This is a genomic window from Dorea sp., assembly GCF_977044405.1.
On sequence record NZ_CDRRQK010000004.1, the window covers coordinates 57,672 to 115,342 of the forward strand.

Consider the following 57,671-nt stretch of genomic DNA (forward strand, 5'->3'; position numbering starts at 1 on the left):
GGGTCTCCATAAAACTTAGAAACTCACTCCCGGTTCTTATTATAAATAAACATCCAAAGCGCCATCGCACATATAATTACATAACCAAGCACACTATACCGATCCGGCACCTGCCCGAACAGGAAGAATCCAAGGATCGTAGAGAAGATAATCTGCGAATAATCGTAGATGGAGATTTCTTTCGCAGGTGCATGATAATAAGCCGCCGTGATTCCGAACTGACCGCCCGCAGCCGCAAGTCCCGCACCAAGAAGCGTCAGAATCTGTAATCCACTCATCGGATGAAAATCCAAGATCAGATATGGCAGCGTAACCACACAGGAAAATCCCGAAAAGAAGATAACGACCGAAGAACCTTTCTGTCCTCTCTGTCCCAGAATACGCACCATCGCATAAGCAATACCCGCACAGATCCCGCCGCACAGACCGATCAGTGAAGGGACCAGTGCCATGTTCGTAAATGTGGGTTTGATCACGAACAAGCTTCCGATAAATGCCCCGGCAACTGCCAATGCCTGCGCCGGTGTCATCTTTTCTTTTAACAGTAAAAATGAAAAGATGATAACAAAGAACGGGGACATCTTATTCAGCATCGACGCATCTGACAATACCAGATGATCCACCGCATAGAAGTTACACAGGATACCTACCGTACCAAATGTTGCACGCAGGATCATATACTTCAGATTACCCTTTTCAATCTTAAACCCATCTTTACTTCTTAGAATCATTATCAACGCAATAAAAAAAGCGACCAGATTTCTGAAAAAACTCTTCTGTACCGAAGGCAGATCACCGGAAAGTCTTACGAATGCATTCATAAATGCAAATGATAATGCTGATAATGTAATAAAAAATATTCCTTTGTACCTGGAATTCATACTATACACTTCCTCACAATTTTTTCGTTTTTACATTCTATGTCATGCCATTTATCTTACCACGAAAAATTTTATGTGTGAATATATCCAACTCTTGATCTTAATTTTGTACATACACTGTCTCTGGCGCATTTTTCAATGCATGCTCTAAATCTGCTCGTACTACAATTTCTTTATATTGTTGTATTTCACTCCAGATCAGCGTAATTCCGCTCTTAACTGATAGAAATCTAACAATATATATGGTAAAATATTCCTTGATTATGAAAGGAGAAATGCAAGTTGAAGCACCTCGAAACAATTATCGAAGAACGCAAAGAACGTTTTGTCAGAAACAGTCTGATGTCCGATGAGTTTCTCGATTTTATTAATAAAAACAAAAAGCCGATTGACAAACTGATGTCTTATTATCAGTGTGCCATTATGGAAGTAGAGACCAAATTTAAAGTATTAAACGAGCAGTATTCCCTGGAATATGACCGTAATCCGATCGAAGATATCAAATCCCGTGTCAAATCCATGGACAGCTTAATTAAAAAGATCCGCAGAAAGGATATTCCAATCACGATTCCCTCTATTGAGGAAAATATCCACGATATCGCAGGTGTCCGGATCATCTGTTCTTTCCCTGATGATATCTATATGCTGGCTGATTGTTTTCTTTCACAGGATGATATCACACTTCTCGAAAAAAAGGATTATATCAAGAATCCTAAACCAGGTGGATACAGAAGTCTTCATCTGATTATCAGTGTTCCAATTTTCCTGCAGGAAGGGAAACGAAACGTAACCGTAGAAGTACAGTTGCGTACGATTGCCATGGATTTCTGGGCAAGCCTGGAGCACAAACTGCGTTATAAGAAAAATATCCCGGCAGATAAAGCAAAATACCTGGAAGACGAAATGCTGGCTTGTGCCAAGATCAGTGCCGATCTGGATATGCGTATGCAGCATGTCCGTAATGTGATTGCAGAAAATGCAACAAAAAAGCACTGTGAAATTTGGTAATATTTCACAGTGCTTTACCACTACGATATTCTAAAGTGACCAACAATATCCTTTCTGCTTTGCAGGATATCCTCTTCGTAATTTTTCTGATACGGATCATTGTGATGTATCACATACGGTACTCCTTCTGCATTCCGCCTGTCAGAAATCACCCCTATATGATTCTTAAACACTACAATATCCCCACCCTGCCATTGTTCAATATCATTCACGTCCGTGGTCAGGCTGATTGCTGTATGTTCAAAATATATTTTCAGATTCTTCACTCTTCGGAAATCAATATTCTTATCCGGCTTATCTACATCATAATCCTCCGGATTCTTTCTGATATCTTCATCTACCAGCTCTCGTAGATCATAGCCGCTTTTCCTAAGTGCATAACCAACAACATCTGTACAGACTCCATACCTGTCATCCGGGTAACCCGTCTCATAATATTTACTCTTATAAACCGGCCTGGTCTGCACATAGGCCAGTGCATTATTCAAAATATCCATCTGATCATCTGTACCATCGTTATCTTTATCAACGCTGCTATGATACTGTACAATCTCCGTAGCATTATATTCATTCTTTGGACGATCTGCCTTCGTCAGTCCTACTACATCACGCCCCGCCAGGAATCCCCCAAGAGTCAGCCATATAAGAATCGCAATCGGAATCAAAATCCTGAATTTCATCTTTCTCGTCTTATGATGAAATACGATCATACCAGTAAATGCGCCAAATGCGCCGCCAGCAAATGCAGCACCAAGCAATGTTGCCTCGGGAATCCTCCACTGATGCTTTACCGCCTTTGCTTTATCCAGTCCATATAGAATAAATGCAACAACATTTATCACAACGAGATAATAGGATATTGGTGTTGCTGCCATAAGTAATTTTGCCATCTCCTGTTCCCCTCCTCCATATATACCTTCATTGTATCTTACCCCGTTCTAGCTTTCAATCAGAAAACGGATATAATTATAAACTTCTGAAAAATCAATTTTACACTGTCCTCCCCATATATATACCGGAACTTTGGAATCGAATCCATAAATTGCCGGATAATTTTCTTCATCAAAAATATAGACAAATACACGTCTTCCTTCTATATCTACCATCCAGTATTCTTTTACCCCTGCATTCGCATATTTCTGGAGTTTTGTAACCATGTCGCGTCGTCTGGTAGACTTCGATAACACTTCCAATATGAAATCCGGCGCACCATATATCCTGTTTTTATATAGCTTCTCCCGGTCACACACAATCATTACATCCGGCTCCACGATTGTCTTATCATCACAGTCAAGCTGTACATCTAACGGTGCGATCAATGGTATACATTTTCCCTGATTCTTCGCAACGAATTCCAGGAATCTTGCATAAATATATCCTCCCACCATCTGATGCAGCGTTCCCGGTGATGCCATATCATAAAGCACACCATCAATCAGTTCTGCTCTATGCTCATCCGGAAGGGCATAATAGTCTTCCAGCGTATACTCTCCCTGACGCTTTACTGTATAGGCGGTACTTCCGTCTTTCAAAACCGATGTGTAATGATTTTCCCGTTTTTCCGGCAAAAATATCTTTTCCAATGCATTCAATGTATCATAGCGCGGTGAGGTTGTTGCCCCTCCAAAAATCTTCTGCACCGTTCCGAGTGGTACTCCTGAAAGTTCAGCAATCTGTTCATTGGTGTATCCCATTTCTTTTTTCTTTTCTTTCATCTCTTGAATGTTCATGACCACACCTCTTTGCATCATACTTGATTTTATATAAACAACACTTATTTGTTAATATATTATATCATATCTATCATTTATATTCAACCATTTTCAAACCATTTAAAAGCCATATTCAAACCATTTGCAATCCACTCCGTTATTTGATTGAATTAAGCTGTAACATCCACATCTAATATTCGGAAATGATTTCTCTTCACTTCAATCAGTCCGTCTTTCTGCATTTTTCCAAGCTCATTTGACATCGCAGACCTATCTACCCCGAGATAATCCGCAAGCTGCTGTCTGTTATATGGAATGTCGAACTCATTTTTCCCACATTCCATCGCCTGATAAGACAGATACGATAACAATCGTCCTCTTATCGTCTTTGATGACGTATGAAAGATACGTCTGGAAAGATTCAGGTTCTTCTGTGCGGATATCGCAAGAAGGTTCTGCACCAGGTTTTGATGGAATTCACATGCATTCGGGCAGACCTTTAATATCTTTCGCACATCCAGGAACAGCACTTCACAGTCCGACATGGCGATTACATTTACCATCAGTTTTTCATCCAGCGCACAGGCATATGTCTCTGCAAAGATCTGCCCTTCTTTTACATAATCCAGGACGCTTCTGTTCCCCCAGACATCATCGTTTTCAATTAATGCACTTCCCGTTAACATGACTCCGATTGAAGCCACCGTATCTCCCGCGTGAAAAATAATCTCGTCTTTCTGGTATTTTCTTTTTTTGGCACTTAAGCAGTTTAACATCGATGCAACTTCTTCTTCACTTGCGCCTGCGAATATCTCCGTCTTTGTTAATGCTTTTAAGTTGACTCCTTCCATCTTCTTTTCCTCTCTACTTTTCTTACATCACGGTCTGATACAATAATACCATAAGCGGCATTGTTATAATCGACAGCAGGGTTGTCATAACATTGATCGCACTGGCATATTTGGAATCATTGCCATATACCTGACACATCTGTGTTACCGTCGATGCCGATGGTGTGATCACCGCCAGAAATACAATCAATAACAACTTCTTTCCATCCGGATGCCCGCTGACCAATCCACTTATTTTAAGCAGGATCAGTGAAATAACCGGCACAACAATTAACCGGAGGAACGAAATGAAATACACTCTTCCATTCGTAAATATCTTTTTCAGACTCATCTCCGCGATCAGCATTCCCGTTACGATCATACTCGCAGGGCCTATCATACTTCCGACAGAACTTAATGTCTGGTTCAATATCTCGGGAAGGCGGATCTTTGTAAAGAACAACACAACTCCTGCAAATACCGAAATCATATTTACATTCAATACGATCTTTCTCCAGTCCATCTTCCCTTCACGGCTTAAGATATTTTTTCCATGTGTCCAGATAAATACCAGCTGCACGCTCATGAATACGCATCCATATAGTACCCATTCTTTTCCAAGAATAAATGTTACGATCGGTACGATCAGATTTCCCGAATTGGAATAATAGATCGATGCTGTCTCTACTTCATTCAGATGCAGGATCTTTCCCACAGCCCATACCGCTGCCAGAAGAACTACCTGTAATAATACCGACGCTGCAAATACCAGCAATAGTTCTTTTACCTTTTCACTTGTGTAATCTACCTGAAATGCATTGATGATGACACATGGAATGATCAAATATAATACGATCTTGGAGATAACCTTACTGTCATCTCCTTTTAATAATCCCGCCTTCACTACAATGTACCCCATCAGGATCATCAGGAATAATTCTGCAATCTGTTTCATTAAAAGTATACTGATTTCCATAATAATCTCTCTTTTCTTTTTGTCCTGCTGAATTTGGCAGAATTTACTTTTGATACTCACATCATCATATACATGTTCCAAAATAATGTCAATCTTCCTTATTGCTTCCTAACTTCTGCAAGTCTATAATAAAGCTTATAACACCCATATGAGCTGCCTTGGATGATTATCGTCTGATATTGGCAGTTTTTCGAATAACGGGATATTTACAATTTGATTTTGGGAGGATGGACTATGAAGTACAAGAATATTATATTTGATTTTGGAAATGTGATTGGCAAATTTAAAGGAGATTATATTCTGGGGCAATTTACTTCCACACCGGAAGATTATGATATTCTTGCAGCTGCCATCTTCAAAAACTGGGTAGCATTAGATGCCGGAACGATTGATTATGACCAGAATGCCAAAGATACGATTGCCGGACTTCCGGACCGTCTGAAAGACACCGCCCGCGATTTCTTCGATAACTGGTTCCAGTATGTAGATCCGCTTCCTGAGACATGGGAATTCATCAAAGAATTGAAAGAACGGGGCGTTCCAATCTATCTGCTTTCAAATGCTTCTACCCGTTTTGCAGAACGTGCACTTGACGATCATCCGATTCTAAAAGAATTCGACGGTATCGTATTCTCCGCACCTCTCAAGATGGCGAAACCAGGACACGATATTTATTATCATCTTTTTAATGAATTTGACCTTCTTCCAAGAGAGTGCTTCTTTATCGATGATACGATTGAAAATGTAATTGCAAGTAAAGAGCTTGGTATGGAAAGTATCTTATTTACGGGCGATATTGATGCGGTTAAAAGGGCGATTGAGTTTTAATCAACCGCCCTGTCTCTGATAAATTCTTCTCATGCTTTGACACTGTTGTCACACACCCGGACTCTATTTCGTATCAAATCTGGTCACAATCATATGAATGATATAAGGAATCAGGATTACCGGAATCGCCAGATATGCCAGTGCACTGTAAGCCTTCTGGATCAATGTCAGAAGTCCGAACTGTGCAATTCCAAAATCAACCAGACAGCAGATCAATGCAGCAATTACAGTTCTTACAACTGGCTTTCCTTCCGCTGCCTGCTGGTTCTTTTCTTCCTTTTTATCTTTGTTCTCAATCTTCTCAATGCCATTACAGATACGCTTTACCATAGCCGCAACCATATTTACCGCAGTTGATACCGCACCAAGAATAATAAGAACAGAGATCAGCGGTGTCATGAATCCGCTTCCGACACCGAATACCATATCTGCTTCCTGATATACCGGAAGTGCCCGCTTGCCTCCAATCACCAGAACCGTCTTTCCGTACGATTCACACACCGGTCCGATCTTGTCATATATCTTATCGCCAATTGAATAGCTTGGCAGATGTACTTCATAATTTTCAAGTTTCATAATATAGGCCTCCTTTTTTCTCTCTATTGTAACAAGTTCATTCCGATTACACCAGTAGGAATTTTAACAAATTATCACTTTACCTTATTAAAAACTACAATTCACATGTCAAGAAAACAGTAACGTCCTCTTTCCAATACCTTGTATTCCAACCAGAAAAAGGACGCCTGATTTTCATCAGACGTCCCTGTCATAGTCATAATTCTATCTATTTTATTTACTGCTCTGTGCACTCATTTCCAGCTTCATTCTTTCTGAAAACCTGTCCCACTACATATAAGACAGCCGCAACTGCCATACCATTGATAGAGGCGATACCCCATGATACCACATTGGCAACCACTGCACCTGCGATCACTCCGATTACTGCAAACCAGTTTACCACTTCCAGATTCTCGTCTGGCTTTTCATAGTCCTTCTTATTCATGAAATAAGAAATGACCAGGATAATTCCTACCGGTGGAAGTGTACAGTTTAGTACATTCAGCCAGTTACAGAAGTTGTAATAAAGCCATACAGATAACAGTGTTCCGACAATTCCGGCAATCAGTACCATCGGCTTTTTCTTCTGATTGAAGATGTTAGCAAGTCCAAGACCGGATGAATATAATGCATTATCATTCGTTGTCCAGATGTTAAGTCCCAATACCAGGATTGCAAGATAGAACAGATTCAGGCGGATCATAACTTCAAAGATATCATTACCACCAACGAAAATGTAAGCAATTGCACCAAAGAAGAACATCAGCGAGTTTCCGATAAAGAATGCAACCACCGTCGCAATCGTTCCAGACTTTGCATCTTTTGCAAATCTCGAAAAGTTCGGAGTCGCCGTTCCACCGGATACGAAAGATCCGACAACCATTCCGGCTCCCCCGATAACGCTGATCGTTCCACTGGATTTTGCGAACTGGTCGATGATTGTTCCGTCACCTCTTTGTACCGCAAGTATCATAGCCACTGTTCCAAGGATTGCTACCAGCGGAACTGCAATATAACTGATCACTGTCAGTGAATCAATTCCAAAATATGCGGAAGCAGTCATACATCCACCTGCTACAATAACCAGTGCCCACATCGCGATCTTGCTACCGCCAAGCAGTTCACCGGATACCGGAATTGCGAACATTGCAACTCCTACACCGAACCATCCGATCTGTGTAAAACTGATCATTGCCGAAGAAAGGTAAGATCCCTTCTCTCCGAATGCACGCTTTGCCAGAAGGTCCATGCTAAGTCCGGTCTTCGCACCTACATATCCCAGAAGTCCTGTATAGACTCCAAGGATGATACCACCTAAGATCAATGACTTAATAAATCCATAAAAATCAAGTCCTTCCGCAAGCTGCTGTCCTACCCACATGCTGGCCGAGAAAAATGTGAATCCAAGCATGATCATGAACATGGTCAAGAATCCTTTTCTTCCCTCTTTGGGTACAGCGCATTCTGCGTAGTCGATGTCTGTTGCTTTTTCTGTCGTTATTTCTTTTTTCATTCTTATCTCCCGATTCATTTCCACTAACTAATCTTTTTTTACAACTCTCTGGAGTGTGCCTTAAAAATATTTTCTATAAAATTCACCACACAGCGGGCATGTAAATTACAGGAATAATTTTTCATACACACTCTGACATTATAAAATATACTTTTTAAGAGCGTCTGTAAACTCTCCGATTCTCTGATCGGCCAGTTCTTTGAGAGTAATATTCTTCATGCTCTCTACGTATCCCTGCTCCTGACGATACAGCCATTTTGTATCTGCAGGACGGATTTTTTCATAATGGTTATAATGAATCCAGTCTTCGTAGCTTACCGGAAGCGGATATCCGATCTTTTCTTCCAGAAGTTCTGTAAAATCAATCTGGTCTGCGCGCTCTCTGATGCCTTCCCAGAACTCCAGAACTTCTTCCACATGCTCATGAATCTCGTAACGTCTTGCTCCACCATCATAGATGATACATTTTTCAAACAGCGGACTGCACATAGACAGTGTCTCTCTTCTAAATTCTGGTGCAATGATTCCACCTTTCCAGTAAAAGTCTACATCAGGAAGATTGATTCCAGACACGCCCTTATCCTGATAAGTGCTGAAAATTCCTTCATAATATACCGTAATAAATCCTTCAAACTCCGGCCAGAACTCACGGATCTCTTTTGTAAGATTCTCAAGAATGTCGATTCCCTTTGTTCCACCAATCGTAAAGATGATGATATTACGAAGCTTTGCTCCATGCTCTCTGTAAAAATCTGTCACATAACGCAGCAGTGGATCAATGTCTCCCCGCTTGCAATAATATCTCCGATCATCAGCGTACTGTCAGGAACCATCGTCAGTTTGCTGTACTTGATTTCAAGCCCTTCGATCTCCTCATCTGCAAATACACGCTCGCTTGATAAGAAGCTGATATCATGTACACGGATGTGCTCTCTATAGCAGCTTTCTTCCAGTGGATAATTAAGCGCACCTCTTAATATAGAAAGAATATTGGCTGTTGTAACCTTCTTCTGTTCTTTAAAATAATACAGCATCTGGGAAGTTGATGGAATCAGGCAGTCATATACCTCATATCCTACAATCTCCGGCGTATTCAGAAGTTTTCTCGTCTCTGCTTCTGATACAATATAATACTCATTCAGATAATCGCCCCCGTCCAGGCGGTAACAGGCAACACCCTGCTCGTTAAATTCTGGTACTAATACTACTTCATTCCAATCCTTCATATGTTCCTTCCTTTTTCCGACTATTTTGCATTCTTTTTATATTCCAAACTACCGGCATTTTACTGCCGGTAAAATACTCCTCAAACATCTTACCTGTAATGCTAATTATAGTCAAGAAAAAACAGGTGTAATTGTTACTGTATCATACGGAATTTTCAGTTCAGAAAATTCCGTATGATACAGTAACATTCCCCCCCCACTACATGTTTTTGAAAAAAAACTTGATTTTTTCATCTATGCTGTGTATAATCCATTACTGGACAAAAAAATAAGATGATTTTGGTTTAATTGGAAACGACACAAGTGGATGCTTGATTAACGAACAACACAAGTGTCTTTTTTGTACCCATTTTTTAATATTTTCAAAAAAGGAGAACAAAAATTATGCCAAAAACTTTATTTCAAAATGTTATTTTTACACTTATGATGTCCTTTCTGATGGTTTACGTCATGATCTGCTATAATATCTGCCTTAATGTAGGTGGGATGAGCAATGAAGTATTCCTGATGGCTTTCGGTGAGCTTAAAATTATGTGGCCGGTTGCTTTCGTTCTGGAATTTGCATTTGTTGACAAACTTGCCCATATGCTCGCTTTCCGTATCGTAACACCTCAGGACAGACCAATCTTCATTACTCTTGCAATCTCATCCATGATCGTATGCATTATGTGTCCTTGCATGAGTCTTGTTGCTACAATTCTGTTCAAAGATGCTGGAAGCAATATTGTTGCTACATGGTGTCAGACTACATTCATGAATTTCCCAGTAGCATTCTTCTGGCAGATTTTCTACTGCGGACCATTCATTCGCTTTATTTTTAGAAAGATGTTTCCTGATAAGGAAAATGTTAAGAGTACCGTAGCAGCGGCTGAATAAACCGTTGGATATTTAATATATTTTTTACTGAGCAGGAATGTTTTTCCTGCTCTTTTTATGCTCAAATAAGAAAAAGAAATTGCCGGTAGCAAATTCTCTGTATAAAACACAGCTTCTTAGCTATCATTTTTCATCCCTTCAAAGTATTTATTACATCAATCCACCTAATTGTTACATATTTAACATTTTTAATTTGTAAAGTGGTATGATATTGGCATTCAGTAAAAGAAACCAAATCATTCTACATAAGGAGGGCCTTTTCGATGCAAAATAAAAAAAATGGCTTAATATTATCTGGTATTATATTCTTTGCCTATACTATTGTATATAATCTATTAGCACTAACAATTATTTCCGGCTCAGACAAAATAAAATTCTTAGTTCATTCTATACATAGACTAAAAATTACCAATATTCACTTTTTTCTAAGTCTTATTATATTTATCACGAGCACTCTTGTTATAATTATAAGCTATTTTATATATAAAGTATTTTTAAACATAAGCCACATTAAAAACATAGATTCAATAAAACTCTTAACTGCATTATTATTAAGCATGTTACCTGGAAGCGCACTCGCATACATATTACTTACATTTCATATTCTGGCAACAGACAGTATCTTAATTAAAATATTAAGCATGATATGCAGTTGCATTACCTTATGCTTACTAATTTCCGAAGATGCCAAAAAGAAAGAGATAATAAAATTCAGTGTTTTATCATCTTGCTACTGTATAGTTAACATTGTAATAAGTGTTATCTTTGTTTAGATTATTTTATGGTTTTATAAATGAGTTAACTTTTTATACACAAAATGAATTAAATATACGTACTGTATCAATGAAGGTAATATGGATTTTTCTACCTCTACATGTTATCAGTGACATGCTCCCACCACTTAAATCATAGATTTTGAAGTGGGGGCTTCTTGCTCAATGGCTCTTTTGAGCCAAGTATCTACAAGCTATCCTCGCGTGTCCCGCGATTCTTTTGCCCAGTTATGGGCTTCTTTTTTGTCCGGATACGGACATTTATTTCTATGCTGTCAGCATTCTTCTTGCTTCTTCACAGATGTTGATGGCTGCATTCCGATCCCGGTCTATCTCATTTCCACATTCGCAACGATAGATCCTTTCGGATAATTTCAGTTCTTTCTTTACTTTTCCACACTTACAACATTTCTTACTGGATGGAAAAAAACGGTCTACTTTCACCAGTTCTTTTCCTTGCCATCCTAACTTATATTCCAGCATTTCCCTGAATTTTCCATATCCATTATCTGATACGCTCTTTCCAAAATTCAGACACTGACTCATTGCTTTCATATCAATATCTTCGACTGCTACCACATCGTATTGATCAGCTATCCTTCTGCTCAGTTTATGCTGAAAATCTTTTCTTTGATTCCGTATCTTTTCATGACATATCGCAACTTTCCTTTTTTGCTGCTGATAATTATGACTCCCTTTCACACATCGCGACAGCTTTCTTTGCTCTCTAGCAAGTCTCTGTTCACTTCTTCTAAAATATCCAATATTTTGCTCCACTATATCATCTGAAAATACGGCCATTCCTTTCATTGCATAATCGATTCCTAAGATCTTTGCAATTCTGTAATCCTTCTCTGTTGTTTGGTTTTCACTGACAGATCGTTCATACAAAAGACTTGCAAAATATTTCCCGGACGGTTCCATACTGACAGTTACCGACTTTAAACGATATTCACACGGAATCTCTCTATGCTTTTTTATATGGAGCCATTCTAATTTTGGAAGTCTGATTCGACACTCTTCCAACCGGATATTACCATTTACCACATTCGTCGTATAACTCTTTCTGGTCCGATGTTTGGACTTGAATTTTGGAAATCCAATCTTTGGATCTCTGAAAAAGTTCTGATATGCTTTTTCCAAATGCAGTTGCACATTTGATAACGCAAGGGAATCCACTTCTTTCAAGAATGGATATTCTTTCTTATACATTGCCGGTGTATCCTTAAGCATCTTTTTTGTCTTCTCATATTCCTGTATTTTATCATTCAGCATCTGATTATACAGGAAACGGCAACATCCAAATGTCTTTGCCAGCAGAATTTTCTGTTTTTCTGTTGGATAAATCCGAAAGCGATATGCTATATTCAATACTTTTTCTCCCCTTGCATCTCGATATATTGACGGATTACTTCTACCGATGCGCCGCCTGCTGTCAGTAGACAAAAGCTCTGACTCCAGAATGCACCTTTCCAAAGTTTCTCCCGAATCTCTGGATATTCTTTTTTCAGAAGCCTGCTGCTTGCACTTTTATAAGCGTTGATAAATTTACTTAGTTCGGATTTTGGCTGTGCCCGAAACATTACATGGACATGATCAATATCATGATTCCATTCTTCCAATGTAATTCCATACGATGGAGCAATATGTTCCCAGATTTCCTTTGCTCTTTCCGAGATAGAATCATTGATTACTTTTCTTCGATATTTCACTACCATGATCAAATGGTAATACATCAAATATACTGAATGTGCATTATGATCCATATTTTCCATATAATCAATCCCTTCTATGTTTTCGACTGATTATATTATATCATATTTTTGTATATCGAACAAGTGTTCTTAGCGTTTTTCTGCAATTCATCTCCCACCTGTAGAGGAAGGAGAATTCTTGCTATATTTTGTTAAAATAACTCTGACGAATAATAAGGTAGTTTTACGAGGTACAATATATGGAATTATGTAAATGATTTTCTCACGGGACGAATTAACAGAAAACAATTTTGGGCATTAGCAGAATTCAAACACCCGACTCATCAGATAAGTTTTCATACATTATCTGCATTGGATTGCCTGAAGTATGTAAAAAGCGAGGTTGTTTATGACAACCAAGGAAAGAAATGATTATTTTTATGTATGTGCTTTAATAGAGTATATCGCAAGAGAGACAAAAAATCATCGCAAAAATATTGTTGAGAAAATTGGTGAAAAAGGCATCAGAAAACTTTTGTATGATGCGGAAGTAAATCATTGTCTCAGCTTTGAACAAGTGAGTGATGAAATCTCGGATTTTCGTACAGATGTGTATTATCAGAATCCGGATTATCTTGAGTGGTCTTACCGGGAGGGAAAATTGTTAGATTGATAATGATACAATAATACAGTTCCATAGAGTACAAAACCTGGGTCTGCTTTACGCAGTACCCAGGTTTTTTAATGCATTTTCTATACCATTCATTGCATTCTTAAGTTCTTCCATGGAAGCCGAATATGTAAATCTCAGATGTCCCAGCGCTAAGAATGCACTTCCAGGAACAACCGCAACGTGCGCTTCCTCGGAGTGCTACAATTCCCGCTTTCTGCGACAGCGAATGAACGTATGAAACCATCTGGCTCTGCATTACATTTACTGCTTTTACAATATCTCTTGCCGCTGCGATGTAACCAAGTCTCCATCCGGTCATCGCTGATATGCTCCGGTGTTGCAAAATCCGGCTCCCCTATATTCAGCCCTATAATATGCTGTCCTTCTTCTCTTAATCTGACTATCTTTGTTGTCAGTTCGACTATCTTTGATGGTTCGATGTGATTCAGCCTTTCTGACATATAATTCTTCATGTTCCCCATTATTCCTTTCCGTTCGATGCATCTATTATACTATCGCCCGGACACTTTAGCAGCATAAAGTTTTATTGTAATAAAGTTCTTTGTCTTATATGAACACATTACAGCTCTCCCACATCTACTTCATCTTTTTGCCTGATTTCGTCCAGTACCCATCTTCCTTCTTCCCTGATAAATGTCCAGTATTCATAGAATGCTTCCGGAAATTTGTCTCCACGGACGACTTCTCCCGTGTCGATATTGATATAATATCCAACCATCTTTCCATGAATCAAATAGATTACCCGGTCATACTCCTCACCTTCATTATCGAAAGCAGATACCGGTACAGCACTTAGAAGGCTTACATGTTCCTGTACAGGTTTTTCATGATTCACTTCCATCCAGCCAAGTTTCATATTCCAATTCTCTATAAGATTCTTACTTAAGTATTGTTCCGCATAAGATGTATCCTGACGATTCCAGCACTCCTGTATGACAAAATACGCATCTTTCACGTATTTTGTCATTTTCTTCGGGTCCCATTCTTCTCCCGGTTTTTCAAATGATTTCATAGCGCGAAGACTGTTTCTCTTTGCCTTTTGAACTTCATAATAGAATACAATCGTTCCACCCCCCGCCACACACACAAACAGCACAAACCAGATAACCGCATTAATCGGATTATTACTTTCTCCGTTACTTCCATGATAATGACTTCCGGAACTGCTTCCCGAACTTCCACCAGAACCACCTCCTGATCCTCCGCCGGAACCACCGCCTCCGGCTCTTGCATAGCCTGTAACAGTGAAGCTTATACAGCATATAACTATTAGTATTATTTTGAATATTCCTTTATGTCTTTTCACATTCCTGCCTCCGCTGGTACTTTCTTTTTTACCAATATATCAGTATTGGTTATGTGAATCAAGCCAGAAAAAATACACATGTTTCTACTGTCTTCCTTGAATATTCAGGCTTCAATTTTTTTCAGATTCTTTTTCCCATATAAAAATAGCAATATATTATAAATCAAACTTATCACAACATAAATACCCGTACACACCAACAGGTTACTGATATCTTCCATATTCTTACACTTCATAGCCGTCTGCTTATAAAATTCAGGTATGACATATCTGATGACAGGAAAATCATAAATAAATATGCAAACATAGTAGAAAACCATGGTTACCGAAATTGTAGAAAGTGATTTTAATTTTGTCCCCAGAAAATTAACCAGACTTATATAGAATAATAATTCTGCCAAATTCATGATCCACATACAGCCCCAATATATGAAAGATCCGTCAGACATTATCCTAATTGCCATATCAGGACGAACATTGCACATAATTACATGTCCTAACGGATTTAATAGCAATGTATAAATCAAATACCACACAATCACAAAAAGCGTCAAAACCCAATATTTACCTATGTATATCTTCTCTCTTTCTTTTACTCTTGGAAAATACAAATAAAAGTAATGATTTTCTATTTCCCTACTCGTCAAAGTCGCAGAAAGCATAGAAAAAAGTAAAACAAATATACCAAGCGTTCCCCAAAATGCATATCCCAATACCATATATGCTGAACAAGATAATCGGCCGTCTCCAAATGAATAGTCAAGGGAATAAGACGACGGGGAAAACATAAATCCAATAGGCAGACCAAACGCCAGAATCATTAAGAACAGGATAATATTCGTTTCGCGACAGTGAAACATTTTAAATATCTCATTTTTACAAATCTGTTTCATCGTTTTCCTCCCCTACGAACATATTTTTTAACATATTGCTTGTCGATTCAATTTTCAAAATTTTAGTTTCCTGTAATACTGTTCTTAATATATCACTGATTTGAGGATAATCTGCATTATCAACAAAAGAAAACCCATCTTCCCATATCTTAAACTGTGCTAATTTTTTCTCAAGTCTTTTAAAAGTCTCTACATTAAAGCCTTCTTCCAAATATATTCGATATTCAAGTTCTGATTTAATAACATCATTATATACACATTTACCTTTATCAATCATAACGATTCTGTCACATATTTCTGCTACATCTTCTAAGTCATGGCTCGAAAACAAAATCCCATAATTTTCCTCTTTAGCCTTTTTCACAATTGCCTTTTTCACAATATCTTTTCCGATTGGATCTAGTCCTATAAATGGTTCATCTAACATGATAAATGATTGTGCATTGATAATTGCCTGCGCTAACCCCAGCCTTTGTTTCATCCCAAAAGAATAAGTTTTCACTCTTTTATGCTTTACATGATCTAATCCAACCAATTCAAAAACTTCATCAATAACATTAACAACATCTTGTGTCGTATGTCTGGAATCCAGTCGATAAAGTAATTTCAAGTTATCATATGCACTCACATAATCCAAAAATCCACAATCGATCAATATACCAAAATCTTGGATCACGGAAAGATCTTGCTTACAATTGATACCGTTATATAATATTTCACCTTCATTATATTGAAGTAATCCTGCAATTGATTTCAATATCGTTGACTTTCCAGCACCATTTTTTCCAATCAATCCTACAATTTCTCCCTTGTTTACGGAAAAAGAAATCTCTTTAATTACTTGTTTTTCATTGTATCTTTTCGATAAGTTAATAATTTCAAGCACTTATTTCACTCCCTATTCTACTCCATAGTAAAAAAGATTAAGAACAATATCACTCATCCTAATGAAGCATATAAAAAAACATTTTCCCTACACCATATGCAATTTGGTATACTGCAAAAAATCCTAAATAAAACTGGTCCTATATAATTTATTACTTTTTTCATTAGTATTACACTCCTTTACTTCACCTTCTTTTTCAAACCACTATACCTGCCTTCCGCTCCTTATTCAAGCAAGCTTTGCTTGCCTTTGCATCTAAGCGCGCAAGTATTTATTGCCCCCTGTATAATCTTGCTACTGAAAGCTTATTTCCGATGCCAGATAACAAAAAGAGTACACAATTCTGTTTTTTTCAAAATCATGTACTCTTTCTTAACCCTTATATATGCAGAGAAAGCCCTTCCTCCCGAAACTTTTCCATATCCCTAATTCCACACCAACAACGCCACATTCAATCCTGTAACCACCACCGCAATCCCAAGCAACAGTGCATTCAGCTTCCGGCTGTTCGCATATTTTCCCATTACTTTCTTAGACGAGGTCAGATATATCTGCGTGAATATTGTAATCGGAAGCTGCACTGCCAGCAGCATCTGGGAATATACCAGTCCTTCAAATGGTGCCTTTATAAATAAGATTACGATTGCCGCCGGTATCATCGTCAGCAGGACGCCGCCTTTCGTTTCTTTCGTCTTGATATCATACGGCTGGTTAAAAATCCCTGAAAATATCGTTCCGCCTGCCATCCCTGCCGTAATACTCGATGAGATTCCAGCCAGAAGAAGTGCCAGTGCGAAGATTATTGTCGCTGCATTGCCCAGCAACGGTGCCAGCATCTTCCCTGCAACGGCAAGGTCATCCACCTGTCTTCCCGGCTGATATAATGTTGCCGCTGCCATCAGTATCATTGCACTGTTGATCGCCCAACCGATGATCATGGAGAATAATGTATCCTTGAATTCATACTTCAGCTGCTCCTGGATCACCGCATCATCTTCCAGATTCCATTGTCGGCTCTGAATGATCTCCGAATGCAGGAACAGATTATGCGGCATAACCACCGCACCAAGCACGCTTAATATAACCGGCATACTGTGCGCCGGAAATGACGGCTTCACCCATCCGACCACCGCAGCTCCCCAGTCAATCTTCGCAATCCCGACTTCAAATAAAAAGGAAAATCCAATCAATGACACGAATAAAATAATCAGCTTCTCAATTCTTTTATAAGCATTGGTAAATGCACAGCAAAGCACCAATATAAGTATGATCAGGCTTCCTATTTTAATTGGAATATGAAATAACATTTCCAATGCGATCGCCCCACCTAAGATCTCCGCCATCGCTGTTGCGATTGCCGCAATCATGGCTGTTAAAAGGATGATCGTCTTCAGAACTTTCGGTACATATCTGCTGGTTGCCTCCGACAGGCAAAGTCCCGTCGCAATCCCCAGATGCGCCGCATTATGCTGTAAAACGATCAGCATGAACGTCGATAGCGTAACCATCCACAACAACTCATATCCGAATCCGGATCCCGCCGCAATATTCGATGCCCAGTTTCCCGGATCGATAAAGCCTACCGTTACGAGAAGCCCCGGCCCCATGTACCGCAGGAAATTCAGTGGATTGTTTTTCTGTTGCTTCGTTACATGTTGTTTTGATTCTTTCCTGAACTGTCTATTCATCTATGAACTGACTCCTGTTTCTAAAATAGTAGTTAGTTGTAACTAACCACTATTTTACTAACAACTTTTTACTTTGTCAATTCATTATACGGACATCATTTCTCAATTATGCATATACTACTCCCGAAGCCCCGTATCCGACATTCTTTCATCAACCCGCAGCTCGATCAGCACTTTAATCCCCACAGACAGGATCAGGAACATATGAAGATTCATACACAATGAAAATCCCCGCATCATTATCTTCCATGCTCCGGACGACAGCCCTTTCATATCTTTTCCACACATCAGGTCCCGGAAAACTCTTTTTGCCAGCGGATCGTGTCCGTATTTTCTCAGTGTACGCCAGATGCTTCTCAAAGACCTTCCATGCTCTGTATGCTCCATCTTCGCATCGAAAAATGCCGCAAAGAATATCGTATAACGGACAATTCCCTCATACTCCGTCTTTTTCGTCCTTCTTAACACTTTCTCCATCTCATGCGCAATTCCAAGCCAGCATTCCCTGGATTTTGGATTATAATGGTGTGAAATGGACGACGTATTCTTCCTGTATACATATCCCCGGTCTTTTATAAATGCATAGCGGATCCCATGTGCATAACACTCCGTATTGAACATCTTATCTTCCGCATAGGCAAATTCTTTGAAGATAATCTGATTCTCTTTTAGAAAATCTGCACGGTATAACCGCCCCCATACATAAGAGAGGTTTCCTGGAGAAAAGAACCCCTCGAAGCGGAAGCTTTCCGACTCCCTGTCTTTATACGAATAGCTTTCATGACTGGCGGCCGCAAGAAGTCTTCCATTCCAGAGTCTCTCATAATTGCAGATCACAACATCTGCATCCGTCTGCTCTATCTTATGCACCATCTTTTCGATAATTGCCGGGCTTGAAAGGTAGTCATCCGAATCCAGAAACATCAGATATTCTCCCTTTGCTTCCTGCATTCCTCTGTTTCTGGCATGCGAAAGACTTGCCGTTTTTTCCTGATATACGGATATGTCCGGATATTTTTCTGCATAGGAAAGGCAGACCTCATAACTTCTGTCACGAGATCTGTTTTCCACCAGTATTAATTCCCAGTCTGTATACGTCTGTTTTATCACACTCTCCAACGCTTCTGGTAAATATTTTTCCACATTATGAACCGGTACAATAATTGATACTTTCATATCTATTATCCTTTTATCTTCCCTCTCACTTTTATCACAATCTTTTTCATCAGTTCAAATAACCGCTTCCACTCTTCTGACCGTCTGTATGCAAGCCACAAAAGCACATTTGGTACAACTACACAGACACACATACGGAAGATCAGATTCACAAATGCACCACCCCGAAAAATCATACAGCAATAGTTCGTACATAACCATACAAGGCCCATCACAACCAGATTCTTCCCATATGTCAGGAAGAACTCTGCCGGTGAACGTTCAAAGCTGTGCTTATATATAACATACGGTTCGATCCATACCGATGTTAATAACATACTGAAAATTGTTCCGAGAAATACACCCGTCACGCCAAGCCGTACCACCAAAGCAACTGATATTCCTAAGTTCAGCACTGCTTCCACAATCGCTTTATACCTGTCATTCCAGAAAAGTCCCATAGATTCCTTGAATATGGTCACCGACTTTTTCGCTCCGTTAATTGCAAAATTCACACACAACACCAGTACAACTTCCACCGGAAAAAGGTATTTCTTCCCAAATGCCAGCTCTACAAATGGATTCAGCATCTCAAACAGGCAGATTCCCGCCACACCATACATCCATTGCCCGATGAAGAATAACTGTAAAAATACCTGGTGCACTTTCTCTTTTTCTTCAGTGATCCCAAGATTTCCTACACTTGCCGCAACTCCCTGGAACGCCTGATCCAGCACCTGTCTCACTGATCCAATGATCAGGTAATAGTTCGAATAGATTCCTGCCGTGATCACACCTACAAATCCAGAGATCAGAAGGTTATCCGTATTATTTACAACAATGTTGCCAAGCTTATGCATCAACATTGCCATTACATTTTTAATAATATCCTGACGTTCTTCTTTTGGCAGCTTCTCCTTACATGATTCCCTCAGATATGGGAATAATTGATCTGCCTTCCGGGACATCGTCACATTTGCCGCAAATGTACAAAGCACTGCCATAATCAGAAACAGTATAAAATTCTTCGTCACCAGAAGGACAATCATCTGTAAAATGTCCTGCAAGATAAGAAATCCATTCTGATTCAACACCGTCAGGTAATTCATCTGGTGTGCATCCACCAGCGTCTTCTTATATATAAGAAGATACGATATCACTGAATTCATCAGATACAGCATATAGATCAGAATCAGATGATCCACATCCGGACGGTCCTTCATCAGTACATCCAGAAATGGAATCAGAGCCAGCCCCGTAACCAGCACGATTACAGCCGTCACCCGGTAAAATGACCGGAACATCCGCATCAGTATCTGCTGCCTCTTAATGTCCTTTCTCGCAATTGGTCCGTATAATGCATACGTGATCGCCGTTCCGACCCCCAGCTCCGACAATGACAGAATGTTCAGAATATCCGTAAACAGACCATTGATCCCGACATATCCTTCACTTAAAACTCTGGTAAATACAACCCTGGTAAGAAATCCCATCAGTATCGCCGACATACGCGCCACGATCGCTACCGATGTATTCATTACCGAATATTCTGTTCTGGTCTTTTGTTCCAACTTTCTCATTCCTTCCGTTCACTTTCATTCTATAAGTGTATACGACATAGATTTGGAAAGCAATACAGAATACCTGGAACTTGCGTTGGCAGTTTTATTACATATTTTACCACCTGCCAAACCTGATTCCAGAACATGTCTGAACACACAATCTTTTATATCTACGCTGTACATATATAAGACTCATCCCATACATCCACCTGTAACATATGAAACAGCAATGCAAATACTGACTGATACACGGTATGCGCTTTCAGATCCGTCTGCTTCATATACCCAAGATGCATCTTCACCGCTACCGACACCGTACTGTCAATAATATTTGACACCAGTACTTCCGGATCTGTCAGCTCTTTGATTCCGTAATCCTGTCCCATCTTCTCCATATATGTAACAAACTGGCTAAGCACACCTCTTCTGATCTCCAGAAATTCCTTCGTATACCGTGCGGACTGATAATATCTCCAGTAAAAAACTGTCTTCTCCGGGTCCTTCATAAGGAACTTCCAATATGCATTCCACATTATCCAGCAGCACTCTTCTGGATTACTCTCCATCTTTTTACGGAATTCACCATCTCCAAGAAGTTCTTCCACCAACTGCGCAACTTCTCTATCGATTTCAAGAAATGCATCTGCCATCAGGTCTCCCAGATTCTTATAACACTGATAAATATACGGATCCGAAAGATCACTTGTCTTTGATATCTTTCTGACCGTTACGCCTTCGATTCCTTCGTTCATAACAACCGTATACAACGCCCGGTGCAGCTTATTCTTTAATTCTTCTTTACTGTACTTTCTTACCATGTCTTTCTCCTTTCCGGCATGCGCCATCATTCCTCCCAGATTCTTTTTTTGCGAAAAAAAGCAAGAAGGAAAGATTTTACTCTTTTCATCTTGCAACTGGCTGACCCTGTACTGGCCCCTATAGCTTTGCGTCGCTATGTTTCCATAGCTTTGCCCCGATATGTTTTAGTATTTGCTAAATATCCATATATTATAAAACGCATAGAATTTTTATTCTATACGTTATAATCCGATTTTTCTTTGCATCTTATCATCAAAAATGCATTTTTTGAATCACTTTCATGTTACTCCTCTTTGTTATCACTTGCAAGCGTTTTTATCATTTTCTAAAAATAATTTTTGTAAAATTTAGCATTTGCTAAAGATTTTTCTTAAAATATTTACCGCAAAATCGACGATATCTCTTTATTTTTCGGGATTTTATGATAGAATAGGAACTGAAAAAAAGGAGGTAATATATATGGCGAAAATTTATGAAAAACCAGTTATTTCTATAGATACAGGACTTAGTGAAGGAGTTTATGCAGCCAGCGGGGCTACAGGAGGTTCATTAAACGTTACTTATATAGGTATTTGGGATCGCTGGAGCAGTGGCGGTGGAAAAGGTCTTGCCCAGCTTGACTGGAGTAATTTAAACGGAACTGTCACTGTTACTGTTACATTTAACGATACTGTTGATCAGGTTGAATATGCAACAACAGTTGATGGGGCAACTTGCTCAACAAGCGGTTCTAATGCGATTCTTACATTTAATACATCCAATGCACCTAGCTCTATCATGTTTGGTGTTCACATTGATCATGGTACAAGTATTGATAATCTGGATATCACTGGATTCACATATTCTGTACAATAGATTACACTGGAGGCTCGATTATATATGAAACAGTATTCAAAACCGATGATTTCAATTGATGCAGGAATGGCTGAAGGTGTGTATGCAGCCAGCGGTGCTGGTTCCAATGCAATAACAATTTCTGTTCCTACTGTTATTGCAGACTGGGGCGGTTCAGGACAGGCGACACTTACTCTGGATCTGAGTAATATGAACCCTTCTCAGTTAACTGTCATACTTACTTTTAATATGGATATTACCAGTGGATGGGGCGGTGGCGCCAGTGCTTCTGCTTCTGGCCATAATGTAACATTAAGCTGGTATAGTGCACCAGAAACTGCTGAAATTACGGTTCAGGCAAATGGTGATATTAACCAATTAAAATGCACTGGTTATTCTTACACAAATGCAAATTAATTAATATTTTTATTTAATTCAAGGGGGTAATTATTATGAGCAATTATTCAAAACCAATGATTTCAATTGATAATGGAATGGCAGAAGGTGTGTATGCAGCCAGTGGTGATGCTAGTAAAGGCTGTTATACAGCTAATGCCCATATTCACCAGACACCACAAAACGGTCGTGGCGATTACCGTATTCAGGTAAACGGAGTCCACAGTGCTGACCACTCAAACGAGGCGCAGATTTTAACTATCTCATTTAATCAAAATGTAACTTACCAATCATCGCAAGGAACTTTGCTTTCCGGCAACGGTACAAATACACTCAAAATCAGCTATAACTATCACCAGAATCCAAATGATGATATAGGATTGGGTGATCTCGTTGTTACTGCTGATACCGGACTTGCTATCACAGGCGTATCTATTACAGATTAATTGCCATTTGCAAATTCTTTTTAAGCCACAAAAAATACCAAGAAGCTGTCGCTAGCAAGTTCTATTGCATACTTTGACATGCATAGAACTTGCCAGCGACAGCTTCTATTATATATTTAAACATTTAAGACACACTCTAAAGCAATGGGGTCATATACAACGGAAGAAATACAATTCCATCTTCCTCCTTCAAGTCATTTTTATGAAGAACATACATCGTATTCAACTGCTCTGCATATTTATCCCTGCATTTTTTTAACGATGTCAATGTGTACTTTCCGCCGGATTTCACTTCAATTGGAGAGATGTTATGTCTGCTTGTGATTTTACTTTTCGCAATCAGGAAATCAATTTCCATTCTTAAGCTTGCATCGTCACGTGATGGATTGTAATAGAAATAAAGTTTATGTCCACTTGCAACAAGCATTTGCGCAACAATATTTTCTACAATCATTCCTTTATTTACTTCCAGCTTATCAAACAATAGTTTTCTGTAAATTTCTTCGCTCACGATTCCATTTTCATCAAAAGCATGGCTGATAAGCAGTCCTGTATCCGCCATATAACATTTCATCGTTACCCGGTCCATGTTTAACTTCAGTCCGATATTCGGTGCTGCCGAATTATAGCAGACATTCACGATCATCGCATCACTTAACCAGAAAATAGCATCCTCATATTCCCGGAATCTCGCTTCCTTTTTCAATGATGAAAGTTTAAACTTTTTATCATGCTTCTGAAGCTGTGACGGAATATTCTCAAAAATCTGTTCTACTTTCATCTCGTATCCCTGCGCATGTTTTACAATATCCGCCCGGTATAATTCCAGAATGTCTCTCTTCACACGGTCAACACGTTCAAAATCTCTGGTCTGTACATACATTTCAACTGCCTGCGGCATACCACCAACAATCATATATTGTCTGAAATAGTCCATTGCCTTTCTGTGAAGTGCTGCTCCCAGTGGTTTTCTCTTCTTTCCATTTCAGTAACTCTTTATATATTTTCCTTTTCAAAATATCCAGCCCCTTTTTCATAAATAGCTCTGACTTATTATTCTCAAATTCACTGTATTTTATTCCATTTACACGTTTTCAAGGTTTTTGTTATTATATATTTTACACATTTTCAAGGTTTCTATAAGTATCTATTTTACACATTTTCAAGGTTTTACTATGTTTTTATTATACTTATCACTTTTTCATTATCAAAATCGATACAAAAAAAGGAAGCAATGTACATCTTCCATACACTGCTTCTTCTCGGAGTTGATTTACGATTAGTTTTTTGCCAGTTCAATAATTTTTTTAAAAGTCCCGCACCATCTTATCTATCTCTTCCTGATCAAGCACCTTGCATCTCTTTTCCCGTATCGCATACACCCTGCTGCAGATATTAAGTACCGTAGGTCTGTGTGTCGTTACAATACAGGTTCGTGGATAAGTATCCATCATGATGTTCTTAAGTACCTTTCTCTCCGTAGCCACATCCAATGCAGATGTCGCTTCATCCAGAAGCAGAATCGGCGACTTTCTAAGCAATGCTCTTGCAATTGACAGACGTTGTGCCTGTCCTTCGGAGAATCCGCCTCCGCGTTCTTTTACAATACTGTTGATTCCATCCGGCAGTTTCTCTATGAATTCCCATGCACATGCAAGTTTTAATGCTTCGATAATTTCTTCATCTGTGGCTTCCGGCTTTACATTTCGTAAGTTCTCTGCAATCGTGCCAGAGAACATCGTATTTCCCTGCGGTACATATGAGAACAGTCTTCTGGTTGATGGCGACATTTCAACTGTGTTATTATGGTCTTCCCCTGCACAGATCCATGCCCTTCCATCCTGCGGTCTAAGCAGTGATAAGATCAGCCGCAGCATCGTTGTCTTTCCCTCTCCGGACGGACCTACTAATGCCACGATCTCATGTGGGTAAGCTTCTACCGTTGCATGCTCGAATACATTTGTTCCGTTATGATAGGTATACTCCAGATTCTCCATCTTAAGTCCCATACCTTCTACACGATGTTCTTTTTCAAATGCTCTTACTTCCTTATCTCCACTGTAATCTTCCTGTGGCATCTCTACAATATCCATAAGCCTCCCTGCCGATATGGTAAGTGAAATTGCCGTCGGAATCAGCCCTGTCAGAGAGTTTACGGACGCTGTAAGTGTTCCGGATAATGACAGGAACATCGTCATCGTTCCGTAACTGATCATTCCACTCCATACACGGTAGATTCCCCATCCATAACAACTGTAAGATACGATAAAGCTTACAATCGACATCAGGATTGAGGTCAGCATCGACATTTTCTGAAAATCCAGCCGCATATTAATATAATCGGTCTGCAGGTTCTTCAGCCTGTCAATATAGAACCGTATCATGTCAAATGCCTTGATCGTCTGTATATTCGAAAACGCCTCCTGGTTGAAGCCATAAAGCTTCGCATTCATAGCTGCACTCCGCTCATTGTTATTACGCATCCTCCGAAGTAACGGTCGTGACATAAGCGCACTGAACGGAATCCCCAGTAATGCAAATATCGCAAATGTCGGATCATAATAAACCACAACCCACAGCGCACTGATGAATTTTGCCGTATAGATGATCAGGTTCGGGATCCAGTTCAGGATACCATTCGATATATTCGATGCGTCCGAACTCCATCTGGTAACCAGATCCCCTGTATGATAAGCCGTCAGTGATTCCCAGTCCGTGACCAGCATCTTGGCAAATATGTCATTTTTAATCTCCGCATCTACCTTCAGATTAATAAATGTAGACGCATACCCGGACGCCTGACCAACCAGGATATTCGCTATCGAAAATCCAATCATCGCCGCAAACGTCCCTAGCAGCTTTCCTGTCTGATGACCTGTAATGATATCGATCAGATCTTTTGAGATCATACTGGAAATCAGTGATACTCCCGTTCCGGCAAGGCCGAGTACTGTATATAAGACCATAGCTTTCCAGTATCTTCTGGCATACTGGTAGATCCATTTAGTCTGTATCCACATCTTTTGAAGCGTGCCTTCTTTTAGATGCTTTTTGATAAGTTGTATTTTACTATTCATCTTTTTCTTGTCTGCTTCTTTCCCTTGTAATACTTTCTAAAACTCTCTAAGATTATCTTTTAATTATTCCATAAATTACTTTTATCCGCGTGTGATCTATTTCTATTCTTTTATCTCACACAGTCTGTCTATCTCTTTCTTTACTGTCTCTACCGCAGTCGGTTCCTTTGTACAGAGCAAATGTAACACTGGCACACTCTTTGCAATCTCCTCTGCCAGTTCAAGATTCTTATCCAGCAATTCTTCTTTCCATACCGGTGAGATCATCCTTTGCATGACTTTTATCGTCTTTTCGTATGTGGAAAGTGGTTCTACATGATCGTTACTGTCTCTTCCAAGTAATACGATGCCGCCCAGCTCATAATCTTCTGTAGTATAGATCTGCGAGGTTCCACACCACGGGATTCCTCTTACTACTAATTTTCTTCCATGGCATTCTTCATTTGCACTACGAGTCGTATTGCTTCCGTTTTCATGTTCCCCGGATTCCTTTTCTATTCCTATCAGATTCAGATCGCCGTTCAGATACGGTGTCTTGATAATCTCATGCCACATCGCCGTATGCGTGGATTTTCCCATGCCTGAGTGTCCGGAGAACAGCCATGCCTTTCCCTTATAAAGAATCGATGCCGAGTGTAACGCACAGTATCCCTTTTTCTGTGCCAGATAGAGGAAGAACAGGCGGATTGCATGGAACAGATTTTCCTTTTCTGATTCTTTAAAAGGTTGTCTGCAATATATCCTTACATAGCTGCCATCTTCCGTCATATAAGCTTCGTATACATTATCCAGCGTAGGAAATTCTATGATGTAGCCTTCCTCCCATTCGCTAACGATCAGTTCCTTATTGCGAAGCAGCACCTGGCCATTTTGTCTGCTTTCCGGAAGATATTCAATAAATTCGATCTCCTGATCCCAATTTATCGTCTCTTGTCTTTTCTCTTTCAAGCCGTTCTTTTTACCTTTTGTCTCTTCCTGCACCTTTTCTTCTGTTTCTTTTTTATCCGTCAAGCTTTCCTGCCATTCAGCTTTCTCACGAAGCATAAATGCTTTGAAGCCCTCTGGGATTAGCTCTTTATTTCCAAAGAAACCTATGCGCATTTCCGCAATTTTCATTCCTCCACAGCAGTTCTGATTCTGTCTTTTTATCTCTGTTCTGAGAATTCCAAGCGCCTGCATCTGATTGATAAATCCATGAATATCTGACTGCATCTGCTCTTTTTCTTCTGCGTCCGTAATCTCATAATACTCTGCTGCCAGTTCTGTCAGTTCTGCTTCTTCTTTCGGCTCCTCCAGTGCATTCCACAAGAAGACTCCTGTATCATTCATGGTAATCCCTTTTCGCTGGTCTGCGACTTTCTGACCATATGGGAGCAGGTTATATATTCCTTCTATCTTTCTTAATATATATCCTTCTTGTCTTTTTATCATATCATTTTCCCTCGTATTTCTATATTTTCAATGTTATGATGTTGGGGGCAAAAGGCATTTTGACCCCTATGATACACGGATTGCTTCGCATTTCATGCTCACGCAATCCTAAAACACCTCAAATCCGTTCATTTTTCTACGAAAAAATGGCTACTTTTCGGTGTTTTTCGGGTCAATAAGTTATGCTTTTTCATACAAACATGAAACGCATGACCTTTTGACTCTTGTATCATGTTATAATTGATTTATAAATTATAGATTGGATATTACAAATATGAAACATTCAAATTCACAACTTTCACACACAACTTCCGGGACTCCTTATCCCATGGACATCGAAAAGCTCTTACGCGACGGTCATCCGGTCCGCCTGAAGCCTCAGGGATTCAGTATGTATCCGCTCTTCATCTCCGGGCGGGATGAAGCTGTGATTGCACCTTGTGATCCAGCTTCCTTACACCGTGGTGATGTCGCATTATATCGAAGAGACAACAGCATCCTGGTTCTTCATCGTATCTGGAAAGTCCGGGATGACGGCTTCTATATGGTCGGTGACAACCAGACAGAGATTGAAGGTCCGCTTCGTCCCGATCAGATCCACGGTAAACTGATTGCATGCAACCGCAATGGTCTGGAATTCAGTACTAGCAATATGCTGTACAGACTGCTGTCCGGCATCTGGTTATTCTGCCGACCGCTTCGTCCACTTGCACACAAGATTGCGGATCTTCTACGCAGATTCAGGAGGAAAAGATGATGAAAACCAATTCCACCAACTCAAAACCATCCAGACATCACAAACGCCTGATCCGTATCCTCAGTCTGATATTGCTGATTCTGTGTATCATCCTTATCGTACTTTGCATGAAAAAGATCCGGTTTTTAGATTATACACCGAATAACAGCAGCGAATCAACGAAGACACTTTCCAATCCATATGCCGGATTTTACACGATGACCGGAATCACTCTTTCCGACACGGATACTCCTTCTATCCCAGCTGCTCTAAGTTCCACCGATTTTTCCACGGAACTTGTTATGCTGGAGATTAATCTTTTGCAGTACCGTAATCGTGATATCAGTGATGCCGCCCTTTCGCACCTGGATACTTATTTTTCATCCTGGAAGGAAACAGGGCATCAGTTGATCGTACGATTCCTATATGACTGGGACGGTAATAACCTGAACAGCGAACCAGATACCATCGACCAGGTCATCACACACATGAAGCAGGTAGCACCTTACGTCAACAAATACGATGACATCATCTATCTGATGCAGGGCATCTTTGTCGGAAACTGCGGTGAGATGAACCAAAGCCATTATCTGGATACCGAAAGTATGACGGCACTTATGAATACGCTGGATAGCAATATCTCGTCTTCAATCTTCCTGTCCGTCCGCACACCACTTCAGCGCCGCATGATCCTGAATTCCGCACAGACACCAGGAAAAGAGGACGCTTTCGACGGCTCCCTGTCATCCAGACTTGGGCTTTTTAATGATGGTATGCTTGGTTCTGCAAACGATACAGGAACCTACGGGGATGGTTCTCACAGTACCTCAGAAATCCTTGCCGCATGGTCCAGAAGCGATGAACTGGATTATCAGAACAAGCTCTGCAGATATGTTCCGAATGGCGGAGAAGTCATTACAGATAATCCATTTAACGATCTTGAAAAGGCAATCTCTGATCTTAAGGCCATGCATGTATCTTATCTGAATAAAGATTATGATCCTGCCGTCCTTAATAAGTGGAAACAGACACTTTATACCGCTATCAGCTCTTCCAATAATGCAGATACTATTACAACAAAAGAAGTTTTCAATAGCGGACCTTCTAAAAATACAACCTCTGCAAAAGACACTTCTTCTGAATACACAAATTGGAAAGATATCTCCGGCTATGATTACATTGCATCCCATCTGGGCTACCGCTATATATTAGAGTCCGCTCATTGTACACAGATATCACCACTCGATGAGAATGCCGAACTGACTTTCACCGTTAAGAATACAGGATTTTCCAATGCTTACCAGGCATTCAATGTAACCTTATCCGTCGTAAATCCAGAAGGCGAACTGATCGATAGCATCCCGGTCCCTACAGATACCAGATTCTGGAATGCCGGAGAAGCAACTAACGAAACGGTCTCATTACCGGTTCGTAATTACCAGCCTGGAAGCTATCAGCTGTATATAAACATTTCCGATCCATCATTAAATCGGAATATCTATCTCGCAAACGATACTTCCTATACACAATATGGTTATCTTATGGGACATATTTCCGTATCGAACTTACCGAAAAATTCCAAGTAATACACCATTATCTGCATCTGCGTTGGCAAACCGGATATTCATTCCATCCCGTTTGCGACGCAGCTGCAGATATATTTTTATGCCATTCTGTATATCTTGCTCCGGTTCTGTATATGGTTCCAATATATCTGCCGGAATCTTTATCTTACTTGCCGTGCCGCTTTTCCAGGTTCTCGCATCACATTCCGGACATATAATTTGTATCATACTTCCGTCCTCTGTTTTGGAACATATTTTTGAAAGTCTGTCTGATGTTTTCACATATTTTCCCGTTGCTTTTTCTGACTCATCTGCAAAATCTTCTGATTTTTCTTTCACGGGCTTTTCCAATACTTTTTTCTCTATCAGAATAACACATTCCGCTTCTTCATACAGGTTTGCAAATCCAGAGTTTTCCACAGTCACTTCCAGAAATTTTTCTTTTTTCCCCATAAAATGTTTACGTAATCTACCACCGGGAACAGTTTTTTCCGCAGCTGTCCATGATGCGTCCCGTACTATAAAACGGTATCCCAGATGAAGTCCGATATAATCATAGACACTGATCATACTACCATTCCACTTCATGGTCTGCGCCTTCCACTGGTCTAAAAGTTTCTGGTCATGCATACTGTTCAAATATGTCACATGCATCTTGCGGAGATCATCCATAACTGAATTCCTAACCGACTGCTTCACTGGTTCTGCGGACTCTGTAAAAGATATATTTCCAGTATTCGTCATCGTATCTAAGGCAGTATTCTGCCCCGGAGATATTCCTGAGATTCTTACATCCGCAACTGCTTCACCGCCAACCGGCCCATAGCCAAGTGAATCGTATTGCCATTTTAGATCCAGTTTCCTCTTATCCCTGCTTTCATAGGTCCCAAGATCTGTCTCCGATCCAAAGATACCATCGTTAAAAAGCACCAGACAATTCCGCATATGTGTATCCATTGATTCTGCAGCTGTTCTCCACTGTCTTGGTGTCCTTACGGCAAGGTAACAGCTTTGATTCATTGCTGTTATATACTCTTTTGTAAGTTCTTTCATATGCTTGTCCGACAGAAATTTTGATCCGTGCATCTCTCCCCAGTCTCCGACCAGGATTCCCTGTACTACCAGGATATTTTCTGCATACTGTTCTATTACTTTTCCCAGTTGCTGCATATGTTCTTTCACAAGATGCAGTGTCCCGGGCTCTCTTTCCATTCCATGACCGGTCGTATCATAGACCGGACGTAGAATGACTTTTTTCTCATTCTTCTCAAAAAATCCCAGAATTTTTTCAAGATACACAAGTGCACTTTCCGGTATGCGCTCATTTTTGAATGCCCCGATATCAATCAATAATAAGGCAAGCGTCTCTTCCTCACAGGCAATATATAGTTCCGGCAGTTCCTGTGCCAGATCATAAGTATAGATCCGGTACCATCCTCTTCCCGGATTCTTGATCTGTTCCAGACTCTCATGAAGCCTGTTTTTTTGAAATTTTCTTTTCCTGTTCTTCCTTAATATCACCCTTAAGCCCCGCTCCTTCATCAATTTTCAGCACCTTGCACCGGAAGATCACTGCCAGGACGCTGAAGAACATCCGGAACATATACCATACCGGTTTCAATCCGGAATGCATGCTCTCACCAGTTTCTCTTGTATGCATTACAGCCGGGATCTCCACTACTTTAAATTTTAAAAGTAACATCTGGATGATCATATTCGCATCCGGATATTTATCATCAAAATGATTATACTTTGAATAATAAAGTACCGCCTTCCGGCTTAATCCCTGAAGTCCCGTCGTCGGATCTGCAAGCACTCTTCCGGTAGAAGCCTTCATCATGAACCGGAACAGATGGAATGCGACTTTTTTCGCCCATGACACATGAAACGGGCTGCTGCCATCTAAGAATCTGGAGCCCAGGACAATATCCGGATATCTTCCATCGGTATCTCTTTCTTTTAGCTTCTTATAAATCACAGGAATATTGCATACATCATGCTGTCCGTCCGCATCCATCTGGATCACATACTGATAGCCCTTACGGATGGCATACTTATATCCCAACTGTAATCCGCTTCCATAACCAAGATTGAACACATGCGAAACCAGTGCATGCCCTCTTGCTTTTACAATCCAGTTCGTCGCATCAGAAGATGCATCATTCATAACCAGTACATCTGCAATCTCTGCGATCTCCGGCTTCTCTAACTGATCCAGAACCTTCATGATCGTATCTTGTTCGTTGTACGCTGGAATGATCACCAGCACTTCTTTTTTCTTCATTTGTCCCACTCACCTCGTCTACTGCATAAGTTCAAGCAAAAGCTTTATCTCTCCTTTATGTACGATATCTTTCTTTCTCGCTGCTTCGGAAATTTTTCTTCGTTTTTCTTTATCGTCGATCAGACTTATGATACTGTCTGCAATACTCTTTGGATCAAGCTTACACAAGAGTCCATCTTCACCGTGTATGATCTGTTCTCTATTGCCATTGCAATCCGATGCCACGATTGCACATCCAAGCGTCTGCGCCTCCTGAATGGCGATACTCTTTCCTTCGAATCTGGTCGCATGCACATAGATATCTGCCTGCTTATAATATGGAAATGGATTGGATACCGCACCAGGCATCAGGAACTCCTTTTCCAGTCCAAGCTCTTTTACTTTCTTTTCAAGCATATTTCTCTCACTGCCTTCACCTAAGATATACCATCTTGCTTTATATCCGGCATCCTTGATCCTCTTCATGGCATCGATAGCAATATCATATGCCTTCTGATAATTCAATCTTCCGACCGTCAGAAGACGGATTCCGTCAAATGTGTCTGTAAATCCCGGTCCCTCTTCTGCCTTTTCTATAATCGCTTCCTGGTTGATGATATTATGGAATACCATAACCTTATCCTGATACTTTGGATAAAAGTTAAGAAAATGCTTTTTCACCTCATCTGATACGGTAAAAATCCGGTCAATCTTATCGTAACAATTACGGTCCATTGCCTTCGTATATCCTGAACTTTCATAATCAATGTGTACAAATGCCGCTTTCTTTTTTGCTTTTACATGTTCAGCTACATAGTAAGTCGATCCACCTTCCAGATAAGCTACCGCAAGATCATAAGTTTCCTGAAGTCTCGGACTTCCATCTGATACCACTCTCCACAGAATCTTATCCGGCTGGATCTTTCCTTTCTTCTGCATAGCAGAATACGTTCTTACCATGTATGCAAATTTAGAAAGTTCTTTTCCATTTTTCCAGAAGGATTTCCACACGGTCTTTATCATTGCCTGTTTGCCCTGTTTTGATAAGACGGAATCTCTGCAGTAATGATCATTTAATACCTTTACATTTTCCGGAATCTTATCGATCATCTCTCCCTGTCCCATCAGGACGTATAAGGATATCTCATATGCATCCTTATCCATCGTCCGAAGCAGTTCGATCAAAGCAGTCTCCGCTCCGGCACATCCCAGTGTATTGATTACGAACAGTACCTTTTTCATACTATCATCTCCCACCCATATATCTCTATATTGCTTTCTTCTGTTATCATAGTCTGATATTTCTTTTCATGACAACTCATAAGTACTATAAATTATCTATCGTTCTCTCTATCCTCTTTCAGCTTCTCAATTTCTTTCAGCATCAGCTCATTTTCCTGATTAAGAAGTGATACCTGCATTGCAAGCTCCTGATTCTTCATGCTCAGATTTGAGATCAGGATACATAATATATAACTGCCCCACAGCGCAAGTGCACCGACGACAAACATTGCAATTACAGTTCCTCTTGCCAGCAGATGACACCAGCTTGAGAATACCGGAACCGCCCCGATCAGAATCAGTGCAAATCCCAGGAACTCCCACACGACTGCCAGATTCACTGTAAGTTTCCTCTTCGCATGGAATACAAACGACATGATCATGATCATAACTCCGACAATGATCAGTCCGGTTTTCATTATAACTGCTGTACTTAACATCTTGATTCCTCCTTTCGTTCATTCCATAGCTTATTCTGCTTTTCCCGATTCTACATCCGCCACTTTTTTCTTATACACAAGTCCCGATGGCTTCGGTCCTCTTCCATTCGGGATCAATGTTCCTCTGCAGAAGATATGTGCATCCATATTCTTCTCTACCCACCGGATTCTTGCATATGCAATTGTCCATCCGGTAAGTGCCCCGGCAAATAATCCGGCACCGTACCAGATTATGGACTGATGCGAAGCGATGATGCTTCCGATCCAGGTCACCAGGCAAAAACCAACCGCCGTATACACCGATCCCATCAGATCATTAAAATAATATAAGAAAATGATTGCCGAATACATAATAAACAATACAAAATATCCCGCTGCCAGCATCGGATAGATCTTCATCGTCATCCCGCCAAATCCAATCTGCGGAAGGAAGATAATACAAAGCAGATAGATTACCACCGAGATGATAAACTGGATTCTCACAAGTGTCATAAGCTCACTTGCCAGCTGTCTGAACATCCGCTGTTTTGTTGTCTTAATATCAGATCCTCTTCCACCGATAACTGCTTCTGAATAGAATTTATACTTTTCATGAAAATGCATTTCCACACGGGATATAAATATTACAGTTGCTGAGATATTGGTAAACATCGCAAGACAGCTTGCCATATCATATGGCTGATTGCATACAAAACTTTTGGCAACTATCATTCTCGCATCTGTAGTCCAGAATACAAAGTTGTGAATGTAAAGTCCTAATATATACAGAAAATTCGTCACAACCAGCTGCCAGTAGATTTTAAAATACTGGATCACCGGTTTATACCGGTTGCTGTTCTCCTGAAAATAACGCTTGATCAATGCATTTTCCAGAACCGCCGTCAGGAAAAATCCCATTGTCAGTGCAAGCAGCATGCTTTGGCATACACCCCAGTGAAAGATATATTTCAGAATTACAGCTACAATAAATGCCAGCACCATTCCCGCAAAAAAGTAAGCAGATATTCTCTGATAGTCCTTACAGATAGACAGATAGATCATTGAGTAAAATACCAGCACCAGACTGATATATCCACAAAAACCTACAAACACATAAGCCACAGAGACTCCTCCAACAAAATGCTCCCAGATACAGAACGGAATCCCCACCAGACAGCTAAGTCCAATGTTCAATACCATTCCAAGGTAGTAACACGGCAGAATATCCTGATAACGTTCTTCATAGATAATATCTGACATATACCTTGATAACACACCATTGAACGGCGCTGCTGTCAAAAGTGAGAATATAAACGTATACAGAATCGTGCACGAGAATAACTCCCTCTGCGCATATCCCACCTTTGAAAATCCCAGCACATGTTCCATCAGCATCAGATTCAGAATGATTACCATCATCGGTGCGATCGTTGCAACTGCACTGTATACAAAGCCGACCATATTCGTCGTTAACGTATTTTTTTCAAATATTCTGTTAAGCTTTACACCTATTCCTGCCATATATGATGATCCTTTCTTGATTTACCTTATCGTTCTGTCTATGATTCCATCGGCTTCTATACGGTATTTCTATCTATTCGTTCAAATTCTATATCTATTTTCCCGGATTCTCTTCTATCTTAACCGGCTCTTCTTCCCATGGAAGCTCCAGGCTGTCCGCAAAATCTTTATAAATATTCCAGTATGTATCCTGCATGTATTCTATTCTATATTTTGCCATCACGCGCTTATAACCGTTCTCTCCCATCTGCTCCCGCAATTCCTTCTTTCGCGCCAGAAGAACCATAGCCTCCGTAATCTCTTCTACGTTCATAATATGCGTTACAATTCCCGCATCGCCATAGTCATCGCTCTCTCCATAAATCAGCCCGCTACAGTTACCTACATCGGTTGCAATTGCCGGTTTTTTGGCTGCAAATCCTTCCAATATCGTAAGTGGCTGTCCTTCGCTGATACTTGTAAGAATCGTCATATCCATACGTCCCAGATACTCTCTTACATTGATCCTTCCGGTAAATACAACATCTCCGACTCCCATATTTTCTACCAGATCAAAGCACTCCTGTGCATATTCCGGATCTTCCTCACACGGTCCCATGATCCATAACTTAAGACTTGGCTCTCTTTTTTTGGCAAATCCAAATGCCTGTATCATTGTCTTAACATCCTTGATCGGTGTTACACGAAGCACCGCCCCGATATTAATAAATCCCGTATCTTCTTCTGCCTTTCCCTGAATGTCCTGAAAATTTTCAACCCGGATGCCATTTGGAGTTACCATTGTCTTTTCTTCCGGGCAATCTAACTCAATCTGTAACTTTCTCGCATGTTCGAACAGACTGGTGATCAGTTCTCCCTCCTGGTAAGCAAGCTTAGACATCTTACGGAACTGTTCAATCCAGATATTCTTATAGACACCCTGTACCCATTTTGCCTTGATCAGTTCTTCTTCACGCTCTCTGGTGTAGATTCCGTGTTCGGAGATCAGAAGCCGGCTTCCATATACATGTTTCGCCATAGCACCAAGCACACCGGCATAACCGGTCGCTACACAATGATACAGATCCGCCTTCGGAAGCTCCATCTGAAGCGTGAAGAACAACGGAAGATAAATGGAACGCATCGTCCATAAAAAATCCGAAAAGACAATCTGGCTGTATTTTAACCGGTAGCATTCTTTTACTGCATTTAAGAAATCTTCTCCCATCAGAATATCATTAACAGATACATGTTCATTCTGAAACATATCAAATAAAACATTCCATTCTACATTCTGGTTCAACACAAGACTTCTAAGTGCTGTATACTGCTCTTTTGTCATCTTTTTTCTGCGCCCGTGCTTCGTATTCCAGTCTACATCATCTAAGTATAGCTCATGTACTTCGGATACATTCTCTGGCATTTCATATACAAATTTACCTCTTAGAGAACGGTTGGCTACTATAGCAAGAATCACAAATTCAGTTTTCGGAAATAATTTGATCAGGCTGTGTATCCAGCTTGACACACCACCTACCACATAAGGATAGCATCCTTCTGCTACAATACATACACGCATCTTATTCTCCTTCTGTTTAATGATAATACAGATTTTCTTCCGCTTTTAACTTAATCGTTACATGACTTTTATCGGCCTGTATCAGCCATGCATCATCTTCTATCTTCTTATAACTTCCACCGGTTACCTTCTCAATCTTTCTGTCGTGGGTTCTTAATATGAACCAGGAAGTCGTATCCCCTACATTGCTTACCTCCAGTGTAATCGTATCATCCTTCTTCTCATGTGTATAATCCAATGCAAGGAATTTACGGATTCTAAGATCACTTTCCGCTGTCGTTGTCTTATCAAAATCATCAAATGCTTTCCAGTAAGAAGATGTATAAGAAGCAAATTTTTCACCTAATTTTTCCCACCCGTCATTTTTGCTCTCTGGATAGGCCACTCTTGACATATCCGCAAGTACATTCGTATAACCAAGTGCTGATTCTACACTCTTCATACGGAAATCATCACGGTAAGTATGTTTGAATCCGCTGATAACAGACTTCTGTTTTGTCACGTATCTGCTCTGATATCCAATTACATCACTGTCTTTTTCACTGTCTTCTACTACCGTTCTTACACTGCTAAGCATTGATTCATCCAGTGCTTCTGCAAGCTCTTTCTCGCTCAGATTTCCCTGATAGAACGATGCAAACTGATATCCCGGAACCTGTGTCTGAATGTACTGGTTATCTGCTTTAAGCTTTTCTTTAACAGACGTATCTGACACCTGATATCCGGACAAACCAGCTTCTCCTTTTTCCTCATTGATAAGTCTGAGATAATATTCCAGATCTTTTTTGTTTGGTTCGTTTTTATCCTCATAATCAAACTGCGGTGCCAGCATACAGGTCAGTCCCAGATGATTCTTCTCATATACCGATACTACAGACGGCCATACAATATCTCTGAAGACGCCTCTCATGGACTGGCTGTAAACTTCCTGCATCTTTTTATTATTCTCTTCTGCCATACCCGGATAATTGGCAAGTACCATATTCTGTGCATTCACCACCGGATAAATCGTATATTCATTCGTCTCACACAGAATACCTGTTAAGATTCCAAGACCAGTGGAATCCTCCAGAAAGTCTCCATTGATCACAAATACATTGGCCTTTGCATAGCTTTTGCTCCAGATTACCGGAGGATAATTCTCACTTTTTACTTTTGGATTCTTAGGAATACCACGCATATAAGATTTCGTCCCTGTCTCAAGCTTATACCATGGAAATTCCAGATCAAAGTCCTGGTTCTTCTTTTCTTCTTTTGTTGTAGCTTCGTAGAATGTATTGCCTCCAAGTAAAAGCCCCTCGTACAGCTGGATTCCTTTTACCTTTGTCCGATCTTTTTCTACCGAATAAATTCCAAGAAGACTGCGGATTGCTTCATTTTCTTTTATCAGTTTCAAATCCGGCATCTGACTAAATACAAGATTAATTCCTGCATTTACATACTTCTGCATCTTCTGTAATTCATTTTTATCTTTCCAATTGATATCAGATGATTCAATCAGCATAAGCTTTGGCTGCTTAATCTTTTTTGCCGCAATTGCCTGATCATATCTTGTAAAGGACGTGTAAGTGGTAATCCCTTTTTTCATATAATCAGCCCAGTTAGCAGCTACTTCTGCGCAGGCATTGCAGGAATTTCTTCCTACATACACAATCGTCTCCGATGCTTCGGTATTCTGTCTTGCCTGATATGCTGTCCTGCTGGTCTGAAGGTCTTCTTTTTTTGTCACATAAGAGTTTTCCTCATAATGGTTCCATCTTTCTTTCGCAATGTTTGAAAATTGAAATAAGAAAAAGATAATCCCCATCACAATCGTAATTGCGAAAAAATTTCTACGTGATACCATACTTTACACTCCTTTTACTTTTGTTCCGATTTTGTGTCTGCTTTCTGCACTGGATCATTATAGCCATAATCAATGGCAAAGTTATAAAGGTTATAGCCATTCTGACTCACTCTGTAACATACAAACTGATCCGTTTCATAGTATACATCCATTGCATTTGGATATAATTTCATAAACTCCTGTGCCCAGTAATACATATGCGACATCGTTACCGCACGGTCTTCTCTCAGATACGGAGCAAGTCCCGATGAAAGACACAATGGTTGTTTTGCATATTTTTCAGATACTTTTACATCCTTCCATTCAGCCGGATTCATTGTCTGAGCATAATTCAAAGGCTCTTTTTCAATAAAGAAATATACCGTATTCGTCGGAATCTTTACGACTGGATTTTTACTGATTTTTCGCATGTCTTTAAGAAATGTGATCGTCTCATAATGATATCCACTTTCGTAAACCATCTGTGTCTCATCATTGGCAGAACAAATTGTCCAGGTGTTTTTTTCATTGCTTCTTATTATATTTGTCAGACACGTAATTGCTTCATTCATCTCAAATGCATTCGTTTTGATCGGCTCTTTGTATAATTTATTTTCCCATACATATTTTCCCGTTACCACCAATAATGCAAATGCTGCCAGATTCATGATCCACAGCCGTATTGGGTACTTATGCTTCCAGACATCACCCGCTGCCTTAAGATACTTCGGTGCTCCAACCGCCAGATATAATGCTGCATCTGCTGCAACCGCCAGTAAAGCTCCTATAGAATACGCAAAGAAGATACTGTTTCTGGCGGGATCCATAAGTGCCGGAAGTCCAAGTGCCCCCATAGACTGCATCAGAAACATCAGACCGGTATATGCACTGACCGACCATATCATACCTGCATAATCGGCTCTTCTGAATATGATACTGATCAGACCAAGCAATACACTTGCTGTAACACATAACACCAGACCCTTTGTCATGTCTTCACTATTATTTAAGACATAGTTCTTTGTCTGTCCCAATATGACTGTGATCTTCATTTTTACTACATCTTTTAATGTCTTTTTCTCTTCTTTACGTTTTAACGGTGTCTTCCCGTCACTTTCCGTCATAACTGTATTGTTCTTGATTTTTTCTATTGTCTCATCATCCACGTCACCGACAACAGTAACTTCATTTCCATTTTTATCTTTTACAACCTTCTTTTTTGTGCTTAAATTTCCATTCTCATTCGCAGTCCCCTTAATCACATTCATCCCCCAGTAAAGAGAGCCCTGAAGGGGATTTCCCATCGCCACTCCAATTGCCATCGGGGCAACCGCCAGCACAATACTTAAAAGTGCGGCCACAATCAGCTGTTTCAGATACTTCCAGCGGAAGCAGCGGAAGAAATATCCGATTGCGATACCGACACATAATACGCCTGCGATCATTGTATTATAAAAATGTACCGTCAACGTAAGTGAAAAACTGATGATCAGCCCAAGCAGATCCCATTTGCTTTCTTTCGTTTTTGCATTCTTCTCTTCTTCCTCTTCTGCTTTTAACGCAGCAGCATATTTCTGGAAAAATGCAATTGCAAAATACGCCGTTGGAAAGATAAAAAGCATTCCATATTCCTGCGGCAATGTACTGGCATATCTGGAATAGGTCTGTGCGGAAAAGAAATTACCAAAGAGATAAATTGCTGTCCCCATATAAGGTGTATACCGGTTCTTACAAAGCCCCCGAAGCGGCACCAATAGCGCCAGATGAACAAATAGCGTCTGCACAAATCCAAACACACGCATCACCACATATGTCTTAAATCCAAACACAGCGTGCAGATAATAAATCATACAGTGAAACCCATGCGGATATACTCCGGCTCCGAAGATATGATTCTCATCCATCAGATTCACCCAGTATGTATGTACCGGCATATCCGATGCCTTATATCCATATACGGTAACCGCATTCTTTCCGTACACATAACACACACCGGCTACAATCAGTGCCGTCAATACCAGATCTGGTACATAACGGAGCCATCTCTTGATATCATTCTTTGTAAATTTCTCTCTTTTTTTATCTTTTCGTCCGAAAAAGAATGTCTTAAGTCCGATCTCACCATGTAAGATATACTGTATTTTCACAAGTGCGGCCTCGATCAGCTCCGGGATATGGCCTTTACATTTTTTATACAGGATAACTGCAAACGGAACAATGCTTCCAATAATCAGGCTGATTCTTCCGGAAATATGCAAAAACTGCACCAGAAACACCAGATAGATTACATAAAAATTCCCCGCAAGAAAATAGCCCATAATCTGCTCCGGAATTGTAAACTTCCGGAAGACTTTCCGAAGTGCGATCCACGGCAAAAGCAATGTTATGAGCGTATATGACGCAAATACTTCTGCAATCTGTATCATCGTAAGTGTATTCATTGACATTGCCTTCACCTCCTTTTTATCTGTCTTGCGGATTTCATATATTGATTACCGGTCAGCTTCTGGACATTCCTGCCGTCTTTTCTCATTTACAAGATTAACTGAAAATCCTTATAAGTTCCAATGTCTCCTGATCTATCACTACTTTTGAAAGTTTTAATTTTTCAAGAACTTCAAAGAACTGGTCTCTGGCATTTTGTGTGAAATATAATTTTAATCTGCATGTATACGCAGCCAGTTCATCCGGATACTGTGTTTCCAGTCTTCCACACCATTTTTCTACCTCTTCAAACTTGCTTAATCCCAGAAGTTTCAGGCAGATTCCCTCGTAGCGCTCCGGTGTCAGGCGTAACGGATTTTTCTCATACAAAGAATCTCCTGCCTCATTCATCATATCCACGAACTGGTTCTGTTCCATCTGATCGAATATCTTCTGTCCAAGTACCATATCCATATAATCAATCAGCATCTCTTCGCATTCTGTCTCGTCTTTTTCTTCGTCTTTGATCTCACTGTATAATTTCTGTACATCAGCACGGAATTCATTCAGTTCATCACGCAGTACGGATGCCGCATAATGCGAAGTTTCCGAATCCTCACTGTCCAGTGCTATCATAATCGTTTCCAGTGATTCTTTTACATTTCCACGAATCACATTTAGCATCAGCTTCCGGACACTCTTCTTATCACTGATTGCCAGTGCTTCTTCCAGCGGAACCATATCACGTTCTCTTTCTTCATCTGCCTTCAGACGCGTCTTTACACGCTCTTTACTGAACACAACGTCTTCCAGATCCACACTTTGTCTGAAAATTGTAATATAGACCAGATAGCTGACCAGGAAAAACACCGGTCCCACAACCGGACACAGTACCATAACTGCAAATCTTATCAGATAGGTCCTTCTGTTTTCTTTGCGTTTATCGATTGTTTCCACTTCTTCTTCCTGTTTGTCATGGATTGTTGCACGTATCAATGTTCCATATAGCAGATAAATCACCGCCACCAGCAGATTTAGAATGCATACGATCAGAAATATCCATTCTTCTCTGGTTAACATTCTGCCACCTCCCTGCCATCGATTGTACTTTCACAGCCGATTTCCCGGAAACGGTTGATGACATATCCGGCATTTTCTTCATCCGTATTCGTAAGCAATACATATAATTTATCATTCATAAGGCCAAGATAATCGGATCTTCTAAGATTCTTTTCCAGCCTCCTTGCTGTTCTTTGGAATTCTCCTCTTGAAACACCCATCTTAATCAGTGTACACTCTGCCAGACCGTCCCGTTTTGCATTTGAAAAGGCTGTGACCAGATGAGAAAATGCATCCTCATTCAGGATATCTGTACCTTCCATATACCGCTCTTCCCTGAGTGCATCCAGATAACGGTTCGCACGTACGACTGCATTCTGGATCAGATATCCGATCACTCTCAGACGGTTAGCTTCTGCAAGATTCATTCTCTCCCACGGAATTCCCCAGATCATCAGAATGATCTGCATCTCATTCTCAGAATAGATTGCATTTGCCATCAGCGGATAGTCCGGATTCATATTTTTATTAATGAACACCCTGTCTTCCTTTAATTCATTATACATCTCTTCCATGGCACTGTAATGAATAGAATTTCCCATTTTCTTAGCTGTCTCAGAAGTAAATGAGAACAGACGCGCATAGTCACCATTTGCCACAGAATAGATGGCAATGTCTTTACTGTCCATCAACTGCTCCAGTATCTGTGCCGCATAGAAAAGCACTTCCTCCGGCTCATACTGATCAAGTTTTGATGTGATCGAATAGATCTTGCCAAGACTGTCTTTATGATTTACAATCTGTGCCTCAAAAGTATGTTTCATACGGACATTACTGTCATTGATATCCGCAATATCATCGATCTGTCCATTCAGATAACCAATCTCTTCTTCGTCCTCATGCCTGATAAAATGTAGCTGATCTCTCATATATCCTACGATCATACCAAGGATAAATATCTGTGCCATCCATACATATGTATTATAGTTCAAAAGCACTTCAAATCCACTCTGCTGATACATCTGACGGAAGCAGTAACCAGCCGTTGCAAGTAATCCCGAAAATACAGCCTGTTGTTGTCCATAGACAATTGCAAACAAAAGTACATATAGCAGATAAAAGTCCAAACGGTCAAAATACTGGCTTCCTACTGCTCTGTTATTCAGCATGAAAAACGGAATAAAACAGATCATATTTTCGATATACGGTACCAGAAGCTTTGCTATGATTTTAATATTGTTCCATATGCGTTTGCTCCACTGCGTCGTCTCATCATTTCCTTTGAGAAATGTCTCACTGTGTTTTTCTATATACTCCACAGTCTGTTTTACACCGGCGTCATAGTCTACAAATATCTTCTGATCAAATTCCTCCCTGTAACGGTCTCCTTTTAATACCAGACGGTAATTCTCCCCAACCGTTGCGTCCGCAATCTCGATCTTTTCATTCATATACTTCTGTATCATCTCTGCCAGTTCCATCTGCGTGATTACCCGGTCTGAGGAAATATTGTATACCGTATATTTCAGGTTCTCCGCTTTTGACACCTGGTAAATATATTCCACTACATCATCCAGATATATCATGGAAAATAAGTTTCTTTTATTCGCAGAAATCTTGTTATTTTTCAGTGCTTCCAGAACCATCTGATAACACGGATTATATTGTTTCTCGCCTTTTTTCGGCACTGCATAAAAATGATCCATTCGAAGAACTACAACATCCATATCCTGCGTCTTTTTATATGTCTGACAGATATCTTCGCCCTGTGCAACCGCCATCGCACGGAAGTTTTTTGCCGATCCGGCCTCCTCTTCCGCAACGTCATCTATATAAGACTTTCCATATATTTCCTGTGATGAAAGATAGACAAATCTTCCCTTTTTACACACAGAATATGCCGACAGCATATTCGTCAGATCTGCTGCATACTGTACCGATTCCTTTCTCGTATGCGTCCAGCTGTAATTCGAATCATATGCGCCAAGAAAGATCACCACATCCGGACGCACACTTTCAAAGATTTCTTTGATACTGTCACTGCTGTAAGGAAAATCATATCTTTCAAATACCCTCGGATATGTAAAATGGCTCTCCTTCTTTCCAGTGATCAGATATACCCTGTGTCCACATTTATTCAACTTGTTGATCATGGCATCCATCAGTCTGCTTCCACCGCCAACCAGTAATACAACCATCCTTTTCACCTCATCTCTTTTCTTTTTATTAAGGCATAATTATCTTATGCTCCTGAAAAAAATGAAACATCTCTTTTACGTCTTCGTTCATTTCTTTCTGTTCTTCCTCTGTCGCATGATAATGTGCACTCAGAAGCCGGACCATATCTTCTATATTTTCGGTTTCTTCTATATGATTATATATAAAAGCAGCCGTCTCACTAAGCGTAAGCACACCATTTATCTTTTCTGCCATCCTACCTCTCGGAATCAGAAAATAGTCTTCATCCAGATTCCGCAGGACGAAATCTTTCGATCTTTTCATCTGTTTTTCCTTCTTTTTATTATAAATGATTCAAGCATAAAAATACATTTTTATTCCATCATACTAACTAGAACGTGTCTAAAAAATGCTCTAATACTTCCTATTATTGCATAATTTCACCGTTTCTAATAGTTAACATATACAGTATAGACTTTATCATTTTCTAATTCAATTCTCTTTTTACATGTTTTTTTATTGTGCCAGAGTATGTCTGAAAATCATTTCTGCAGCCTGCATCACACGGAATTTTCAGTTCAGAAAATTCCTGTCTGTGAACAGTAACTTGTGCTATACTGTTGTTACAGTTTTTTAAAGAAGGATTTTTTCAATCAGAATCCCCATACAGAGGACTTGCCACTGGCAGCTTCTCTTGCATACTTTGACATCTACAGAACCTGCCACCGGCAGTTTCTTCCAAACGCATGAAGATATAAAGCAATACATCATATTATGGATTTTAAAAGGAGATAACAAACAAGACGCTATGAATAATATTTATACAACATATCTTCAGATAATAAAAAACAATTTCATCAAGACAGGAAGAAATACGAACCAAAATCATACTCCCTCTGGTGAATCTTTTGCAGAATCTTTTCAACGTGAAAAAGAACTCCGAATTCTTCCGGAAGACATTTCCGCACTATCTGTATTAGCAGGAAAGCATTTTACTTCGCCGTTTCTTCTTCCTTATGTAAAGAGTAATCCGCAGGTTTATACTGCCTTCAAACAACAGACCAAACAGATGATGTTCCAGTATTACCAGATTGAACACCTGACAGAGATCATCGTTTCACTTATGAACCGGGAACAGATTCCTTATTATCTGTTAAAGGGTATCAGCCTTGCCGCTTACTATCCGGTGCCGGAATACCGTAAGCTTGGCGATGTAGACCTCTATATTCCCGATCCTGCGGCATTTGAAAAAGCAAAGAAGGTTCTGGAAGCCAACGGATTTGTACTGGACCCGGAACTAAGCGATCACCATACAACTTATATCTATACATTTCCGAAAACCGGACGCAGATATATTCTGGAACTACATTTTCGTATCGTAGGAGTCTATCAGTATGACAAAGCCAACCAGATTGTGGATCAGGTCTTCTCCAAACGTCAGCTTACACCAGAGCTTCAGAAGATCGGGGATCTCACATACCAGGTGCTTCCTCCTACGGAATATACCTTTTACATGATCCACCATATGTTAAAACACTATCTTTACAGCGGGTTCGGCATCCGGCTTTTGTGTGACTTTGTATTATATCTTACTGCAAGAAATAATGATATTGACTTTGACAAACTTCACCAATGGTGCAAAGAGTCCAAGATCCTGCACTTTTACGAGATCATCATCGAAACCCTGCACCTTTACCTCGGACTTCCCGCAGATATAGAACCGGATATCCACTACCCGTCCGACACTTGCGACACCTTCATCCAGCGCATCCTGGAAGACCACGACATGGGCACCTCTAACGACACCGCCTTAGTCGGAAGCGGCTCTTACACAAAAGTAAACTTCTGGACCTACTTCAAAGAAGGCCATCTGCAGATGAAAGTCCGCTTCCCCAAACTCCACAAATGCGTGATCCTGTGGCCGGTTCTGTGGGGGATTACGTTCGTCTGCTTTATCTGGAATACGTATCATTACAGGCATACGACGTTTAAAGAAACACTGGAAGGATTTAAGAAGACGAATGAAGACAGCCAGCTGATTAAAATTTTTGAGAATGAAGATGTTTAATGCATCAGGTGCTTGAATTCCAAGACACAAAAATAACCGCCCACATCGTCTGTAAAAAATTGTGTGAGCGGTTATCTTTATGCATCACGGTTACACATACTGCTCCGGTGCCCCATAATAATCCAAAAGCATCGATTCAAACTTATCATGCACCCCATGCTTCGCCGGCGCCTGCACAATATTCATTCCAGGGCTGTGGTTTCCTTCGATCAGTTCCAAAGTGCCATCCTCCAGAATCGCCACATCCCATCCTACTACTCTTAAGCAAGGAAGCTCCTGGGATGCTTCTTTACATAACTCACAGATTTCCTTCCAGAATGGGATCTGCACACCTTTGAACTTCACACCGGTCATCGGATGTGTTACGTATGTATTTGCGCACTCATCGATGCCGTCGGTTGTGATGATTCCGGTCTTTGGATCCATTTCACAGAAAATTCCGCCTCCGTGTGCGTTATCCACATGCAGTCCGTTATTTCCCACACGTAATCCACACCCAAACACTTCAAAACGGTCTCCGTTGCGGAATGTGATCACACGCAGGGTATTCAATGAAGATGGGTGGAAGACTGCCAGTGATTCATGTGATTTTACGAATTCTTCTGCAAGATATCTTCCCTTGATCATCTTCTGGTAGAATGCTTCTTTATCTTCTTTTGCATCAAAGTCTTCTTCTGTCAGACGGATAAAACCGATACCCCAGCTGGAATACTGTGGTTTCAGTGCGATCACATGATATTTGTGTACAAAGTCACAAAATTCCTCAAAGCTTGCTTCCGGCACATACATCCATCCTCGGCTTACGAATCTTGAAAAGTTCTTTAAAAAGCTTAACTTGTCTTTGAGATATTTTTCCGAATCATTGTTATACGGACGCATCAGGCGTGTCGCCTCGATATCTGTCAGATATTTTTTTTGTTCTTCTACCGGAAGATTGTAAAATCCAAAGATCATATATTCTGACTGTGACACACGTTTCTCCGGATTATTTCTTCTGACTTTCAGATAATCGTGGAAAAGCTTATTCTCTGTAAATCCTTCCGGAAGCTGTTCCTCTCCTTCGATGTAAGTCATGAATTTCTTTTTCAGGACCGGATAAGCTTTGATATTTCTTACTATATAATTGTCTGTTATGATGTTTTTCTTCTTTCCCATATTACTCCCTCTAAACATTCTTGAATCAATGGATATTTTCCAACTCTGTCTAATTGTATAATATTACCACCTGGCCAGTGGCAGTTTCCTTCTATTAATTCGAATCCATCCGGGGTGACTGCGATATCCCAGCCCACATAGCCGACATTTGGCATGCGTTCCATTGCGAGGAATATTCCCGCACGGATATCCTCCCAGTAAGGAATCTGAAATCCTGGCATCACTACCTCCGATCCCGGATGTCTGTCGTATTCTCTGATATCGCTATTATTCCTTCCGGGACCTGTAATGCATCCACTGTCTGTATCCACCGGATACGCAATCCCGCCGGAATGAAAATTATCTGCGACAGCTCCTTTGCCGCCACATTTTAAGCAGGCTCCGATCAACCTGACATTTCCTTTTTTGTCTCTTGCCGCATTGATCCTCACGGAATTGACACATCCGTCATTGATCTTTTGCAGCTCTTCATTCTGTACGATCAGTTCTTCTATCAGACACTTTTCTTTCTTGCGTTCCTGGAACCACGCATAACGGTCCCTGATTTCACTGGTACGTATCTTTTTCACTCCATGTCCCATAATCCCACGGTCCGGCTTGCATATGAATACCTCATGCCGGTCCATGAATTCCAGGCATTCCGCAAAGTCTGCTTCCGGGGTATATAGATACTCCCTTTTTACAAGCCCGGTAAACATCTGGTAAAACAGATGCTTCTGTGCCATCACCCGCGCGTCCTTCTCCGTCATAAAACGGTTCAGCTCTTTATCTGCTCTTTTCGATCTTCCAGACGTCAGATACTTTGAACGCTCTTCATCTTTGATCTCAAAAAAACGTAATACCAGATAATTCTCCGGTGATGCCTCATGCCGGTATCCGCACTGGATCGCATCCAGGAAATAAGCAAATGTCACACCGCCGCGCTGCTTTTTCAGGCTCTTTGCCATCTTCCATGTTCTCTTTACGGCATCCCACTGTGACATTACCTTCTCTCACCTTCCCGTTCTTTTAAGATCTGGCGCACGTTTTCCTCTCCAAGTCTGTGAAGTGTTCTTCCCTCTTTCCGGAAATCTGTATCAAGTGCCGCATTGGCAAGCTCTATCAACGATGTACAGATCGGAACCGGAATTCCAAGTACGCTTCCCAGTGATTCCATCAGCACCAATCCCTGAGGAACATCCTCTGTAATATATCTGGAATTCACAGTCAGAGGCCCTTTGGCACGCTCCGGCATCGCTGCATATTCAAAGAAGACTTCTTTTCCATCTCTTTCTTCATCCAGACTGTTGCGGAACTTACAGGCTTCTGTGTAAGGCACCGGCGGAAGATCTAAGTGTTGCAGGATATCCATTTTCTCCTGATCCAGTGCTTCCAGTATTTTCCACACAGACGGTGTGAAGACTTCATGATACATGCAGTAATCACCACCTGTCGCCTCGATCCGCGGCATACTCATAACTGCTCCTACCGTATGCACAACCATGTTCGGATTGTGAAGCGCCGCTTCTACTACACTCTCAACATATGTAAATGGGGTTCCAAGCTTATCCAGAACCTCTGATGCATAGACAATCTGATGCGCCGGATAGATCCCGACCGGATTTCTTACATTCCGGAATCCAACCCGGAAATGTCCCGGCACCCGGATCCTTCCATCTATAAAGTTACTTTCCGCTTCCGCAAGAATTACTCCTTCTGGTATCCCGATACCCATGGCATACGCCGTAGAGAGATATCCCGGAACCATAAGAAGGATCTGTCCTTCCTGCAATAATGGAAGTGCTCTTTCCAGTACCTCTTTATGATATCCTGTCTGCGTACATAACAGTACCACATCCTGTCCCTTTACTGCTTCTATTTCTCTCGTCACATGCGCGATCGAACTTTCTTTATTTTCACCAAATTCTTCCAGCATCACGCTTCCGTCATGCTCCATCAGATACTGGAAATTCTCATCATGCATCGCGTGGGATGTCTTGATCAGCGTAACCTCATGCCCACGTCCGGCATAGTCCGCAGCCAGCAGACACCCGCTGTTCCCCGCTCCTAATATTGCTACTTTCATACCTCTTTACTCCTACATCATACTACCAAACAACAGGTCCGTCTCCGGAAGACGTTTATTATCCAGCGCCGCAGCCGGTGTAAATGTCATCTCCCCGAACCTGACTCCCTGTTCCGTCACATACAGGTCCACCCTTACAAATGGAAATCCTTTGCTCAGTCTGTCTGCTACTGCAAATGCCTCGTCCAGTCCTTCCGGCTTTGGAAGCGAGAATCCTTCCGGTGCATTTACTGAATCCCGGTTGATACGCATCAGGTTAAAGTCCCGGTCGAAGAAATAGAACTTCGGCCATCCTTCTTCTCTTCCCACGCATAACATTACACAGTAAGCCTTGCCATGGAAACAATAGAACTTGTAATCCTCCGGCGGCAGGCCATCCGGATCTCCCAGATACTCTTCCACGATGATCTTCTGCTCCATATTCCGGTACTGAAGCTCTGAAAAATATGCCCAGAATGGTTCTTTTCCCCATTTTTCCAGCTTTTTCACCGTCGCCGGAATATCCAGATCTTTTTTAGACGGACAGATAATATTATAACCACATCCAAAATTCCACTTCATCGCAAAGCTCTCCGGAAGACTCTCCCAGTCAATGTCCGATGGCTTATCATAGACTGCAATAAGCTTCGTCAGACAATTTTCAAGTTCACAGCTTTCTATATATTCTCTTACCCTGTACTTGTCCGCACATTTTCTGACGACTTCATTCTGCCCATACGATTCCAGCTTTAATTTTAAAATTTTCTCATTCAGTGTCTTCGGATTCTTAAGGTCCGGGAACCGTCCAAATTTTTTCAAAAATAAAAGCTTTGTATTCCATCTCGGCGATAGATAAGAAAGTGCTATGTAAAATGCACGTGATGCCTTACTGATCTTCTTCTTTTTCACACTTTACGCCTCCCCGTCATTTTCCAGGATCAGCTCTTCTGCTGCCGTCAGGGAATCCATCAGACAGTCGATTACGAATCTGGAACGTTTTATAATCGATCTGTATTCCTGTTTGGAAGATACATATTGATAATGTAGTACTGAGATAGACGGATCATAAAGCACCACACTCTTTTCCTTTCTGCAGATCCAGTCTAAGATCTCCATCTCGTAGTACATATACGTCTTTGGATAAAATGGTTCCGGATGTATCTCCAGATATCTTTCCGAAAAGATCACGCAGGAGCCATGCAGTACAATTCCTTCTGCCGGAGCCGTGGTATCGATGTGCTGTCTGGCGCGTTTTCTTCTCTGCACCTGCTTCCAGATTGCCGGACTGTTCTTTTCGCCGCTGCTAAGAAGCAGAAGGATAGGATTCTTCGTACGTTCTACACTTGCCCGCTTTTTCCGTACAGAATCCAGCGTACATCCATGCATACTCTTCGGATTCTGGTGAATCCCGGAAAATACAGATACAATATCCGGTCCAAGTACGTCAAATGGTTGTTTTTCATAGATTTCCCCGATCCTTTTGCAGAAATCTTCCTGCAAGATCTCCACATCATTATTCAGTACTACGGTAAATTCCGGTTTTTTATGCTCACGTACCCATTTCACTCCAAGATTATTTCCCTTTGCAAACCCTGAATTTTCCGGGTTTAATATCACCTTGATCTCCGGGCAGGATGCATACTCATCCAGAAGTACCTGTCCACTTCCGTTCGGAGATGCATTGTCTACTATTACAATCTGCTTTTCTCCCGGTAGTGCCTGTATCTTTTCCACGCATCTTCTTGTCATATCTGCTGCACGGTAATGCAGGATTACAAATGCAATCATCTTGAAACCTTCCTCTCTGGCCGGATGAAGCAGCTTCTGAGCCTGTCTGCCATCCAGTAACCCCAATCGTAAAAACTTCTGCTAAGTAAATAGCTTTCTTTAAAATGTGCTGCTGCCACAGCCGGATCTGCTTCATGTACCCTTTTCCCAAGTCTCCGGTTCATGACTGCCTTGCTCTTCGGATACATCTCATATAGTGCTTCGTGCTTCTTATATAAATGTAACAGATGCGGATAAGATTTTACCCTCGATGAGATACTGTCAGCTCCCACTTCCGAATCCACTAATGCATCCGGAAGATATCCCAGTGTAAAATCTTTCGCTGCACGGATTCCAAAATCCCAGTCCTGATATCTGCGGATCTCTTCATCGAACTGCACTTGCTCCCATACATTTTTCCACATCAGCATGGTCTGTGTACTGGCCCTGTTCTCTGCAAGAAAGTCCTCCAGCGCATGCTCCGGATGGAATCCATGTACCGGGAAGTGAAAATGATTGCCATTCTCCGCGATCCGGTTCATCCCGCAAAAGCAAAGATCCACTTCATGTTCACACAAAAAGCGGTATTGTTTTTCAAGCTTGTCCTCATACCAGGTATCATCACTGTCCTGGAACGCGATCAGCTCACCCTTTGCTCTCTTCGCTCCATAGTTTCTTGCATAACAGGCTCCCCGGTTCGTCTCATATCTCAGATAGTGAAGTCTCGGGTCTTCTATCTCATGGAACAATTCTTCCGTTCCATCTGTCGAAGCATCATCGACAACCAGTACTTCTATATTGCGATATGTCTGAGCGAGAACACTTCTTATACACTCCGGCAGTTGTTTCTTCCTGTTATATGTAGGAATTACAACTGAGATCAGCTTGCATCTTTCTTTTTCATTCATATGGAAATGCCTCCCTCATCTGTCGTTTTTTCTCCTCCACAAGCTCCGGCAAAATCTGATATTCCTTTTCTATCTCAGAAAGTTCCGGCATAGCTTCTGTTCTGAGATCTCTTGGCTTCTGCGTGATGCCGTAAGCAGAATAATAATCATCAAACTTATATCCGTCACCCAGCAGACGATCGCCAAATACCAGATACATATTCGGAATGTGAAAACTGTCTGCTACGATCAGACCATGCAGGCTGCTGGATAAGACATATCTGCATTTGGCAATCTCTTTTACCACCTGCAACGGATCATCCTTTACGTTGATAAATTTTGATCCCGGATATTGTTTCATCAGTTCTTCTACTTTCGGATCTTTCAGATCACAAAGATGCGGGATGATGCCTACTTCGTATTTCGTTTCTGGGATTTCATCCAGAAGGTCTGATGCAAGAATTCCTGCATCCGCCATCGGGATATCAAGTTTCTTGCCCGTCATCCGCTCTACATTCTTCCTTGTCAGTTCACCTCTGACCGCACAGAATTCCATGTTCTTTTTAAAAAATGTTCCTTCTGCGTCCGAATAATTGATGAACCCGGTTCCCCAGATATACACATGTGGTTTCCGGATCCCATTGATCCGCTGCTGCAGACGCATCGATCTGGTCCCATGCAGGGTATACTGTCCGAGACAGCTCCCGATCCCGCATAACTCCCCATCAAGAAACGAGCACCTTTCTGCCTGATAGCCAAAACACTTTTCCACGATCAGCTCATTCAGACAATCTCCCATATTGCGCAGTTTGGAATAATATATTTTAATCTGTTCTGCCATATTTTCTATGCTCCTTTCTTATATCGCATATGCGTATTTGCATATTTATACACGGCCTGTATACTCCAACGTATATCCGGAATTTTATTAAAGTTTCATCACAACCCGTTCATATCTTCCGTCATCTTCAAACGGAATATCATTCACTGCATCAAACAATGGCTGATATCCATATCCATCCGTAATCCATCCATATCCGGAATACTGTGCGGTGTTAAATCCAGGTATGGTGTTAGCTTCTATTAATACCGGTCCGTCTTCGGTAAGTGCCACGTCCCAGCCGATATTCGAGATCTTGCTTCCAAGCGGTACCGCCCGTTTCATCATCTCGATCGTCTTATCCCAGTGCTTAAGCTGGATCCCCTGAAATGCAACACCTGTCATCGGATGTACTTTATATTCCGCCATCTTATTCTGGTCTACCGCATCGGTCAGTACCTTTCCTGTCCGGATATCCACAACTGCTGTCAGTGCATCCTGGCAGCCATTTGCAATATCTTTATAAAGAGCAGATGTCAGTACCGGTGCGAACAGGTAAGATCCATACGGAGATGTCAGGGAATAAAATCTTACGACACTTACTGCGCTTGGATTCAGTTCATTTAACACATCATCCTGACGGATGTATTCTTCGACGATTCCGTTGCCGCCGTTACGGATACAGTCAAGTGCTGCCTCTATCTCATCTTTTCCGGTAACAGCCAGAACTTTGACACCCTTTCCCTGCCCTTTACAGTTTGGTTTATAGACAACCAGCCCTGTTCCTTCTGCGAGCATCTTCAATACATCTTCCGTTACATCCGATGCCTGTACACATTTCCGTCCGTAAAAATCAGAAAAGACTTTTGAAAATATGTATTTGTTCATGAGGATTCCGATGTATCTTCTGTCTGTATATTTTTTTCGGAATTCCATGCGGGACCAGAGTGTTGATACCGTCTTTTTCTGTTCCTGGTTCAGATCGTGGAATCCGGTCCATTCATATTCTTTAAAGGAAATATGATTGTATTTTTTTGCCTGTATGATATCTTTTTCTACCTCTGAAGGTTGTAATCCATACTTCTGTGCATACTCAACTGCGAATTGATGAATATGCTTTCTTGAGTTGATGAATCTTGTCAAACCGTTGCCATTTGTCTGCCCCATAACACTTTATCCTCTCTGTCTTTTATATCTACATCTGTGCAATCAATGCTTCCAGTTCTGCTTTTCGTCCTTCTTTCGTTACCATCTGCATGGCTCCCATCTGTGCCGTGCAGTTTGCCTCTACCATGCACCAGCCGTGCTGTGCACTGTATGCCAGATCCCATCCACAGTAATGGTTATCCGGAATCATCATCGCTGCCTCTTTTACCATGGCAACTGCTTCATCCCACTGCGGAATCTGGAATCCTTTGAATCTGATTCCACTGTCTGGATGGCATTCAAAACTATGTCCTTTTTTATCTGCTCCGTCTGTGTAGATCACACCGGTCTCTGGATCGATCAGCGCACTTACACCGCCTGCACTGAAGTTATCCACGAAGCTGTCGCCTCTTCCCATACGCAGTGATGGGTGGAATAACTGAATTTTCGGATCTCCATTTTCGTCTTTGATGATTGCAGTTGGAATTCTCAGTGTATTCACTGATCCTGCATGAATACGTGCCATCTCTTCTCCCTGCTCGATCAGTTCTTCGATGACAGCACCATATTTGCGATAACGCTTATGAGCTTCCTCTACAGATTCATACATAGAAAGAGTTTCTGTTCTTACTGAATTGCCAAATGCCGCATATACCGGTTTTACTACATAGGTCTTATGACGCTCTGCGAATTCTTCCAGTTTCTTTAAATTCTCTTCTGTTGGTTCTTCATTCTTTTTCACACGGATGATCTCACGCTTATACATATCCTGGAATTTCTTATAAGTTCTGTATTTATTCTCCAGAAGATCTGTATTCTTTCTCTGATTCATACGTGGATAATAGCTTAGCCGGATCCCTTCTGTTATGAAGGAATTACGATACTCTGCATCTTTTCCTTCATATCCAAAAAGGAAATATTCACTGTAATAAGAACCATATTTGAACAGGCTCCGAATCATATCCCGGCGGAGCTTTCTCATATACTTTTTATCCTGCATCTCTTCCGGCGTCTTATATTTTGCGATGATCTCATCCATCTCGTGTTCTTTCCTATGATAATAGTACGCCTTCCGGTACCATGATTTAAAACGAATTTTCTTATATATTTTCCTACGTAAATTGCGCAGCACTTTCTCCGCCTCCCGATTCCTTTATTCTCAATTCTCACATACTATCATACCACGGATTGCTCCGCAGCCACGTTGTTTTCTCAATCTTTCCTATTATATCATTGATACACAGGATCTGTCACCAGCAATTCCTTATGAATACATGAGCTACATAGAACCTGCCACTGGCAGCTTCTATTGCATACTGTGGTATAAAATAATGCCGCTATACCAGTCAGGCACAGCGGCATCTTGTTCATTCTTGCTCACACTTTGCAGTCTTCACATTTCAGACCGTGTTGCTCTTTATGCTTCTTCTTTTTTAGCTGTTGTTGTCTTTTTCTTCTTTACAACTTTCTTTTTCTTTGGAGCGAACATATTTTTACGGATACGGTGTGTCTCGTCTCTCATGAACTGTTCTTCATAGATACGGATATATCCTGTATCCTGGATCAGCCATTCTCCATCAATCTTTACATATTTGTCTGTGTAGATTGCAGATCCTTCTACCTGAAGTCCTTCATATGGATCGCCTTTTGCGAAGATCAGCATATCCTGCAGATACCATTTTCCATATGCTACTGTATCACTTTCGAACCATATCTGCGGATTGTGTCCCTGGTGCAGTGTGATCTCTGTCTTTGGCATAGATTTTTTGAAGTAATCTGTGATCTCCTTTGGTCCGTGGAATACAAGTTTACCATTAGAGTATGCTGTCTCGATGTCTGGTGCCATTGTTGTCTCCAGTTCATCCCAGTTCTTTGTATCCAGTGCGCAGAAATATTTGCTCTTTAATTCTTTGATCGCCTGTACATCTTTCAGACGCTGTATCTCTTTTTCTAATGCTTCAAGACGTTCTTCTACTGTCATGATATTCATCCTTCCTTAAATTATATATAGTAGTTTTTCTATCTTAGATTTCCATACCTACTTTGTATGCATCAGCTGTTGCATCGATACCCATGTTAACCTTCTTTGCATCACCGATTACGTTGTATGCGATTCCGAGTTCTTCACATTTTGATGTCAGATCTTCTGTCGGACGTGATTTTGCACCTGTTGCTAATACTAATGTATCGAAGCTGCGTGACTTATTGCTTGTCTTTTTGAATTTATCTGTAAATTTGTAATCAACAGTATGATCACCGATTGCTGTTACTTTGCTTCGGTTGCTCTTCTGGATTGTCTTTCCAGGATATTCAATATCAAGGAACATACTGCGGAGCATACCCATTGCTTTTCCAACACGTCTGCTGTCCATAACACGGACATTTTTCTCGCCTTTGTTAACCAGATACTGTGCTGTCTCGCATCCAACAAGACCACCACCAAGGATCAGGATTTCTCCTTTTGCTTCTGCTTTACCGGCAAGTACATCTTCAGCAGTTACGATATCTGCTCCGTCTACTCCCGGAAGATCTGGCATTGCAAATTCAGAACCTGTAGCTACTACTACATGATCTGGTTTTACTTCTGCGATCATCTCTGGTGTAACAGTTGTATTTGTCTTAATCTCGATACCCATCTTCTTGCACTGTTCAACTTCCCATTTCACAGCATCTTCAAATTCCTGTTTCTTAGGAGCCTTACCAGCTAATACGAATCTTCCACCCGGACATTCAGATGCTTCATATACAACTGGATTGTGTCCACGTTCTTTTAATATCTCAGCTGTTACAAGTCCACCGATACCTCCACCGATGATCATAACGTTTTTCGCTGTTTCTGCCTTTGGCATTCCCTTGTATTCCAGACACAGCATTGGGTTACGTGTACATGTGA

At 40.8% G+C, this 57,671-nt stretch carries 55 protein-coding genes and 1 riboswitch (1 of these 56 only partly in view); of the genes, 11 read left to right on the forward strand and 44 right to left on the reverse strand.

The genetic code is table 11. The features are described 5' to 3' along the window. Positions 1-23 precede the first annotated feature (23 nt). Positions 24-881 (reverse strand): DMT family transporter, encoded by an 858-nt coding sequence (locus ACWJAF_RS02990; RefSeq protein WP_448862092.1) that lies wholly within the window; start codon positions 879-881, stop codon positions 24-26. A 342-nt stretch (positions 882-1,223) separates the two neighbouring features. Between ACWJAF_RS02990 and ACWJAF_RS02995 the strand changes: the two genes are divergently transcribed. After that, positions 1,224-1,889 carry a GTP pyrophosphokinase gene (locus tag ACWJAF_RS02995; protein ID WP_448862231.1) on the forward strand — a complete coding sequence of 222 codons (666 nt, stop codon included), beginning with the start codon at positions 1,224-1,226 and terminating at the stop codon, positions 1,887-1,889. Between the two features lie 20 nt (positions 1,890-1,909). On the opposite strand, the gene ACWJAF_RS03000 is transcribed toward ACWJAF_RS02995, so the two are convergent. The 4 genes from ACWJAF_RS03000 to ACWJAF_RS03015 form a co-directional block, all read right to left on the reverse strand. Further along, entirely contained in the window at positions 1,910-2,779 is an 870-nt protein-coding gene (locus ACWJAF_RS03000; RefSeq protein WP_448862093.1) for a DUF1287 domain-containing protein, read from the reverse strand. A 48-nt stretch (positions 2,780-2,827) separates the two neighbouring features. Continuing rightward, positions 2,828-3,619 (reverse strand): Uma2 family endonuclease, encoded by a 792-nt coding sequence (locus tag ACWJAF_RS03005; RefSeq protein WP_448862095.1) that lies wholly within the window; start codon positions 3,617-3,619, stop codon positions 2,828-2,830. Between the two features lie 152 nt (positions 3,620-3,771). Continuing rightward, positions 3,772-4,452: a Crp/Fnr family transcriptional regulator gene (locus tag ACWJAF_RS03010; RefSeq protein WP_448862097.1), complete on the reverse strand. Its 681-nt coding sequence runs from the start codon at positions 4,450-4,452 to the stop codon at positions 3,772-3,774. Between the two features lie 22 nt (positions 4,453-4,474). After that, entirely contained in the window at positions 4,475-5,407 is a 933-nt protein-coding gene (locus ACWJAF_RS03015; protein WP_448862099.1) for an AEC family transporter, read from the reverse strand. Positions 5,408-5,641: 234 nt separating this feature from the next. Between ACWJAF_RS03015 and ACWJAF_RS03020 the strand changes: the two genes are divergently transcribed. After that, complete coding sequence (locus tag ACWJAF_RS03020) at positions 5,642-6,235, forward strand: HAD family hydrolase (protein ID WP_448862101.1); 594 nt, start codon at positions 5,642-5,644, stop codon at positions 6,233-6,235. A 63-nt stretch (positions 6,236-6,298) separates the two neighbouring features. On the opposite strand, the gene ACWJAF_RS03025 is transcribed toward ACWJAF_RS03020, so the two are convergent. The 4 genes from ACWJAF_RS03025 to ACWJAF_RS03040 form a co-directional block, all read right to left on the reverse strand. After that, positions 6,299-6,811: a hypothetical protein gene (locus ACWJAF_RS03025; protein ID WP_448862103.1), complete on the reverse strand. Its 513-nt coding sequence runs from the start codon at positions 6,809-6,811 to the stop codon at positions 6,299-6,301. Between the two features lie 217 nt (positions 6,812-7,028). Further along, positions 7,029-8,306, reverse strand: a complete 1,278-nt coding sequence (gene codB, locus ACWJAF_RS03030; RefSeq protein ID WP_448862105.1) for a cytosine permease — start codon at positions 8,304-8,306, stop codon at positions 7,029-7,031. 138 nt (positions 8,307-8,444) lie between these two features. Beyond that, entirely contained in the window at positions 8,445-9,065 is a 621-nt protein-coding gene (locus tag ACWJAF_RS03035) for a hypothetical protein (protein WP_448862107.1), read from the reverse strand. Further along, positions 9,062-9,532, reverse strand: a complete 471-nt coding sequence (locus ACWJAF_RS03040) for a hypothetical protein (RefSeq protein ID WP_448862110.1) — start codon at positions 9,530-9,532, stop codon at positions 9,062-9,064. The genes ACWJAF_RS03035 and ACWJAF_RS03040 overlap by 4 nt, the downstream gene beginning before the upstream one ends. Before the next feature lie 384 nt (positions 9,533-9,916). Between ACWJAF_RS03040 and ACWJAF_RS03045 the strand changes: the two genes are divergently transcribed. Then, a complete protein-coding gene (locus ACWJAF_RS03045) occupies positions 9,917-10,408 on the forward strand; it encodes a DUF2798 domain-containing protein (protein ID WP_448862112.1) in 492 nt (163 codons plus the stop codon). 1,040 nt (positions 10,409-11,448) lie between these two features. On the opposite strand, the gene ACWJAF_RS03050 is transcribed toward ACWJAF_RS03045, so the two are convergent. Next, positions 11,449-12,552, reverse strand: coding sequence for an RNA-guided endonuclease TnpB family protein (locus ACWJAF_RS03050; RefSeq protein ID WP_448862115.1), 1,104 nt, complete (start codon positions 12,550-12,552; stop codon positions 11,449-11,451). Next, positions 12,549-12,956: an IS200/IS605 family transposase gene (tnpA, locus tag ACWJAF_RS03055; protein WP_448862116.1), complete on the reverse strand. Its 408-nt coding sequence runs from the start codon at positions 12,954-12,956 to the stop codon at positions 12,549-12,551. The genes ACWJAF_RS03050 and tnpA overlap by 4 nt, the downstream gene beginning before the upstream one ends. A gap of 177 nt (positions 12,957-13,133) precedes the next feature. Between tnpA and ACWJAF_RS03060 the strand changes: the two genes are divergently transcribed. Beyond that, on the forward strand, positions 13,134-13,307 hold the full coding sequence (locus ACWJAF_RS03060; protein WP_448862233.1) for a DUF3990 domain-containing protein: 174 nt from the start codon (positions 13,134-13,136) through the stop codon (positions 13,305-13,307). Continuing rightward, positions 13,285-13,548, forward strand: a complete 264-nt coding sequence (locus tag ACWJAF_RS03065; RefSeq protein WP_448862117.1) for a hypothetical protein — start codon at positions 13,285-13,287, stop codon at positions 13,546-13,548. The genes ACWJAF_RS03060 and ACWJAF_RS03065 overlap by 23 nt, the downstream gene beginning before the upstream one ends. 149 nt (positions 13,549-13,697) lie before the next feature. On the opposite strand, the gene ACWJAF_RS03070 is transcribed toward ACWJAF_RS03065, so the two are convergent. From ACWJAF_RS03070 to ACWJAF_RS03105, 8 genes are all read right to left on the reverse strand, one after another. After that, a complete protein-coding gene (locus tag ACWJAF_RS03070) occupies positions 13,698-14,021 on the reverse strand; it encodes a hypothetical protein (RefSeq protein ID WP_448862118.1) in 324 nt (107 codons plus the stop codon). A gap of 107 nt (positions 14,022-14,128) precedes the next feature. Next, positions 14,129-14,875 carry a Tim44 domain-containing protein gene (locus tag ACWJAF_RS03075; protein ID WP_448862120.1) on the reverse strand — a complete coding sequence of 249 codons (747 nt, stop codon included), beginning with the start codon at positions 14,873-14,875 and terminating at the stop codon, positions 14,129-14,131. A gap of 104 nt (positions 14,876-14,979) precedes the next feature. Beyond that, positions 14,980-15,768, reverse strand: a complete 789-nt coding sequence (locus ACWJAF_RS03080; protein WP_448862123.1) for a hypothetical protein — start codon at positions 15,766-15,768, stop codon at positions 14,980-14,982. Beyond that, positions 15,752-16,654 (reverse strand): ABC transporter ATP-binding protein, encoded by a 903-nt coding sequence (locus ACWJAF_RS03085; RefSeq protein ID WP_448862124.1) that lies wholly within the window; start codon positions 16,652-16,654, stop codon positions 15,752-15,754. The genes ACWJAF_RS03080 and ACWJAF_RS03085 overlap by 17 nt, the downstream gene beginning before the upstream one ends. Positions 16,655-17,079: 425 nt before the next feature. Beyond that, positions 17,080-18,342: an Nramp family divalent metal transporter gene (locus ACWJAF_RS03090; RefSeq protein ID WP_448862125.1), complete on the reverse strand. Its 1,263-nt coding sequence runs from the start codon at positions 18,340-18,342 to the stop codon at positions 17,080-17,082. Between the two features lie 117 nt (positions 18,343-18,459). Next, entirely contained in the window at positions 18,460-19,518 is a 1,059-nt protein-coding gene (locus tag ACWJAF_RS03095) for a glycosyltransferase family 2 protein (RefSeq protein WP_448862127.1), read from the reverse strand. A gap of 5 nt (positions 19,519-19,523) precedes the next feature. Beyond that, positions 19,524-21,077: a lipopolysaccharide biosynthesis protein gene (locus ACWJAF_RS03100; RefSeq protein ID WP_448862129.1), complete on the reverse strand. Its 1,554-nt coding sequence runs from the start codon at positions 21,075-21,077 to the stop codon at positions 19,524-19,526. Between the two features lie 152 nt (positions 21,078-21,229). Next, positions 21,230-21,877 carry a TetR/AcrR family transcriptional regulator gene (locus tag ACWJAF_RS03105; protein WP_448862131.1) on the reverse strand — a complete coding sequence of 216 codons (648 nt, stop codon included), beginning with the start codon at positions 21,875-21,877 and terminating at the stop codon, positions 21,230-21,232. An 88-nt stretch (positions 21,878-21,965) separates the two neighbouring features. Beyond that, positions 21,966-22,042, reverse strand: a riboswitch (cyclic di-GMP riboswitch). A 295-nt stretch (positions 22,043-22,337) separates the two neighbouring features. Here ACWJAF_RS03105 and ACWJAF_RS03110 point away from each other — a divergent pair. From ACWJAF_RS03110 to ACWJAF_RS03120, 3 genes are read left to right on the forward strand one after another with little or no spacing between them, the layout of a single operon-like run. Continuing rightward, a complete protein-coding gene (locus tag ACWJAF_RS03110; protein WP_448862132.1) occupies positions 22,338-22,733 on the forward strand; it encodes a hypothetical protein in 396 nt (131 codons plus the stop codon). Positions 22,734-22,757: 24 nt separating this feature from the next. Continuing rightward, entirely contained in the window at positions 22,758-23,129 is a 372-nt protein-coding gene (locus ACWJAF_RS03115) for a hypothetical protein (RefSeq protein ID WP_448862134.1), read from the forward strand. Between the two features lie 35 nt (positions 23,130-23,164). Continuing rightward, positions 23,165-23,554 carry a hypothetical protein gene (locus ACWJAF_RS03120; protein ID WP_448862136.1) on the forward strand — a complete coding sequence of 130 codons (390 nt, stop codon included), beginning with the start codon at positions 23,165-23,167 and terminating at the stop codon, positions 23,552-23,554. A gap of 136 nt (positions 23,555-23,690) precedes the next feature. Here ACWJAF_RS03120 and ACWJAF_RS03125 read toward each other — a convergent pair whose 3' ends face one another. The 3 genes from ACWJAF_RS03125 to ACWJAF_RS03135 all read right to left on the reverse strand — a co-directional run bounded on the left by ACWJAF_RS03125 (position 23,691) and on the right by ACWJAF_RS03135 (position 28,062). Next, the gene (locus ACWJAF_RS03125) at positions 23,691-24,491 is read right to left on the reverse strand and encodes a DUF4143 domain-containing protein (protein WP_448862138.1); all 801 of its coding nucleotides are present in this window, start codon (positions 24,489-24,491) and stop codon (positions 23,691-23,693) included. 370 nt (positions 24,492-24,861) lie between these two features. Next, on the reverse strand, positions 24,862-26,631 hold the full coding sequence (locus ACWJAF_RS03130; protein WP_448862140.1) for a peptidase domain-containing ABC transporter: 1,770 nt from the start codon (positions 26,629-26,631) through the stop codon (positions 24,862-24,864). Positions 26,632-26,733: 102 nt separating this feature from the next. Further along, positions 26,734-28,062: a PqqD family protein gene (locus ACWJAF_RS03135; protein WP_448862142.1), complete on the reverse strand. Its 1,329-nt coding sequence runs from the start codon at positions 28,060-28,062 to the stop codon at positions 26,734-26,736. Positions 28,063-28,390: 328 nt separating this feature from the next. Between ACWJAF_RS03135 and ACWJAF_RS03140 the strand changes: the two genes are divergently transcribed. Further along, positions 28,391-28,819, forward strand: coding sequence for a S24/S26 family peptidase (locus ACWJAF_RS03140; protein WP_448862144.1), 429 nt, complete (start codon positions 28,391-28,393; stop codon positions 28,817-28,819). Continuing rightward, positions 28,816-30,384, forward strand: coding sequence for a DUF4832 domain-containing protein (locus tag ACWJAF_RS03145; protein WP_448862146.1), 1,569 nt, complete (start codon positions 28,816-28,818; stop codon positions 30,382-30,384). Before ACWJAF_RS03140 ends, ACWJAF_RS03145 begins: the two co-directional genes overlap by 4 nt. Here ACWJAF_RS03145 and ACWJAF_RS03150 read toward each other — a convergent pair. The 11 genes from ACWJAF_RS03150 to ACWJAF_RS03200 all read right to left on the reverse strand — a co-directional run bounded on the left by ACWJAF_RS03150 (position 30,364) and on the right by ACWJAF_RS03200 (position 45,215). Beyond that, complete coding sequence (locus ACWJAF_RS03150) at positions 30,364-31,884, reverse strand: DUF4874 domain-containing protein (RefSeq protein WP_448862148.1); 1,521 nt, start codon at positions 31,882-31,884, stop codon at positions 30,364-30,366. The two genes, ACWJAF_RS03145 and ACWJAF_RS03150, sit on opposite strands and share 21 nt — an antisense overlap. Further along, positions 31,832-32,647, reverse strand: coding sequence for a glycosyltransferase family 2 protein (locus ACWJAF_RS03155; RefSeq protein ID WP_448862150.1), 816 nt, complete (start codon positions 32,645-32,647; stop codon positions 31,832-31,834). The genes ACWJAF_RS03150 and ACWJAF_RS03155 overlap by 53 nt, the downstream gene beginning before the upstream one ends. Positions 32,648-32,665: 18 nt before the next feature. Next, complete coding sequence (locus ACWJAF_RS03160) at positions 32,666-33,868, reverse strand: glycosyltransferase (RefSeq protein WP_448862152.1); 1,203 nt, start codon at positions 33,866-33,868, stop codon at positions 32,666-32,668. A gap of 92 nt (positions 33,869-33,960) precedes the next feature. Continuing rightward, the gene (locus tag ACWJAF_RS03165) at positions 33,961-34,347 is read right to left on the reverse strand and encodes a hypothetical protein (RefSeq protein WP_448862154.1); all 387 of its coding nucleotides are present in this window, start codon (positions 34,345-34,347) and stop codon (positions 33,961-33,963) included. 30 nt (positions 34,348-34,377) lie between these two features. Beyond that, on the reverse strand, positions 34,378-35,847 hold the full coding sequence (gene pelG / locus ACWJAF_RS03170) for an exopolysaccharide Pel transporter PelG (protein ID WP_448862157.1): 1,470 nt from the start codon (positions 35,845-35,847) through the stop codon (positions 34,378-34,380). A gap of 94 nt (positions 35,848-35,941) precedes the next feature. Further along, the gene (gene pelF, locus ACWJAF_RS03175; RefSeq protein WP_448862159.1) at positions 35,942-37,405 is read right to left on the reverse strand and encodes a GT4 family glycosyltransferase PelF; all 1,464 of its coding nucleotides are present in this window, start codon (positions 37,403-37,405) and stop codon (positions 35,942-35,944) included. A gap of 16 nt (positions 37,406-37,421) precedes the next feature. Next, positions 37,422-39,251 (reverse strand): DUF2194 domain-containing protein, encoded by a 1,830-nt coding sequence (locus ACWJAF_RS03180; RefSeq protein ID WP_448862161.1) that lies wholly within the window; start codon positions 39,249-39,251, stop codon positions 37,422-37,424. Positions 39,252-39,265: 14 nt separating this feature from the next. Then, positions 39,266-41,677 (reverse strand): hypothetical protein, encoded by a 2,412-nt coding sequence (locus tag ACWJAF_RS03185; protein WP_448862163.1) that lies wholly within the window; start codon positions 41,675-41,677, stop codon positions 39,266-39,268. Between the two features lie 94 nt (positions 41,678-41,771). Then, the gene (locus ACWJAF_RS03190; RefSeq protein WP_448862165.1) at positions 41,772-42,734 is read right to left on the reverse strand and encodes a hypothetical protein; all 963 of its coding nucleotides are present in this window, start codon (positions 42,732-42,734) and stop codon (positions 41,772-41,774) included. After that, positions 42,728-44,911, reverse strand: a complete 2,184-nt coding sequence (locus ACWJAF_RS03195; RefSeq protein WP_448862167.1) for an NAD-dependent epimerase/dehydratase family protein — start codon at positions 44,909-44,911, stop codon at positions 42,728-42,730. Before ACWJAF_RS03195 ends, ACWJAF_RS03190 begins: the two co-directional genes overlap by 7 nt. A 28-nt stretch (positions 44,912-44,939) precedes the next feature. Beyond that, entirely contained in the window at positions 44,940-45,215 is a 276-nt protein-coding gene (locus tag ACWJAF_RS03200; protein WP_448862169.1) for a PqqD family protein, read from the reverse strand. Positions 45,216-45,699: 484 nt separating this feature from the next. Here ACWJAF_RS03200 and ACWJAF_RS03205 point away from each other — a divergent pair, with 484 nt between their 5' ends. Continuing rightward, complete coding sequence (locus ACWJAF_RS03205; RefSeq protein WP_448862170.1) at positions 45,700-46,959, forward strand: nucleotidyltransferase domain-containing protein; 1,260 nt, start codon at positions 45,700-45,702, stop codon at positions 46,957-46,959. Between the two features lie 90 nt (positions 46,960-47,049). On the opposite strand, the gene ACWJAF_RS03210 is transcribed toward ACWJAF_RS03205, so the two are convergent. The 11 genes from ACWJAF_RS03210 to ACWJAF_RS03260 all read right to left on the reverse strand — a co-directional run. Beyond that, positions 47,050-48,114 (reverse strand): sugar-transfer associated ATP-grasp domain-containing protein, encoded by a 1,065-nt coding sequence (locus ACWJAF_RS03210; protein ID WP_296031369.1) that lies wholly within the window; start codon positions 48,112-48,114, stop codon positions 47,050-47,052. Then, positions 48,090-49,097 carry a sugar-transfer associated ATP-grasp domain-containing protein gene (locus ACWJAF_RS03215; protein ID WP_448862172.1) on the reverse strand — a complete coding sequence of 336 codons (1,008 nt, stop codon included), beginning with the start codon at positions 49,095-49,097 and terminating at the stop codon, positions 48,090-48,092. The genes ACWJAF_RS03210 and ACWJAF_RS03215 overlap by 25 nt, the downstream gene beginning before the upstream one ends. Continuing rightward, positions 49,097-50,179: an NAD/NADP octopine/nopaline dehydrogenase family protein gene (locus ACWJAF_RS03220; RefSeq protein ID WP_296031364.1), complete on the reverse strand. Its 1,083-nt coding sequence runs from the start codon at positions 50,177-50,179 to the stop codon at positions 49,097-49,099. Before ACWJAF_RS03220 ends, ACWJAF_RS03215 begins: the two co-directional genes overlap by 1 nt. 12 nt (positions 50,180-50,191) lie before the next feature. Continuing rightward, positions 50,192-51,067, reverse strand: a complete 876-nt coding sequence (locus ACWJAF_RS03225) for an ATP-grasp fold amidoligase family protein (protein WP_296031362.1) — start codon at positions 51,065-51,067, stop codon at positions 50,192-50,194. A 3-nt stretch (positions 51,068-51,070) separates the two neighbouring features. Further along, the gene (locus ACWJAF_RS03230; protein WP_448862175.1) at positions 51,071-51,946 is read right to left on the reverse strand and encodes a glycosyltransferase; all 876 of its coding nucleotides are present in this window, start codon (positions 51,944-51,946) and stop codon (positions 51,071-51,073) included. Beyond that, positions 51,943-52,833, reverse strand: coding sequence for a glycosyltransferase family 2 protein (locus ACWJAF_RS03235; protein WP_296091746.1), 891 nt, complete (start codon positions 52,831-52,833; stop codon positions 51,943-51,945). The genes ACWJAF_RS03230 and ACWJAF_RS03235 overlap by 4 nt, the downstream gene beginning before the upstream one ends. After that, positions 52,826-53,653 carry a polysaccharide pyruvyl transferase family protein gene (locus tag ACWJAF_RS03240; protein ID WP_448862178.1) on the reverse strand — a complete coding sequence of 276 codons (828 nt, stop codon included), beginning with the start codon at positions 53,651-53,653 and terminating at the stop codon, positions 52,826-52,828. Before ACWJAF_RS03240 ends, ACWJAF_RS03235 begins: the two co-directional genes overlap by 8 nt. Before the next feature lie 87 nt (positions 53,654-53,740). Beyond that, positions 53,741-54,799 carry a sugar-transfer associated ATP-grasp domain-containing protein gene (locus ACWJAF_RS03245; RefSeq protein WP_296091748.1) on the reverse strand — a complete coding sequence of 353 codons (1,059 nt, stop codon included), beginning with the start codon at positions 54,797-54,799 and terminating at the stop codon, positions 53,741-53,743. Positions 54,800-54,827: 28 nt separating this feature from the next. Continuing rightward, positions 54,828-55,910, reverse strand: a complete 1,083-nt coding sequence (locus ACWJAF_RS03250; protein ID WP_448862180.1) for a sugar-transfer associated ATP-grasp domain-containing protein — start codon at positions 55,908-55,910, stop codon at positions 54,828-54,830. A gap of 285 nt (positions 55,911-56,195) precedes the next feature. Next, a complete protein-coding gene (locus tag ACWJAF_RS03255) occupies positions 56,196-56,759 on the reverse strand; it encodes a nuclear transport factor 2 family protein (RefSeq protein WP_448862182.1) in 564 nt (187 codons plus the stop codon). A 43-nt stretch (positions 56,760-56,802) separates the two neighbouring features. Then, positions 56,803-57,671 carry the 3' end of an oxidoreductase gene (locus tag ACWJAF_RS03260; RefSeq protein WP_448862184.1) on the reverse strand. It continues 1,054 nt past the right edge of the window, so 869 of the gene's 1,923 nt are visible here — the last part of the coding sequence; the start codon falls outside the window, past its right edge; its stop codon occupies positions 56,803-56,805.

Coding starts and splice junctions, on each gene's coding strand:
- ACWJAF_RS02990 (WP_448862092.1), bottom strand. CDS start 881: ATGAATTCCAGGTACAAAGGAATATTTTTTATTACATTATCAGCATTA.
- ACWJAF_RS02995 (WP_448862231.1), top strand. CDS start 1,224: ATGTCCGATGAGTTTCTCGATTTTATTAATAAAAACAAAAAGCCGATT.
- ACWJAF_RS03000 (WP_448862093.1), bottom strand. CDS start 2,779: ATGGCAAAATTACTTATGGCAGCAACACCAATATCCTATTATCTCGTT.
- ACWJAF_RS03005 (WP_448862095.1), bottom strand. CDS start 3,619: ATGAACATTCAAGAGATGAAAGAAAAGAAAAAAGAAATGGGATACACC.
- ACWJAF_RS03010 (WP_448862097.1), bottom strand. CDS start 4,452: ATGGAAGGAGTCAACTTAAAAGCATTAACAAAGACGGAGATATTCGCA.
- ACWJAF_RS03015 (WP_448862099.1), bottom strand. CDS start 5,407: ATGGAAATCAGTATACTTTTAATGAAACAGATTGCAGAATTATTCCTG.
- ACWJAF_RS03020 (WP_448862101.1), top strand. CDS start 5,642: ATGAAGTACAAGAATATTATATTTGATTTTGGAAATGTGATTGGCAAA.
- ACWJAF_RS03025 (WP_448862103.1), bottom strand. CDS start 6,811: ATGAAACTTGAAAATTATGAAGTACATCTGCCAAGCTATTCAATTGGC.
- codB (WP_448862105.1), bottom strand. CDS start 8,306: ATGAAAAAAGAAATAACGACAGAAAAAGCAACAGACATCGACTACGCA.
- ACWJAF_RS03040 (WP_448862110.1), bottom strand. CDS start 9,532: ATGAAGGATTGGAATGAAGTAGTATTAGTACCAGAATTTAACGAGCAG.
- ACWJAF_RS03045 (WP_448862112.1), top strand. CDS start 9,917: ATGCCAAAAACTTTATTTCAAAATGTTATTTTTACACTTATGATGTCC.
- tnpA (WP_448862116.1), bottom strand. CDS start 12,956: ATGGAAAATATGGATCATAATGCACATTCAGTATATTTGATGTATTAC.
- ACWJAF_RS03065 (WP_448862117.1), top strand. CDS start 13,285: ATGACAACCAAGGAAAGAAATGATTATTTTTATGTATGTGCTTTAATA.
- ACWJAF_RS03070 (WP_448862118.1), bottom strand. CDS start 14,021: ATGAAGAATTATATGTCAGAAAGGCTGAATCACATCGAACCATCAAAG.
- ACWJAF_RS03080 (WP_448862123.1), bottom strand. CDS start 15,768: ATGAAACAGATTTGTAAAAATGAGATATTTAAAATGTTTCACTGTCGC.
- ACWJAF_RS03090 (WP_448862125.1), bottom strand. CDS start 18,342: ATGAATAGACAGTTCAGGAAAGAATCAAAACAACATGTAACGAAGCAA.
- ACWJAF_RS03095 (WP_448862127.1), bottom strand. CDS start 19,518: ATGAAAGTATCAATTATTGTACCGGTTCATAATGTGGAAAAATATTTA.
- ACWJAF_RS03100 (WP_448862129.1), bottom strand. CDS start 21,077: ATGAGAAAGTTGGAACAAAAGACCAGAACAGAATATTCGGTAATGAAT.
- ACWJAF_RS03105 (WP_448862131.1), bottom strand. CDS start 21,877: ATGGTAAGAAAGTACAGTAAAGAAGAATTAAAGAATAAGCTGCACCGG.
- ACWJAF_RS03110 (WP_448862132.1), top strand. CDS start 22,338: ATGGCGAAAATTTATGAAAAACCAGTTATTTCTATAGATACAGGACTT.
- ACWJAF_RS03115 (WP_448862134.1), top strand. CDS start 22,758: ATGAAACAGTATTCAAAACCGATGATTTCAATTGATGCAGGAATGGCT.
- ACWJAF_RS03120 (WP_448862136.1), top strand. CDS start 23,165: ATGAGCAATTATTCAAAACCAATGATTTCAATTGATAATGGAATGGCA.
- ACWJAF_RS03125 (WP_448862138.1), bottom strand. CDS start 24,491: ATGGACTATTTCAGACAATATATGATTGTTGGTGGTATGCCGCAGGCA.
- ACWJAF_RS03130 (WP_448862140.1), bottom strand. CDS start 26,631: ATGAATAGTAAAATACAACTTATCAAAAAGCATCTAAAAGAAGGCACG.
- ACWJAF_RS03135 (WP_448862142.1), bottom strand. CDS start 28,062: ATGATAAAAAGACAAGAAGGATATATATTAAGAAAGATAGAAGGAATA.
- ACWJAF_RS03140 (WP_448862144.1), top strand. CDS start 28,391: ATGGACATCGAAAAGCTCTTACGCGACGGTCATCCGGTCCGCCTGAAG.
- ACWJAF_RS03145 (WP_448862146.1), top strand. CDS start 28,816: ATGATGAAAACCAATTCCACCAACTCAAAACCATCCAGACATCACAAA.
- ACWJAF_RS03155 (WP_448862150.1), bottom strand. CDS start 32,647: ATGAAGAAAAAAGAAGTGCTGGTGATCATTCCAGCGTACAACGAACAA.
- ACWJAF_RS03160 (WP_448862152.1), bottom strand. CDS start 33,868: ATGAAAAAGGTACTGTTCGTAATCAATACACTGGGATGTGCCGGAGCG.
- ACWJAF_RS03165 (WP_448862154.1), bottom strand. CDS start 34,347: ATGTTAAGTACAGCAGTTATAATGAAAACCGGACTGATCATTGTCGGA.
- pelG (WP_448862157.1), bottom strand. CDS start 35,847: ATGGCAGGAATAGGTGTAAAGCTTAACAGAATATTTGAAAAAAATACG.
- pelF (WP_448862159.1), bottom strand. CDS start 37,405: ATGCGTGTATGTATTGTAGCAGAAGGATGCTATCCTTATGTGGTAGGT.
- ACWJAF_RS03180 (WP_448862161.1), bottom strand. CDS start 39,251: ATGGTATCACGTAGAAATTTTTTCGCAATTACGATTGTGATGGGGATT.
- ACWJAF_RS03185 (WP_448862163.1), bottom strand. CDS start 41,677: ATGTCAATGAATACACTTACGATGATACAGATTGCAGAAGTATTTGCG.
- ACWJAF_RS03190 (WP_448862165.1), bottom strand. CDS start 42,734: ATGTTAACCAGAGAAGAATGGATATTTCTGATCGTATGCATTCTAAAT.
- ACWJAF_RS03195 (WP_448862167.1), bottom strand. CDS start 44,911: ATGGTTGTATTACTGGTTGGCGGTGGAAGCAGACTGATGGATGCCATG.
- ACWJAF_RS03200 (WP_448862169.1), bottom strand. CDS start 45,215: ATGAAAAGATCGAAAGATTTCGTCCTGCGGAATCTGGATGAAGACTAT.
- ACWJAF_RS03205 (WP_448862170.1), top strand. CDS start 45,700: ATGAATAATATTTATACAACATATCTTCAGATAATAAAAAACAATTTC.
- ACWJAF_RS03210 (WP_296031369.1), bottom strand. CDS start 48,114: ATGGGAAAGAAGAAAAACATCATAACAGACAATTATATAGTAAGAAAT.
- ACWJAF_RS03215 (WP_448862172.1), bottom strand. CDS start 49,097: ATGTCACAGTGGGATGCCGTAAAGAGAACATGGAAGATGGCAAAGAGC.
- ACWJAF_RS03220 (WP_296031364.1), bottom strand. CDS start 50,179: ATGAAAGTAGCAATATTAGGAGCGGGGAACAGCGGGTGTCTGCTGGCT.
- ACWJAF_RS03230 (WP_448862175.1), bottom strand. CDS start 51,946: ATGATTGCATTTGTAATCCTGCATTACCGTGCAGCAGATATGACAAGA.
- ACWJAF_RS03235 (WP_296091746.1), bottom strand. CDS start 52,833: ATGAATGAAAAAGAAAGATGCAAGCTGATCTCAGTTGTAATTCCTACA.
- ACWJAF_RS03240 (WP_448862178.1), bottom strand. CDS start 53,653: ATGGCAGAACAGATTAAAATATATTATTCCAAACTGCGCAATATGGGA.
- ACWJAF_RS03245 (WP_296091748.1), bottom strand. CDS start 54,799: ATGGGGCAGACAAATGGCAACGGTTTGACAAGATTCATCAACTCAAGA.
- ACWJAF_RS03255 (WP_448862182.1), bottom strand. CDS start 56,759: ATGACAGTAGAAGAACGTCTTGAAGCATTAGAAAAAGAGATACAGCGT.